The sequence below is a fragment of the Pseudoalteromonas sp. 31A1 genome (genome assembly GCF_011378815.1).
Classification (GTDB): domain Bacteria; phylum Pseudomonadota; class Gammaproteobacteria; order Enterobacterales; family Alteromonadaceae; genus Pseudoalteromonas; species Pseudoalteromonas arctica.
The window spans coordinates 1-40,466 of the sequence record NZ_WTKY01000025.1 but is presented as its reverse complement, the minus strand read 5'-3'; the positions used below and the strand labels follow the sequence as shown (position 1 = coordinate 40,466).

At 39.3% G+C, this 40,466-nt stretch carries 35 protein-coding genes and 2 pseudogenes; 15 read left to right on the top strand and 22 right to left on the bottom strand.

Annotated elements, in window-relative coordinates; translation table 11 throughout:
* Positions 1-87 precede the first annotated feature (87 nt).
* The 3 genes and pseudogenes from GQR52_RS18080 to GQR52_RS18070 all read right to left on the bottom strand — a co-directional run.
* Positions 88-1,179 (bottom strand): annotated as a pseudogene (locus GQR52_RS18080) (M56 family metallopeptidase); the annotation flags it as partial.
* 9 nt (positions 1,180-1,188) lie between these two features.
* A complete protein-coding gene (locus tag GQR52_RS18075) occupies positions 1,189-1,563 on the bottom strand; it encodes a BlaI/MecI/CopY family transcriptional regulator (protein WP_007580531.1) in 375 nt (124 codons plus the stop codon).
* A 101-nt stretch (positions 1,564-1,664) separates the two neighbouring features.
* Positions 1,665-2,357, bottom strand: coding sequence for a pseudouridine synthase (locus tag GQR52_RS18070; protein WP_165729334.1), 693 nt, complete (start codon positions 2,355-2,357; stop codon positions 1,665-1,667).
* A 109-nt stretch (positions 2,358-2,466) separates the two neighbouring features.
* Here GQR52_RS18070 and GQR52_RS18065 point away from each other — a divergent pair, with 109 nt between their 5' ends.
* Together GQR52_RS18065 and GQR52_RS18060 are read left to right on the top strand one after the other, a co-directional pair.
* Positions 2,467-2,772 carry a DUF6482 family protein gene (locus GQR52_RS18065; RefSeq protein WP_024609954.1) on the top strand — a complete coding sequence of 102 codons (306 nt, stop codon included), beginning with the start codon at positions 2,467-2,469 and terminating at the stop codon, positions 2,770-2,772.
* A 41-nt stretch (positions 2,773-2,813) separates the two neighbouring features.
* Positions 2,814-3,221, top strand: coding sequence for a GNAT family N-acetyltransferase (locus tag GQR52_RS18060; protein WP_165729333.1), 408 nt, complete (start codon positions 2,814-2,816; stop codon positions 3,219-3,221).
* 10 nt (positions 3,222-3,231) lie between these two features.
* Here GQR52_RS18060 and GQR52_RS18055 read toward each other — a convergent pair whose 3' ends face one another.
* The 8 genes from GQR52_RS18055 to GQR52_RS18020 form a co-directional block, all read right to left on the bottom strand.
* Positions 3,232-3,588: a HopJ type III effector protein gene (locus tag GQR52_RS18055; protein ID WP_165729332.1), complete on the bottom strand. Its 357-nt coding sequence runs from the start codon at positions 3,586-3,588 to the stop codon at positions 3,232-3,234.
* A 21-nt stretch (positions 3,589-3,609) separates the two neighbouring features.
* The gene (locus GQR52_RS18050) at positions 3,610-4,713 is read right to left on the bottom strand and encodes a retroviral-like aspartic protease family protein (protein WP_165729331.1); all 1,104 of its coding nucleotides are present in this window, start codon (positions 4,711-4,713) and stop codon (positions 3,610-3,612) included.
* A gap of 23 nt (positions 4,714-4,736) precedes the next feature.
* On the bottom strand, positions 4,737-5,444 hold the full coding sequence (locus tag GQR52_RS18045) for an HAD-IA family hydrolase (RefSeq protein ID WP_165729330.1): 708 nt from the start codon (positions 5,442-5,444) through the stop codon (positions 4,737-4,739).
* A gap of 10 nt (positions 5,445-5,454) precedes the next feature.
* The gene (locus GQR52_RS18040) at positions 5,455-6,399 is read right to left on the bottom strand and encodes a tyrosine recombinase XerC (protein ID WP_165729329.1); all 945 of its coding nucleotides are present in this window, start codon (positions 6,397-6,399) and stop codon (positions 5,455-5,457) included.
* Complete coding sequence (locus GQR52_RS18035) at positions 6,396-7,007, bottom strand: DUF484 family protein (RefSeq protein ID WP_165729328.1); 612 nt, start codon at positions 7,005-7,007, stop codon at positions 6,396-6,398. Before GQR52_RS18035 ends, GQR52_RS18040 begins: the two co-directional genes overlap by 4 nt.
* Positions 7,004-7,834: a diaminopimelate epimerase gene (gene dapF / locus GQR52_RS18030; protein ID WP_007580548.1), complete on the bottom strand. Its 831-nt coding sequence runs from the start codon at positions 7,832-7,834 to the stop codon at positions 7,004-7,006. Before dapF ends, GQR52_RS18035 begins: the two co-directional genes overlap by 4 nt.
* Positions 7,835-7,898: 64 nt before the next feature.
* Complete coding sequence (gene lysA / locus GQR52_RS18025; RefSeq protein ID WP_007580550.1) at positions 7,899-9,152, bottom strand: diaminopimelate decarboxylase; 1,254 nt, start codon at positions 9,150-9,152, stop codon at positions 7,899-7,901.
* Positions 9,153-9,347, bottom strand: a complete 195-nt coding sequence (locus GQR52_RS18020; RefSeq protein WP_024589651.1) for a lipoprotein — start codon at positions 9,345-9,347, stop codon at positions 9,153-9,155.
* Positions 9,348-9,504: 157 nt separating this feature from the next.
* On the opposite strand from GQR52_RS18020, the gene cyaY reads away from it, so the two are divergent.
* The 8 genes from cyaY to add all read left to right on the top strand — a co-directional run bounded on the left by cyaY (position 9,505) and on the right by add (position 19,270).
* Complete coding sequence (cyaY, locus tag GQR52_RS18015; RefSeq protein WP_002960979.1) at positions 9,505-9,828, top strand: iron donor protein CyaY; 324 nt, start codon at positions 9,505-9,507, stop codon at positions 9,826-9,828.
* Positions 9,825-10,481, top strand: a complete 657-nt coding sequence (locus GQR52_RS18010) for a dienelactone hydrolase family protein (protein WP_007580555.1) — start codon at positions 9,825-9,827, stop codon at positions 10,479-10,481. Before cyaY ends, GQR52_RS18010 begins: the two co-directional genes overlap by 4 nt.
* Before the next feature lie 22 nt (positions 10,482-10,503).
* Entirely contained in the window at positions 10,504-11,481 is a 978-nt protein-coding gene (locus tag GQR52_RS18005; RefSeq protein ID WP_165729327.1) for a DUF2914 domain-containing protein, read from the top strand.
* Positions 11,482-11,516: 35 nt separating this feature from the next.
* Positions 11,517-12,455, top strand: coding sequence for a hydroxymethylbilane synthase (hemC, locus tag GQR52_RS18000; RefSeq protein WP_165729326.1), 939 nt, complete (start codon positions 11,517-11,519; stop codon positions 12,453-12,455).
* On the top strand, positions 12,456-14,297 hold the full coding sequence (locus GQR52_RS17995) for a uroporphyrinogen-III C-methyltransferase (RefSeq protein WP_165729325.1): 1,842 nt from the start codon (positions 12,456-12,458) through the stop codon (positions 14,295-14,297). It abuts the gene before it with no gap.
* Positions 14,294-15,403 (top strand): heme biosynthesis HemY N-terminal domain-containing protein, encoded by a 1,110-nt coding sequence (locus GQR52_RS17990; RefSeq protein ID WP_165729324.1) that lies wholly within the window; start codon positions 14,294-14,296, stop codon positions 15,401-15,403. Before GQR52_RS17995 ends, GQR52_RS17990 begins: the two co-directional genes overlap by 4 nt.
* 51 nt (positions 15,404-15,454) lie before the next feature.
* Entirely contained in the window at positions 15,455-18,142 is a 2,688-nt protein-coding gene (locus GQR52_RS17985) for a CHASE domain-containing protein (RefSeq protein ID WP_165729323.1), read from the top strand.
* Positions 18,143-18,268: 126 nt separating this feature from the next.
* The gene (add, locus tag GQR52_RS17980; protein WP_024592609.1) at positions 18,269-19,270 is read left to right on the top strand and encodes an adenosine deaminase; all 1,002 of its coding nucleotides are present in this window, start codon (positions 18,269-18,271) and stop codon (positions 19,268-19,270) included.
* A gap of 58 nt (positions 19,271-19,328) precedes the next feature.
* On the opposite strand, the gene GQR52_RS17975 is transcribed toward add, so the two are convergent.
* The 5 genes from GQR52_RS17975 to GQR52_RS17955 all read right to left on the bottom strand — a co-directional run bounded on the left by GQR52_RS17975 (position 19,329) and on the right by GQR52_RS17955 (position 24,647).
* Positions 19,329-19,739, bottom strand: a complete 411-nt coding sequence (locus tag GQR52_RS17975) for a CBS domain-containing protein (RefSeq protein WP_007580571.1) — start codon at positions 19,737-19,739, stop codon at positions 19,329-19,331.
* Positions 19,740-19,907: 168 nt separating this feature from the next.
* A complete protein-coding gene (gene fre / locus GQR52_RS17970; RefSeq protein WP_024589658.1) occupies positions 19,908-20,621 on the bottom strand; it encodes an NAD(P)H-flavin reductase in 714 nt (237 codons plus the stop codon).
* Between the two features lie 109 nt (positions 20,622-20,730).
* Positions 20,731-22,197, bottom strand: coding sequence for a 4-hydroxy-3-polyprenylbenzoate decarboxylase (ubiD, locus tag GQR52_RS17965; RefSeq protein ID WP_007580574.1), 1,467 nt, complete (start codon positions 22,195-22,197; stop codon positions 20,731-20,733).
* A 71-nt stretch (positions 22,198-22,268) separates the two neighbouring features.
* Complete coding sequence (locus GQR52_RS17960; protein ID WP_165729322.1) at positions 22,269-24,299, bottom strand: methyl-accepting chemotaxis protein; 2,031 nt, start codon at positions 24,297-24,299, stop codon at positions 22,269-22,271.
* 66 nt (positions 24,300-24,365) lie between these two features.
* Complete coding sequence (locus tag GQR52_RS17955; protein ID WP_165729321.1) at positions 24,366-24,647, bottom strand: MliC family protein; 282 nt, start codon at positions 24,645-24,647, stop codon at positions 24,366-24,368.
* 144 nt (positions 24,648-24,791) lie between these two features.
* Here GQR52_RS17955 and GQR52_RS17950 point away from each other — a divergent pair, with 144 nt between their 5' ends.
* A complete protein-coding gene (locus tag GQR52_RS17950; protein ID WP_165729320.1) occupies positions 24,792-25,697 on the top strand; it encodes a DUF808 domain-containing protein in 906 nt (301 codons plus the stop codon).
* 84 nt (positions 25,698-25,781) lie between these two features.
* Here the strand turns inward: GQR52_RS17950 and GQR52_RS17945 are convergent.
* From GQR52_RS17945 to GQR52_RS17935, 3 genes and pseudogenes are all read right to left on the bottom strand, one after another.
* A pseudogene (locus GQR52_RS17945) lies at positions 25,782-26,722 on the bottom strand (tetratricopeptide repeat protein).
* Between the two features lie 86 nt (positions 26,723-26,808).
* On the bottom strand, positions 26,809-28,209 hold the full coding sequence (locus GQR52_RS17940) for a M20/M25/M40 family metallo-hydrolase (protein ID WP_165729319.1): 1,401 nt from the start codon (positions 28,207-28,209) through the stop codon (positions 26,809-26,811).
* A 180-nt stretch (positions 28,210-28,389) separates the two neighbouring features.
* Positions 28,390-30,468 (bottom strand): TonB-dependent receptor, encoded by a 2,079-nt coding sequence (locus GQR52_RS17935; protein ID WP_165729318.1) that lies wholly within the window; start codon positions 30,466-30,468, stop codon positions 28,390-28,392.
* A gap of 191 nt (positions 30,469-30,659) precedes the next feature.
* Here GQR52_RS17935 and dbpA point away from each other — a divergent pair, with 191 nt between their 5' ends.
* The gene (dbpA, locus tag GQR52_RS17930) at positions 30,660-32,048 is read left to right on the top strand and encodes an ATP-dependent RNA helicase DbpA (RefSeq protein ID WP_007580581.1); all 1,389 of its coding nucleotides are present in this window, start codon (positions 30,660-30,662) and stop codon (positions 32,046-32,048) included.
* A gap of 22 nt (positions 32,049-32,070) precedes the next feature.
* On the opposite strand, the gene GQR52_RS17925 is transcribed toward dbpA, so the two are convergent.
* Positions 32,071-32,643, bottom strand: a complete 573-nt coding sequence (locus GQR52_RS17925; RefSeq protein ID WP_121954361.1) for a DNA-J related domain-containing protein — start codon at positions 32,641-32,643, stop codon at positions 32,071-32,073.
* A 76-nt stretch (positions 32,644-32,719) separates the two neighbouring features.
* On the opposite strand from GQR52_RS17925, the gene GQR52_RS17920 reads away from it, so the two are divergent.
* Positions 32,720-35,539 (top strand): ATP-binding protein, encoded by a 2,820-nt coding sequence (locus GQR52_RS17920; RefSeq protein ID WP_007580583.1) that lies wholly within the window; start codon positions 32,720-32,722, stop codon positions 35,537-35,539.
* Positions 35,540-35,602: 63 nt separating this feature from the next.
* Here the strand turns inward: GQR52_RS17920 and rho are convergent, their stop codons facing one another.
* Complete coding sequence (rho, locus tag GQR52_RS17915; RefSeq protein ID WP_002960945.1) at positions 35,603-36,862, bottom strand: transcription termination factor Rho; 1,260 nt, start codon at positions 36,860-36,862, stop codon at positions 35,603-35,605.
* Positions 36,863-37,047: 185 nt separating this feature from the next.
* Entirely contained in the window at positions 37,048-37,374 is a 327-nt protein-coding gene (trxA, locus tag GQR52_RS17910; RefSeq protein ID WP_002960942.1) for a thioredoxin TrxA, read from the bottom strand.
* 91 nt (positions 37,375-37,465) lie between these two features.
* Between trxA and rhlB the strand changes: the two genes are divergently transcribed.
* Together rhlB and gppA are read left to right on the top strand one after the other, a co-directional pair.
* Entirely contained in the window at positions 37,466-38,743 is a 1,278-nt protein-coding gene (gene rhlB / locus GQR52_RS17905) for an ATP-dependent RNA helicase RhlB (RefSeq protein ID WP_002960940.1), read from the top strand.
* Positions 38,744-38,786: 43 nt separating this feature from the next.
* Positions 38,787-40,280: a guanosine-5'-triphosphate,3'-diphosphate diphosphatase gene (gene gppA, locus GQR52_RS17900; RefSeq protein WP_007580584.1), complete on the top strand. Its 1,494-nt coding sequence runs from the start codon at positions 38,787-38,789 to the stop codon at positions 40,278-40,280.
* Positions 40,281-40,466 lie beyond the last annotated feature (186 nt).

Genomic DNA, 40,466 nt, shown 5'->3' with positions numbered 1-40,466 from the left:
AGATTTGAAGATCTGATCATGACATTGAGATTTAGTTCAAAAAAATCCCCGCTAATTTCTTAGCAGGGATTTGTGTATAATAGACAGCTGTCTTAGCGCCTTTTTAGCTTCACGGTCAAATATGGCTTCAGGCTTTGCACTAACAACAGAAACATTAGTGGTTTCACCATTGGGAGTTATATCGTACTTTAATACCACTGAGCCGCTGATGCCTTGTTGAGCTGCTTGTATTGGATAAAGGGGTTCAATACGCATTGTCGGTGAAATGTGATCCTCTTTAGTCATTGCCTCTGGTTGCTTTGCAATCGCTAATCCACTTAGCATACTTGCGGCTACAAGTAATAAGCCACCTTTAGCAAGCTTTGAACGCTCCCCACTGTGTTTTATATTAGTTAGTCGTTGTAACATGGTTTTTTTATCTCCGTAGTGTGAATAAGCCATAAGTCCTGTGGGCGCATTTGCCGCGCAGTTTATTAAGGCTTTGCTATATAAAATATGTTGTTGTGTGGTTTTATTGCTAAGTACCCGTTCATCACAAGTCAGCTCTTGTAGTCGGCGCATGCTTGCGTAACAAAACCAAGCTAGTGGGTTAAACCAAAGTAAAATAGTAGGTAGTAACATAAGTGCGTTTGTTAGGTTGTCTTTGCGTTTTATGTGTACGTTTTCGTGCTCTAAAATAAGCGCTAATGTGGCTTTATCAAACTGGGTATTGTAGTTACTCGGTAACACCAGCTTGCTGTTTAAAATACCGACCACCATTGGCGTGGCTACATGTTGGCTGGTATAAGTTTTAACATCAGCGGTAAGAGTGCCTTCAAATTGTGTTAACTCAGTTAACTGCAGGCTTTTAACAAAACGGGTATGTGTAATAAAACTAGCTATTAATAACCCTGCGGTAATAAGTACATACATGAGCGCCCAGCTAATACCCATTTCATGTGTAAAAGGCTGGTTAGGGGTGATTAAGTAATGGCTAATATTGCTATTTTGCAGTGGTTTAATCGCATTTGGTAAATTAGCAATCACCAATGCCGCAGGTAATAGCCATGCTAATTTATATACAAACCGCGAGCCAAGGGCTTTTAAACCAAATCGCTCGAGTAAAATAAATCCACAAAACAAAATGCTTAATAGTAATTGCTGCTCAATCAACCAATTAAAACCAGTTTGAATAACCATGTTAATCCCTTACTTTTGGTTTTTTTCCCAGTCATCTATAACTTTTTTAAGCTCGTTTATATCTTGCTGAGAAAGCTGCTCCGATTTAGCAAAACCGCTTACAAGTGGCGCAATACGTCCACTAAAAAAGCGCTCAATAAAGTTTTGGCTTTCTTTTAAGGTGTAGTCGGCGCGCTCCATACACGGCATATAAATATACTGACGACCTTCTTTTTCAAATGTAAGTGCGCCTTTTTTTACTAGTCGACCTAGTAGGGTTTTAATGGTTTTTTCGTGCCATTGCTTATCGTCGCTTAAGCGCTCAATTATTTGGCTCGCGGTGGCGGGGTAGTTAATCCAAAGTGCGTCGAGCACGTCAAACTCTGCTTTTGATAACTCAATCATGCTATTGCCTACAAATGTAATCTTTAATTAAAGACTACACCTGTAATCTGTAATTGCAAGTTTATTTTTAACTTTTTGAGATGTAATTAAGTGACTTGGTATTAGATTTTTGAAATATCGTTTTTATTAATTTGTATATATTGGTTTTCAGGTAGGTTTAGTTTTGAAAGGGTGAGGTCACTAAATTGCACTCTAAATAAATCAATTACTTTATATCCGCAATAATGCGCCATTTTACGTATTTGTCTGTTTAGCCCTTGTTTTAAAACAATACTAAACTGATTGCTGGCTATTTTATTTACTTCACAAGGCAGGGTTATGTGTTTATCAACGGGTACGCCTGCTGCCATTTTTTTACAAAAAGCATCGTCTAAAGGCTTATTTACGGTGACTAAATAATGTTTAGACTGGTGGAAGTCAGGATGTATTAGTTGATTACAAAAATCCCCATCGTTGGTCAAAATAAGCAAACCGCGAGAGTCTTTATCTAATCGACCAATAGGGTAAACGCGGGTGAGTGTGGGCAAATGGTGAATAAGGCTGGCAGGGTCATCAATATTTAATTTGCAGTCAATACCTACTGGTTTGTGGTACGCAAAATAAACTAAATCGGCAGCACCTTTAATTTCTTTTTCGTTCACTATTACAATGTCTTGCTCATCAACGTGATCTATATGATTCGCTGGGCGATTATTTACAGTCACAACACCTTCATCAATTAAACGCGATGCCTGTTTACGAGAACAAATACCTGCATGGGCAATATATTTAGCGAGTCGGATTTTTGTGCTCATAACGTGTGACGCCAGCGGCTAATAAAAATTTGATCGTGATTATAGCAAAGCTGCGTATCGATAATGTTAAATAACCTGAACTCAGGTTAAATATAAAAAGGTAGCCAAGATGGGTATTAAATTTTCACAGTTAAAAAAGCACGAGCCGCTACAAAAAGTCATTGTTCACTCGTTAGATATGGCGCTTTATCAAGTATCAGTAATGATTAATAACGTTGAATACTATGTAACAGAAGACAGCGGTGAGTTTTTAAGAGCGCTAAGCCCACTGCATGTTCAAAAGCGTTTTGATAAAATAGCCTATGCGGGAATGGTACTGCGCCAAACAAGCGCTTACGACGAAATGTGCGGACAGCCCGAAAAAACCGGCAGTAATATGCTCGAAGTACCTTACGGTAAAAACAACCTGTATTGATAGAACTAGTTTGCTAGTATCTGCTCCTTTAAGGGCGGAACATGTATCAATTAAAAGCAGATAATACCGACGCGTTAAACTCAGCGCTTCGCACAAAAATGGTTGAATTTAATGCCCAGCATTTTGATGCGCAAAGAGTGCCATTAGGCTATAAATTTACAGATGAGCAAGGCGAGCTTGTTGCCGGTATTAGTGGGTGTGTATTTGGAAATTGGCTGATGATTAGTTGGCTTTGGTGTAGCGATGTAGCGCGAGGTCAAGGGCTTGCAGATAAGTTGCTAACGGCACTTGAACAATCAGCTATTGAACTAGGTGCAACGACCGCTCAGCTTGATACGCTAGATTTTCAAGCAAAACCCTTTTATGAAAAGCGCGGTTATAGTGTTAAGTATCAACTTAATAATTATCCGCGCTCTGGTACGCGCTATTTTATGGAAAAGCCGCTTTAATTTTTGCTGACTATTTTGCTTTTAGTGGCTCGCCTTCAAAGGTAATACCTAAGAATGGCGTTGTCTCTGGCGCTAACATAAAGGTGCGAATGTTCATGTGATCATCACCTTTAGGGTTTTTCAGCACGTCTTCTCGGTAAAACTTACCAAAGCAATCCAACGTATTTTGTTTACTTAAATCGTTTAATTTAGCAAACGCAAAAATTTTACATGAGCCGTTGTTCTCACTCGCAGCGCTAAGTAATCCATGGTTATTAAAGCCACATGCAGTAAAGTCGTAATTTGCTTCAATCACCGCCATTGTATCGGTAAATTGAATGCTTTTTGGATTTTCAGCAAGTGCTTTTAAATAGTTATTTAGTGTCATGTGTTACCTTTGGATTTTTAATTATTTAGCGCTTAACTCTAGCTCATCTGTTTGCTGATTTATATTGAATTTAAATCGCGATAAAAAGTTCATCCCTAGCAAACCTTGTCCGCGTGTGTTTTCAATGCTCAACACTTCAAAACCATAAATAATTTGCGAGCCCACTTTAAACGATTCAATTTGATAACGCTTTACAACAATTTGACCATTCGCTGTATTTACCGTTACATCGCCTAAATACAAAGGCTGTGGCGAAATTTGCTCAATTATACTTGTAGGTAGTGAGGTTACGCTTGCGCCTGTATCAATCATTAATTCGGTCGATAGATTGTTATTTATTTCGGTGTTTATTAAGTAATGCGCGCCGTAAGGCGTTAAAGCAACAAAGTCGTCTTGCGATTGTGCTTTATTGATCATAGCTTGCAGTGTTTGCACTTGGCTTTTTAGATTGTGCTGGTTTGGCATTCGATCAAGGGTTGCTTGTGCACTAATTAAATCGCCTTGCTGAAAGTAGGCGTACGCAAGCGGATATAAAAACTGCGCGTTATCGCTTTTATAATCAAGCCAAATTTGTGTTTGCTCAATAATAGCTTGCCAATTTTGTTGCTCAGTTAATGTGTGTAATTCGTTTTGAGTGAGCGTATTTAAACGTGTATTTTCGTTACTTTGCTGATCAGCAGGTTGTAATGAATTAAGCTCAAATAAAGCAATAATGGCGTTTTGTGTTTGCTCGCTATTTATTAAATACTCAACCTGTAAGTTAAGTAATTCTACGTTATAAGGGCTGTTATTTAATAGCGCATTGAGAAATGACTCGCTGAGTAATAAATTGCTATTTAGCCATGTTTTAAGCTGTATCAGCCACGATGAATAAAGTTTTTTTGCACTTTCTGGGTAGCTATTTTTGAGTTGTTGATAGCTACTAAGTGCGGCTTCAAATTGGTGTTGTTTAAATTGCTGCTTTGCCGTATTTAGTAACGTATTTTGTTGTTTAGGCGATATGCTTTGCTGGGCACTTTGCGTTTTTTGTGGTGTAGTTAACGCAGGCTGCGGCCATAATAAATAAGCGTTAAGGCTAAGCGAGCCAATTAATAGCAAGGTGATTAGCTTGGTATAGTGGCTCATTGTGACCTCTTATTTTTAATAGGTTATTTAATAAAGTGCGTTAAAGCATGGATGTTGACTATTTCAATATCAGCCAGCCCTTTATAGGCATAGTTAGCGCCTTGATCGTTTAACCATACCGATTGGCAGCCGGCATTATTTGCGCCTTGTACGTCGGTGTCTAGGCTATCGCCAATATGTAAAATTTCGCTTTTAGCAACGTTTAAATGTGTGGCTGCTTTATCAAATAAAGTGGTGTGGGGTTTTGCTTTACCGTGCATACCTGCTTGTAATACTAGCTCAAATTTGTTGTGTAAATTAAAGCGTTCAATTTCAACGTTACCGTTAGTAATTGCAACAAGCGTAAAATGTTTGGCTAGATTATCTAGTAAGTTTAGTACGTCATCGCTTACGACTATGTTGCTGCGCGCATCGGCAAAGGCGTTATAGGCGGCATTTGCATGGCGCTCTACATCATCTGCGGTAAACCCAAGTTTAGAAAGCGCTAAACGTAGGGTGTGTTTGCGCCATTTAGTTACATCATCTGCGAGATCTGGGTTTTGTATTACGGCAAGTTCGCGACATAGTTGCCAGTACTTTGGACCTTGCTCTTGATAGCCCGGTAGCGCGTTTAAATAATTTTGTTGGGCTTTAACGGCTGCTTTTATAATAGGGTGATTGCTGTATAGCGTGTCGTCTAAATCAAAGCTCATGACAGAAAATGGCTTAATAGCACGATTAAATCGGATCATATTTATTTTCCTAATCAGTTCGTTTTTTTGCGCGAGGGTGAGTGTTGTCGTACACCTTGGCTAAATGTTGAAAATCTAAATGCGTATACACTTGTGTAGCCGACAAACTGCTGTGCCCTAGTAATTCTTGCACGGCGCGTAAATCACCAGATGATTCTAAAATATGTGACGCAAACGAGTGGCGCAGCTTATGCGGGTGAACCTGCGAGCTAATGCCTTGTTTTATTCCCCACTCTTGCATGCGTAGGCGCACTTGGCGAATCGAAATACGATTTTTTTGGCTACTTAAAAATACTGCTATTTCATCGGGCTTTGTAAATTGAGGGCGTATTGTGAGCCATTTTTTTAATGCGTCTAACGCTTTTTTACCCACCGGAATTAATCGCTCTTTATTGCCTTTACCACGCACTAAAATTTCGCCATTAGCAGCGCTAATATCTTGCATGTTAGCGCCAACTAATTCGCTTATACGCAGCCCTGATGAATACATAAGCTCCATCATTGCCTTATCTCTAATTGCGAGAGGCTCGTCGTCGGGTATTTCGAGTAAGCGCGCCATTTGATCTACGTCGAGATTTTTAGGTAGGGGCTTTGCAAACTTAGGACCTTTTATACCCACCGCCGGATTATGGTAATGCGATTGCTCGGCAATATTTTTTGCTTTTAAAAACTTATATAAGCTGCGAATACAACTGAGCTTTAAGCTAATTGTACGGCCACTTAATTGTTTTGATCGCAGTGCCATGCTGTAGCGGCGAATATGCTCGCCTTGTACGCCAAACCAGTCATCACATAGTTTGCTAAAATAAAGGGCTGCAAAGCCAAGTTGGCTTACGTATTGGTTTACGGTGTGCGCTGAATATTGTTTTTCAAACTTTAAATAATCGCTAAATAGCGTTATAGGTGTACGCCAATTGTCGCTTAACTGGGTAGTATTAGGCGCATCGTCACTCATGCTAGTTTTTGCAACCGCAGGTGTAATGCGTTTATAAAGTCGAGTACAAACAGGTTATCTTGAGCGGGCTCAAAATGGTTTACGTTACTGCTACCAAACGCCAAAATAGCGATAGGGTGTGTAGTGTCGCCAATTAAATAAATGGCGACAGATTGTGTATCTTCACTAAATAATTGTTCGCGTTCTTGCTGATTAATACGCCCTAAATAATGCCCAGAATGGGTAAGGCGATGTGCAATAAGTTCGTCGTATTCGGGATTATATTTTACTAATTTGCAGTCGTTAACATCTTCACTTGAGCAAATTATATTGCGCAGGTTATTTGCTAGCGTATCAAAGTCGTCATGATTCCAAAGCTGGCGATGGCACTGGCTAAACAAACGATATACAAGCTCGTTTTGCGTTGCATGCTTGCTCATAGCGTCTATTTGGCTTTTTAAAAGCGTGTTGTGCTCGCGTAATTGGCGTTGCTGAATATGTACCAGCGACGTTGCATCTTGAGCTTGCTGTTGCAGCTCAAGTTGTGCGAGTAGCTCCGGGTGCTGAACCAAAAAATCAGGATGTTGATGTAAGTAATCAATAACCTGTTCTTTACTTAGCTCGCTCATAGCGCTACTTGCCCGTCGAACACATGCTCTGCGGGGCCAGTCATGCGTACTGGGTGACCTTCGCCACTCCAACGTACTTGTAAGCTACCGCCTGGTAAATCTACTTGAACGGTTGTTGATAACTTATTTTGCATATGACCAATAACCATTGCTGCACACGCACCTGTGCCACAGGCTAGGGTTTCGTTAACGCCGCGCTCCCACACTCTTAATTTAATGTGTTCATGCGACACAACTTGCATAAAGCCAATGTTCGCTTTTTGCGGAAAACGTTCGTGGTTTTCAAGTAATGGACCCAATATATCAACTTGCGCGGTGGTTACGTCGTCAACTTCTAGCACGCAATGCGGGTTACCCATAGATACCGCGCCACTAAATACAGTGTGTTCTTCGGTTCTAATAATATAAGTAAGCTCACGCTTGCTCGCTTTTAAAGGGATTTTACTTGGCTCAAAATTTGGATGACCCATGTTAACCGTTACTTGACCGTCTTTTTCTATATAGAGCGTTAAGTTGCCCGACTTGGTCGACACAGTAATTTTATGCTTGTTAGTAAGGCCCTTCATACGTACAAAGCGGGCAAAACAGCGTGCGCCGTTACCGCATTGTTCTACTTCGGTACCATCGGCATTAAATATTCGATAATGAAAGTCGAGATCAGGAGAGTATGGCGCTTCAACCATTAGCAATTGGTCAAAGCCAATGCCAAAATGGCGATCTGCCAGTTTTTTGATTTGATCTCGCGACAAAAAAACATTTTGTGTAATGTTATCAATCACAACAAAGTCGTTGCCTAAGCCGTGCATTTTGGAAAAATTAACTAACATAGCGCTCTAATTCGGTTTTGCTCTGTGCTAATCATGCCACAGAGCAGCTAGTAGACAAAAACGTTTATGGTAAAACTTTCTCACCTTGATAAAGGCTTTCAATAGTTTCGCGCTCACGAATAAGATGGTGCTGCTGACCATCTACCATTATTTCTGCAACACGCGGGCGCGAGTTGTAGTTTGAACTCATGGTAAAGCCATATGCACCAGCACTTCGCTGTGCGAGTAAGTCGCCTTGTTTAAGCGCTAGTTCACGATCTTTTCCTAAAAAGTCGCCGGTTTCGCACACCGGACCCACAATATCAAAGTTGTGAGTAGGTGTTTCGTCGTCGCGAACTGATACCGGAATGATTTTTTGCCACGCTTGATAAAGCGCAGGGCGAAGCATGTCGTTCATACCTGCATCTACAATGGCAAAAAATTTGTCTTGGTTTTGTTTAATAAATTCAACTTGAGTAACTAAAATACCTGCGTTAGCTGCAATAGCGCGCCCTGGTTCAAAAATTAGTTCAAGGTGTTTATAGTTAGCTAAGCGCTCGGTAACTTGCGCTGCATATTCACTTGGGTGCGGTGGTTGCTCGTTGTTATATGGCACGCCTAAACCGCCACCAATATCTAAGTGAGTTAGCTCAATACCGTTGGTTTTTAGCTCATCAATAAGCGCCATGAGTTTATCAAGGGCTTCTAAAAATGGTCTTACTTCAGTTAATTGAGAGCCAATATGGCAATCAACACCAATAATTTTTAAACCAGGTAAAGCCGCTGCTTGTTGATAAACACTTACTGCAGTTTGTATATCAATACCAAATTTATTTTCTTTTAAACCAGTAGAAATATACGGATGTGTTTTTGCATCTATGTCGGGGTTTACGCGAATAGAAATAGGCGCTTCTAGGTTAAGCTCGCAAGCCACTTCAGAAATACGCTCAAGCTCAGAGGCTGATTCAACGTTAAAACATTTAATGCCCAGTTTTAATGCGTAAGCTATTTCGTCAGACGTTTTCGCCACGCCCGAAAAAACCACTTTAGAAGCATCGCCTCCCGCTTTAATTACACGCGCAAGTTCGCCTTTAGATACAATATCGAAACCCGATCCTAGGCGCGCTAATATATTAAGCACGGCTATATTTGAGTTTGCTTTTACGGCGTAACATACCAAGCTTTTATGATTCTTAGTGGCGTTAGCAAACGCTAAATAATGGCGCTCAAATGTAGCACGCGAGTACACATAACACGGCGTGCCGTATTGCTGCGCTATGCTTGCCACACTGACGTCTTCGGCAAATAATTGGTTGTTTTTGTAGTTAAAATAATCCATTTATTGCTCCTGACTTTGCGATGTTTTGGCTTGCTCAGCGGTAGTGGCTGGTTTAGCTGTATTTTGAGGTTGGTTTTGCTCTGTTTGTTGCTCTGGTAAATATAGCGGACCGCTCTGCCCACAGCCAGCTAAGGCGCTTAACAGTACAGTGCTTATTAATAGTTTTTTTAATTGTAAGGTATGCGTCGCTTTCATTAGATTAATATGGTTGCTGGCTTTATAATCGCAGAGTAACAGAATATCTAAAAAATGCAGCTATTCGCGGATGATTTTATTCCTGTTACACTAACAGTACACTTTTAAAGCTAAAACGTACCCAATATTAGGCGGCTCGCCTGCAAAGGAAATAACAATGACTGAACACGAATATCACCAATTAGCCGAAGCTCTTATGTTCACTATTGAAGAGCAGGTTGATGATTGCGAAGCTGATTTAGATTACGAATCGGCACAAGGTATTTTAGAAATTATTTTTCCTGATAAAAGTAAAATAGTGATTAACAAGCAAGCACCTCTTCATCAAGTATGGGTTGCGACTAAGTTTAACGGACATCATTTTGAAATGCGTGATGGATTATGGATTGATAACCGTTCTGGCGCTGAATTTTGGGCGTTTATAAATGAAGCCTCAACTCGCCAAGCAGGCCAAGAAGTTAAGTGGCAATCATCACTATGAGTTTAGAATTTGTAGAATATGCAGCCCAAAGTGAGCACAAAGCAACGGTTATTTGGTTACATGGTTTAGGTGACTCTGGGGATGGTTTTGCGCCAGTAGCTCCGCAGCTTAATTTACCAAGTGAGCTTGGTATACGGTTTGTTTTTCCGCATGCGCCAGTACAACCGGTCACCATAAATGGTGGTATGGAAATGCGCTCTTGGTACGATATTAAATCTATAGAATTAGATAAGCGTGCCGATGAACAAGGCGTAAGAGATTCGGCTGCTAAAGTAGAAGAACTAATCAACAAAGAAATTGCTAATGGCATACCCGCTAATAAAATTATTTTAGCTGGTTTTTCTCAAGGTGGTGTTGTGTCGCTGCATTTAGCGCCGCGCTTTGAGCAAAAGCTTGGGGGTGTTATGGCGCTTTCTACTTATATGTGTGTGCCGCAAAAATTTGCTGATGAAGCAAAACATACCGATTTAAATGTATTTATGGCGCATGGTAGTCAAGACAACGTAGTACCGCATAGTGCGGGAAGAAGTGCGTTTGAAGTATTAACAGCACATAACATGGATGTAAGCTGGCAAGAATACCCAATGGCTCATCAAGTTTGCGCAGAAGAATTGCAAGCTATTCGCCAATGGTTAATTGCTCGTTTAAGCTAATTTTGGAACCGCTGAGGTCAATATGAGTCAAAAAATAGTTATTAAAGCAAATGTTAAACGCGAACTACAAGAGAGTGTACCAACGGTAAGCTACGAGTGGAATTGGCGTCGTATTGTGAGTATTGCTATGTTGGTATTAATGACCTCTGCAGCAGTTGTATATGGCTTAACAACCTCAGCCAGTGCAGAGCAAGGTGAGCATCCAAATGAGCAGGAACAATTTTTAAGCTTTAGCAGTAACGCTCAAAACCAGACAAACGTTGAAGTAACGGATGTTGAGCCTGAATCATCAATAAACAACATTCCTAACGAGTCCGCAGAGATAACGCAAACGAGCATTGAACCGTTATTAGCTGCGCAGAATGAAGTTGAGCAAAGCATATCAAATAATGCACCTGATAAAGTGAATCCAGTAAATAATGATACAGTTTTATTAGCTAGCAACGATATTGTGATTGATCAAAGTGAGAGTATTAATACAGAGTTAAACTCAAACCTTGATAATGATGCGCAGGAAGAAACCGAAGAAGCTGAAAATATAGCTGAGTATGCTGATCAGAGTGACTTACTTTTAGATCAAAAAAGCGATGATGGTGCATTGAGTGGTACTGAAGGTTTTTCGCCTACAGCACAAGTGGCAAGTGTGGCATTAGGCGCGCAAATAGACACAGATAAAATTAGCCGTGCGGTACTTACTCGTAAAGTAAGTAAGCGTGAGCCTACTAATGTGTTTGCGGCAGATATTAGGTTAAGTCAGTTTGATGAAGGGTTATCGTTTTTTAGCGAGATTAAAAACCTTCAAGGGCAGCAAGTTAAACATGTTTGGACGTTTGAAGATGAAACTATGGCTGAAATTACACTCAATGTTACTTCGCCTCGCTACAGAACCTACTCAACAAAAAATATTATGGACACACAAACAGGCCACTGGCGTGTTGATGTTGTAGATGAGCAAGGTAATTTAATTGCCCAAAAAGAATTTAGAATTTTAGCTGACTAAAACTAGCTAAACGCAGTAATTAATTGGATACCCTTATGACAGAAAAAACAAAATTAGTACGCATCGCAACTCGTAAAAGTGCTTTAGCACTTTGGCAGGCCGAATTTGTAAAAGCTGAACTTGAGCGTTTTCATGCAGATGTACGCGTAGAATTAGTCCCAATGTCGACGCAAGGGGATATAATTTTAGATACGCCTTTGGCCAAAATTGGCGGTAAGGGTTTATTTGTTAAAGAGCTTGAGCAAGCCATGTTAGATGGCCGAGCTGATATTGCCGTACATTCTATGAAAGACGTACCAGTAGAGTTCCCAGAAGGATTAGAGCTGTATACTATTTGTGAGCGTGAGGATCCGCGAGATGCGTTTGTATCAAACAATTTTGCTAATTTAAACGCTCTACCACAGGGCGCTATTGTGGGCACTTCGAGTTTGCGCCGTCAGTGCCAAATTAAAGCACTTCGTCCTGATTTAGATATTCGTGATTTACGCGGTAATGTAAATACGCGTTTAGGTAAGTTAGATGATGGCCAATACGATGCTATTATTTTGGCTGCAGCAGGGCTTATTCGTTTAGAAATGGAGTCGCGTATTGCCGACTATATTGAGCCAGAAGTATCATTACCGGCAAATGGTCAAGGCGCTGTAGGTATTGAGTGCCGTATTGATGATGAAGTAACAAAAGCATTACTTGCACCACTTGAGCATACTCAAACACGTATTCGCGTAAATGCAGAGCGTGCGATGAATCGCCATTTAGAAGGTGGTTGCCAAGTGCCTATTGGTGCTTATGCATTAGTTGATGGCGAGCAGGTACATTTGCGTGGTTTAGTGGGTGCTGTTGATGGCAGCGAAATTTTACGCGACGAAGTAACTGGTCATGTAAATGATGCAGAAAAACTAGGCATTGAGCTTGCTAAAAAATTACTAGCTCAAGGCGCAGACAAAATATTAGCTGAAGTTTATAGAGACGCATAAATGACACATATTCTGATAACTCGGCCCGAAGGAAAAGGCGCAGCCCTTGCACAGCAACTTGAGCAAGCGGGTTATCAGGCGTCTTTATTTCCGGTATTAAAAATAACGCATTTAACACCCTCCAGCACTGAACTTAGTCCGCTGTTAAATGCAGATAAAATAATATTTATATCGCAAGATGCAGTCAGTGCACTTTCGCAATTAAAACCCGATATAAATACCAAAGCGCAGTTTTATGCGGTTGGACAACAAACAGCCGACATTATATATGAGCAATTTGGTGTGCGCGCAGCAGTACCAAAGCAGTATGATTCAGAAGGGTTACTTGCGCTCAAATCACTCGCCGAGGTTGATGGCAGTAATATAGTGTTAGTTAAGGGGCAAGGTGGCCGCCCTGAGTTAGCTAAAACGCTAAAAGAGCGTGGAGCTTTTTTAAATAATTGTGTTGTGTACAAACGTGAACCCACAGAGAGTATCACCCCTAACTGGACAGACCACTGGAAAAGCCAGAATGTACACGGTATAGTCATAACAAGTAATGCAGCAGTTGATGCTATATTTAAAAGCCTTACTGCACACCAACTACAATGGTTACAACAGTGCCGATTTTATGTTGCAAGCGAGCGGATAGCCGCTTATTTAAAGTTGCAACAGGTAAGTTCGGCTAATATACACATTGCAGCAGGGGCTAGCGATAATGCTATGTTTACCTGCATAAATCAGCAAGGTAGCAACATGAGCGAACAGTCAAAGCCAGTTACGGCAGAAAAAGCCACATCAACAATAGCTAACCCGGCCTCAGCTAAATCAGCTAAGCAAGAGCCAGCAGCTACAAAAAATACGACAGAAAAAAACAAACAAAAGGTAAGTAAGGTTGCAGCACTTGCGCTTCTTATTTCGTTAATTGTGGCCTCTGGTGTTGGATACGAGTTTTATCAAAAATTAAATGCTGGTAAGGCGCAAAACCTAGCCGTTAATGAGTTAAGCGAGCAAAATAAGTTACTCGTTCAAGAGCTGCAAGCACTTAAATCGGCGCAATCTAATTTGCAGCAAGCGCTGTTTAATAGTGAGAAAAAAGTAGCCGCAACCCTAAGTGAAAGTGCAGCTCAAAATCAGCAAGAACTAAAAGCAGCCCTGCAAAAAGCGCAGCAACAAGGCTCGTCTTTAAACCCACAAGAAGTAACCAGCTTACAGCGTATGGCTGAATTTAAACTATGGGCTGAAAAAGATTACCAAGGCACTAGTGCTGTTTTAAAGCGCTTAGATGCATTACTTAGCGAACACCCTGGAACAGTTGAAGTTCGCCAAGCTATTATGCAAGACATACAAACACTTGATAGCCTTAAACCTGTTGCAACAGAGGCTATTTATTTACAGCTAAACAGTGTACTAAGCAGTATTGACGACTTAGTTTTTAATGCAGTTAATTTGCCAGAAGAAGTTACCGAAGTAGATGAAAATGAATTAAGTGAAGATATAAATGATTGGCAGCAGAATTTAAATAACAGCTGGGGTCGCTTTTTAGACAGCTTTTTAACACTTCACCACCGAGAAGGGGGAGTAGTTGCTCCATTTCTTGATGAGCAAGAGCGTCACCTCGTTAATCAACGTATTAAGCTTTATATTACTCAGGCACAAGATGCGTTACTTAGTAAACAAGCTAGCATCTACTTTAGTACTTTAAGTGAAGCAAAGCGCTTAGTTGATGAGTATTTTAAGAAAGACGATAACGCTACACAAATGGTTTTAAAATCAATAGCTAACCTTGAGAAAGAATCACTTAACTTTAGCCCTAAAGTAACACTTCAAAGTACACAGCAGGTTAAGGAGTGGGTGCAATGATAGGGCTAATAATACTGGTTATTGCGTTAGTACTTGTTATTGGTGTAGCTCCTTACGTTATAAATGAGAAAGGTTATGTCCTTTTCTCATTTAATAACTATACAGTTGAGGGCACTATGATTGCTTTTTGCGGTACAGTGATTGTTATTACTGCGATCGTATTTATTACATATAAGCTAATCCGCTACTTATTATCGATTTATCATAATACTAAACATGGCTTTTTTGCACGTAGCCAAGAGCGTAAACAAGCAGCGATTGAACAGGCGTTGTGGAGTGCTATTAACGATGATTATGAGCATGTAGAGCAGGCTCTATCGGGTAATAGCGTACCAGATAAGTTTGAAGATATTCGCTTAGCATTACTTGCAAAAGCAGCGCTTGCTAATAATCAAACAGATAAAGCACTTGAGCGTTTATTTGAAATAAGCCCAGAGCATCAATTAAAAGTAGCAAAGCTATGGTTGGCAAGTGGCGACAGTAGCGCGATTGAATCACAAATGCGTATTAGCGCAGAAGCTAAAAAAGCCACCGCACTTGAGTTAAAACTTTATGCAGAAGTATTAGTACAGCAACAACACTTTAGTGCGCTGGAAGATTTTTTGCCGCGTTTATTACGCAAAAAAGCACTTACTGATGCACAGTGGACGCAGTTATTTAGTGCCTACTTTAATGCGTTAGATGCAGACAAACTGAGTGAAAAATATAAACAGCTACCGAAAAAGCTGCAAGCTCATGCCCACACCGCATATTTAATGCAAATGGCGCAAGCAGGTCAATTGGCTGTTATCGAAAGTGACTTAATTAAAATGGTTAAGCATAATGAGCAACACTTAGAGCTTGCCAATATATTAAGTAAAGCAACAGCAGCCGACGCGCCTAAGTTGCAAATAAACATACAAGAACGCCTTAAAAAGGATGATTCAAATAATTCACTATTACTTGCGCTGGCTTGCCTTGCTAATGCTAAAGGTGATTATGACTTAGCAGCTAGAATTTTTGATAAAGCACTGAATAGTGACAATAAAAAACAGTTCTCTGAACAAGCTGTTTTAAGTTATAAAAATAGTGCACAAGCAGAAAAGGCGCTCGTTTTATATCAATAAATGACTACACTATAACTACTTAGCATTTTTTGTAGTTCAGGAGCACAAGCATTGAGAAAGTTTTTAATATTAACCCTTAGCTTGGCTTGTGCTTACTTCTTTACTGGGTATTTTAGCAACTCACTTCTTTCTGTTGATGGCTATGCGGTCGCCTCTTGGCCGCCCTCAGGAATTGCTTTAGCGAGCTTTTTAATTTGGGGACGTAAGTCATTTATTGGCCTTATTCTTGGTGCTTTCTGTACTAACTTAATTCATCTTGATAACACCGTAGATATTCTTCATTTTAATGTGCTTTTACAAGCTATTTGCGTCACTTTAGCCTCTGTTTTACAGGCTTGGATTGGTCGTCAAATCATAGTAAATGTTATAAAGGCTCCACTAGATTTATCTTCTTTAAAACACAGTGTGCAGAGCCTAATAGTAGCAGGGCCAATATGCTGTGTTATTGCTGCAGGTGTGGGAACTAGCTTATTAGCATTGAATAATGTGATCCCTACGCATGCTATTTTTGATAGCTTTATAGCATGGTGGATTGGTGACAGTATCGGTGTACTTATATTTACTCCACTCATGCTCGCAGCCTTTAATTACACGCAAGTACGCCACCGTATGTTGGTAATTTTACCTTCACTATTAATTTATATACTGATCAGCGTTAGTTTTTATGGCGCTGCCAGTGTTAAAAAAGAAAAAGACATTCAAAAGCAAGAAGCCAAAATACTTACTGTGCAAAATGCTATAAGCCAGAAGCTCGATGGTATTACTGCTCACTTAGGATTGTTAGCTACATTTTTTGCTAGTAGTAATGACGTGAACTTTAAAGAGTTTAAACAATTTACTTCAAAGCAGTTGGACTATAGCCAAGAAATTTTAGCATTTGAATGGATACCTTATGTACCAGCAAATAAACTCGCAGATTTTGAAACACATGAAAATACAGCCACAGGCAAAACTTTATACATAAAAGAAAAGTCACTTGATGGAGGTTGGCAACCTGCAGGTACTCGTAGTAATTACTTTCCTGTAAAATATGTATATCCCTTAAAAGATAATGAAGGTGTTTTAGGGTTTGATTTAGCTTCTAGTAAAGTAAGAGGTGCAGCGCTTAGCAAAGCGAAAGAGCTTAATGAACTTGCACTAAGTGAGCCAATTAATTTAGTCCAAAATACAGCTGAAGACGGTGTGCTTTTTTTATATCCTGTTTTTGGAGAGTCGTCTACCGAAGATGATTTTCAAGGTTTTGTGGCAGCGATTGTCAGTCTGAAACGCTTATCGCAAACACTATTATTTGATCACAACAACTCAATTTCAGTCAGTTTTTTTGATACAACGATACCAGGGAAAAAGCAGGCAATTTATATTGCCGATACCGATAACTCGCAAACGCTGTTTAAAGAATATCAATTGTTGATTGGCAAACGCATGTGGCAGGTCGAGTTATATGAACCAATAGTTAGAACGTCTTGGTTAATGTATTGGCTTGCACAAATAGTAGGTATGTTGTTTGTGTGGTTACTGATTACATTTTTGATTTCAGTTACAGGTACAAACATACAAATTCGCGAACAAGTGGCTAAGCAAACGCATACATTACGCAAAGAAAAACAAAAAGCAGATGAAGCGAGTCATATTAAAGGACAGTTTTTAGCAAACATGAGTCACGAAGTCCGTACCCCTATTAACGGTATAAAAGGGCTGCATTATTTAGCGCTGCAACAGAATGATTGGCAACAAGCAAGAAGTTACATTGAACAAGCAGATGGAGCACTGGGTGTTTTACTGCGGGTATTAAACGATGTGCTCGACTTTTCAAAAATGGAAGCAGGCAAGCTAGACTTAATGCAAGAGCCTATTAATGTAGCGAGTTTAGCGGATGAAATGCTTAATTTACTTCAGTTTGAAGCTGACATTAAATCAATAAAGTTAAGTCTAGATTTTGATAAAACATCAAATTTGGTCATTAATACCGATCCAATCCGCTTAAAACAAGTGCTGCTGAATCTGCTCAATAATGCGGTTAAATTTACAGGGGAAGGTGAGATCACTCTGAAAATTTGGCAGTCGAAAAAAATGACTTACTTTAGTATTAACGATACGGGTATTGGTATTAGTAACGAAGCACAAAAACAATTGTTTAAACCGTTTGCGCAAGCCGATAGCTCAACCTCACGTCAATATGGTGGTACAGGCTTAGGGTTAAGTATTTGCAGAAAGCTGGTTGAGTTAATGGGTGGTGCAATTGATTTAGTCAGTTATGAAGGTAAAGGTTCTACATTTACATTTAGTTTGCCGCTTATATCGCCTTTACCAAAGGCAGAGCAAATTCAACAGCAATACGACGAAATAGATGTAAGTACCTTATCATTCGCAAACTATAAGTTACTTTTAGTCGAAGATAACCCACTTAACCAGCATGTTGCCAGTGCCATTTTAAAAACAAAAGGGTGTATTGCCGACATTGCTAATGATGGTTTTGAAGCCATAGAAAAGCTAACCGAAAATAGCTACGATATTGTGATTATGGATATTCAGATGCCAAAAATGGATGGTCTTCAAGCAACAAAAGTAATTAGAAATGACTTAGGGTTAATTGATTTACCAATAATTGGCTTGTCGGCGAATGCCCATGACGATGATGTTAAAAAGGCATTGGCCTGTGGAATGAATAGTTATATCACTAAACCTATTGATGCAAATACGCTTTTTAAAACGCTTTGGCATTATTTATCAAATAAATAAGTTACGTTATTTTTTGCACAAAAAGCAGACATATGACCGCTTAAACTTACCGCAAATCATATAGACTTGAAAAATAACTATATCTGCGTATCATGCGCGCAAATTTAACTAAACTGGGTTGCTATTATGATAAATAGAAAATTACCTTTGCTAGATATTCACCGTCATTTAGATGGTAATGTACGTGCGCAAACCATATTAGAACTTGGTCGTCAGTTTAATATAGAGTTACCTGCAGATAATGTTGAGGCACTCATTCCTCATGTTCAAGTTATTGACCCTGAGCCAAACCTTATGGCTTTTTTACAAAAGTTAGATTGGGGTGTCACTGTACTTGGCGACTACGATGCGTGTAGACGCATAGCGATTGAAAACATTGAAGATGCACAAGCACAAGGCCTTGATTATGTAGAGCTTCGATTTAGCCCTTACTACATGGCACAAAGCCAAGGTTTACACCCAGAAGGGGTTGTAGAGGCGGTTGTTGATGGTATTAAATCAGCAACAAAGGATGCAAATATAAAAGCTAACTTGATTGGTATTTTATCGCGTACTTATGGCGTAAAAACATGTCAAAAAGAGCTTGATGCTTTACTCGCATTTAAAAATGATTTAGTCGCTGTTGATTTAGCCGGTGACGAAATTGGCTTTCCTGGTGAGTTGTTTGTAGAGCACTTTAAACAAGTACGAAATGCTTATTTAGCTTCGACTATTCATGCTGGAGAGGCACTCGGTGCTCCAAGTATTTGGCAAGCAATTAATGAGTTAGGTGCAAGCCGAATAGGGCATGGCGTTAAAGCTATTGAAGATCCAAAACTAATGGATTACTTACGCGATAACCGTATTGGTATTGAGTCGTGCTTAACAAGTAATATTCAAACCAGTACAGTAAACGATTTAGCTAAGCACCCACTTAAACAGTTTTTAGATCACGGTATTTTAGCGTGTATTAATACTGATGACCCTGCGGTTGAAGGCATTGAAATTGAGTACGAATATACCGTTGCAGCACCTAAAGCGGGCTTATCTCAAGCTGATATGGAAAAAGCCCAAAAAAATGCATTAGAAATAGCATTTTTAAGCGATGGCGATAAAAAAGAACTTTCAGCAATCGTTAGCGCACGTTAACTCTATTTAATACACATTAAAAATGCCGCTTTATAAGCGGCATTTTGTTATCTGCAATTTAGTGTGTTTGGCAGCTCATGTAATTATCGTAAAGTGCTTTAAGTACATCTGCTCGGCTGATCATGCCGATTACTTTAACACCCTCTACAACAGGGTAGTTTTTTGGTTTACCGGGCTGCATTTGCTCTGCAAGCTCAATAATATTGGTATCGCCGCTAACGGTCACTACCTTTGTTTGCATAAGTTGCGATACTTTAACCATCCCATCACAAAAATAACTGCTTTGCGTAAGTGGTTTTAATAGTTCTTGCTCAGATATAAATCCGACTAGGCATTTATCTTTATCAAATACTGGTGCGCCAAGTAGTTTAAATTTTTGTAGTTCTGCTATGGCTGTTGTCATTTCTGTATCTGGTGTGATATTTGGCAACTTGCGTTGCATAAAATCTTTTACTTTTGTATTTAGCATTTGGGTCTCTCCCGCTGATGTTCAATACAAAGTATGGTTTATAGATAGGGATTTAGGAAATTGTTTATATTGATGAGATTGATAGGTTTTAACTATTAAGTATTTGTTGTTATATAAAATAAAAGCACCGATTAGGTGCCTTTATTCATAACTGAAAGTTAATTTCAATTATTTGATAAATGCGAATGCATCTGCGTACATGTTTTCACGAATTGCACCATGAGTAATAAAGTCATCACGGACAATACCTATCATGTCAAAACGACCGGCCATATAAATATCGTATGGTTCAAGTGATACAATATCTTGCATTACCGCTTTATGTACATAGCCAGTGTGACCTTGCCAATTAGCAGATGGATTTTCTACCACAGGGATAAACTCAAAGTTTTTGTGGCTATCGGCCCATGTTTGCATTTCTGTATGTGCGTATAAAGCTGACTCTTCTTTTACACCCCAGTAAAATAATACAGGACGGTCGCACTTAATTTCAGCTAAGTGATCAGCCATTGATTTTGCGTATGAAAAACCAGTGCCACCGGCAAGTAAAATAATAGGGCGCTCACATTGCAGGCGCAACTGTGAAATACCCAAGCCAGCTTCAATGTCTACTAACTGCCCAGTGGTATGCGCATTTCGTAAATGTTCCAGCGATTGCATTGCATACGAATCGGCACCTGACGCGCCAATATGCAGTTCTATTGCATCGCACTGTGAAGGGCGACTAGCTATAGAAAAAGCCCGTTTGTCTTTTTCGCCCAATACGAGTTGCATGTATTGGCCAGCTTCAAAGGTCACAGGTTGTTGTGGCTTTAAAATTACTTTGTGAACAAATTCTGTAAGTGGGCTGATAGCTACAACTTCAGCTTTTAATGTTTGCATTTTTTACCTTTTAGCAGCGCTTTAAACAGCAGATACGCAATCGAATGACTCGATTCTAGCATATCTGCAGGGTTATTTTATAGCCTGTTATGTACTTACATATAAACACTTAAAGAATATTAAGGCTTTCCCAAATATCATCTACGCGGTCTTTGGTGTCTTTATCCATAACAATAGGCTCGCCCCATTCGCGGGTGGTTTCGCCAGGCCATTTATTGGTGGCATCCATTCCCATTTTTGAACCCAGGCCAGAGACTGGCGATGCAAAATCGAGATAATCAATAGGTGTGTTTTCTATTAATGTTGTATCGCGAGCAGGATCCATTCGGGTTGTTATAGCCCAAATAACATCTTCCCAATCACGGGCATTAATATCGTCATCGCACACAATTACAAACTTGGTATACATAAACTGACGTAAGAACGACCAAACCCCCATCATCACGCGCTTGGCATGGCCAGGATATTGTTTTTTCATTGTTACAATCGCCATACGGTACGAGCACCCTTCAGGCGGCAGATAAAAGTCGACGATTTCAGGAAATTGCTTTTGTAATATCGGCACAAACACTTCATTAAGTGCTACACCTAAAATTGCAGGCTCATCAGGCGGACGGCCAGTAAATGTGCTGTGATAAATAGGATCTTTACGATGCGTTAAGTGAGTTACCGTCATTACTGGAAAGTCATCTACTTCATTATAGTAACCGGTATGGTCACCATAAGGGCCTTCTGGCGCCATTTCACCTGGCATAATGTAACCTTCAAGTACTATTTCTGCACTGGCAGGGACTTGTAGGTCATTTGAAATAGATTTTACAACTTCGGTTCTGCTACCACGTAATAAACCAGCAAATGCATATTCGCTTAATGTGTCGGGTACAGGCGTTACTGCACCTAATATAGTAGCTGGATCGGCACCTAGTGCTACCGAGACAGGGTAAGGTTGCCCTGGGTTTTCTTTACACCATTCCTGAAAATCAAGCGCGCCACCACGATGCGACAACCAACGCATAATTATTTTATTTTTGCCTAATAATTGCTGGCGATAAATACCTAAATTTTGGCGCTTTTTATAAGGCCCTTTAGTGACTGTAAGGCCCCAAGTAATTAATGGCGCTGCATCACCTGGCCAACAATGCTGAATAGGTAATTTAGTTAAGTCTACATCATCACCTTCTAAAACTACTTGTTGGCAAGGCGCTTTTTTAACTTCTTTTGCAGGCATATTAAGCACTTGCTTAAAAATAGGTATAGCACCTAGAGCTTCTTTAATACCCTTTGGTGGATCAGGTTCTTTTAAAAAAGCGAGTAGCTTACCCACTTCGCGAAGCTCGCTAACATCTGTTTGGCCCATGCCCATTGCTACGCGTTTTGGTGTACCAAATAGGTTGGTAAGCACCGGCATATCGTAGCCTTTTGGATTTTCGAATAATAACGCAGGGCCTTTTGCACGCAATGTGCGATCAGATATTTCGGTCATTTCAAGATACGGGTCGATTTCTTGGGTGATACGTTTAAGTTCGCCTTTTTTTTCAAGCAAATCGATAAAATCACGTAGATCTTTATATTTCATTGTGGGCCGCTATTAAGCAAAAGAGTTGAAGTATTATACCCATTTCATGCAAGCCAAGTCATTACTTGCACTTAAAACTTAAAGCGCTCTACGGCACTTGTTAAGGAGTGTGCAAGTTGATTTACGTCTTCACTTTCGCTTGCTAGGGTTGTCGCGTTTTTGGCATTCAAGGTTGCTTGCTCTGTCACCTTGGCCATTATTTGTTGAATGTCGTTACTGTTAGTCAATTGCTCATGTGATGCATGAGCAATCTGCTCACTCATCTGATTAACAGACAACAATGTGCTTTTAATACGCTCTACGGCTTTATTTAGTTCAGTGCTGTTTTTAACACATTGCTTGGCTTGGTGTTGGCCATCGGTAATGTGTTCTTGAGTTGTTTGAGTGTGCTGTTGCAATGTTTGGATCATGGTGTTTATTTCGCTAGTCGAGGTCTGTGTACGTGCAGCTAATGATCGAACCTCATCAGCAACTACAGCAAACCCGCGTCCGTTTTCACCCGCTCGCGCTGCTTCAATTGCAGCATTGAGTGCCAATAAGTTGGTCTGCTCGGCAATGCTGCTAATTGTTTCAACAATGGCTTCAATAAGCTGAGTGTGTTGGGCTAGTTCCTCAGTGCTGCCTACTGCTTTATCAAGGCGCTGTAATAAAGTTTCTATACTTAGACTATTTGTATTAGCAATCTTGTTTACGTCATTGGCAAATTGCGATGCATTGGTTATTTCACTTGATGTTTTATCTGCTTGTTCATAAACCGCTTGTGAGTTAGTTAGCATATTTTGTGCAAGCGATGTTGCCTGTGCGCTTCGCTCCAACTGCTGTTGTGCAACAACCGTCATTTGCTGACCTTTTTCACTGGTTTTAATAGCGCTGCGGTCTAGTTCATGGGCGTCGCTACTAATTGCGCCAATTAACTGGGTAAGGTCTTCACTGAGTTTATTTATGTTATTTAGCAAAGTACCAAATTCATCTTTACTGCGCGGATGGCTTCGCTTTGATAAATCACCTGAGGCGATTCGGGCTAAATCGCGGTTTACTTTTTTAAGCGGTTTTAGCATTGCGCGAGTTGTAAAAATAGAGATAGCGATAATCAATATAATTAAAACAAGCGTAATAATTACTACAGAACTAATCCCAGTATTTATGGCGGCCTTTGCATTAGTTTGTAAGGCATTAAAGCGCTCATCAGCCAATTTATTAAGTTCAATAAGCTGACCTTCTGTTGTTATAAATTGCTGTTGAAAGTGTTCAAAATTTTGAGCCGCAGCAATAGTACTTTTGAGTCCTTTATTTTGTTGGGCATAAATTCCTGTATCGTTGTTAAGTAACTCTCTTAATTGATTAAATTTAGCCGTTAAATTTTTAGCATTAAACGCATTATTAAAAGGTAGCGCTTGTTGCTCTAAATAGGTGAAATTAGGTTGGATGTTATCTAGTAGAAATAGGGTATCTTGCTGATGGCTATTTAAATCATTGATACTTGTAGTTTGAGTAATGCTTTTTATATTATTGCTTAAGTTAAACAATAAATCATCTATACGGGTCGCTGTTCCAAACATCGCATTAAGTAGCGCCTGCTGTTTTGCAGGCACTTCTAAAAGTTCTATATCAAGTAAGTTAGAACTTAAATTGTAAAGTTGCTCGTTAAACGTTGCTGATAATTCTATGGTGGAATTTTGCGCTACAAACTTACTCTCTTTAGCACTAAACATTGCGACACTTACTTTAGTCAGTTGCTCGAAGCCTGCGTTGGTACTGGTGAGTAAATTTTGCATTGTTATTTGTTGATTTAGTTGAGTGCTTAACGAATTGAGCATATCGCTAAATTGTTGTTGCTCAGCTTGCGCCTGTTTTTTATTTTGTTGAAGTAAATCAAGGTTTGCTTGGCTGTAAGCTAAGGCGTTAAATTTAGTAATAGACAGTAATGATAGCCTTAAATCTTTACTGAACTGTTGTACCGGAACTGCTAATTTTTCGGTTCGGGTATTGTTAACGCTAATTTTGTTTAATGACCAATAAAAAAACACACTACTTGTTAGCACCAATAAACCAATGGTTGTAAAAGCTAAAATTATTTTATGTTTGATCGCAATTGAACGCATAACTTCATCACAATAATGGGTCTTTAATTATTGTAGCATTACTGTAATTTATTGGTTGGTTTTGTGTTAAACCTTGATGCACTGTCTTTTTTTACCAGCAATGATTAGCATGGCCTCATTTCCCTTACCCCAAAACAGTACCTCTTCACTTATATATTTATTCCCTGATGCACTTTTTTCGTGATTAAGTACATGCACTTTATTGTTAAAGATAATTTCGGCTTCAGAATTATTAATAATATTGAGTTTTACGCTCTCATCATCGCATTGGTAAGCAGTACTGGTTTGTAAATCACTACATGCGGTTAAGCTTAGTAAAATAGCGATTAATGCTAAATATACTTTCATTTTTCTCCCATCTTCTTTAAAAGTAAGTTAAAACGCAGGGCAAAATTTTAATCTAATGTAAGAATAACAAAGCAAAATTAACCGTTGGTGAAAGTAGCGCTTTACGTTATGTTTATAGCAATATTTTTTGAGCTCGGAAGCTTTATGGCAGGCACTAACCTTTTAACGTTATTAGACGATATAACCACTTTACTTGATGACATTGCGACAATGAGTAAGGTAGCAACAAAAAAAACAGCGGGTGTATTAGGCGATGACTTAGCACTCAATGCACAGCAGGTTACAGGTGTTGCAGCAGAGCGTGAATTACCGGTTGTTTGGGCTGTGGCAAAGGGCTCATTTTTAAATAAAGCGATACTCGTACCCGCTGCTTTATTAATAAGCGTATGGCTGCCTTGGTTAATAACACCGCTTTTAATGATGGGTGGTTTGTTTTTGTGTTTTGAGGGAGCTGAAAAAGTATTTGCTAAGTTTTTGCCTCATCACAATGAAGTGGTAGATGAAGATGAAAAATTAGATTTAGTTGAGTATGAAAAACAAAAAATAAAAGGGGCAATAAGAACCGACTTTATTCTTTCTGCCGAAATTATTGTTATTACTTTAGGCACTGTGGCAGGCGCTACGTTACTTAACCAAGCTTTAGTGCTTTGTGTTATCGCAATTATAATGACGATTGGCGTTTATGGCTTAGTGGCCGGTATTGTAAAGCTGGATGATGCCGGGCTTTATTTACTCAACGAATCTAAAGTGTCAGCTAATAAATTTAAAGAGTTACTTGGTAAAGGCTTACTCGCAGCAGCGCCTAGGTTGATGCAGTTTTTAGCATTTGCGGGCACCATTGCAATGTTTTTAGTAGGCGGCGGGATTTTAGTGCATGGTGTTGAGTTATTGCATCATACTCAAGTGGATGTAACGAGCTATGCTCAGTCTGTTGCTGGCGGCACAGGAGAAGTATTAGCGCCTCTCTTGTTTGATGGTTTGCTAGGTGTTATTGCCGGCTTAGTTGTTGTGCTTATACATGTAGGTTATACAAAGTTATTTAAAAAATAGTTTATAGCTGGCGTACTTGTTGCGCCAGCTATATTTAAATTCACTCATTCACTCATTCACTCATTCACTCATTCACTCATTCACTCATTCACAGTTAGCTATTTTACAAAGCGATTCTAATTCAAATTGTGCTTTAGTATTTTTTTGCTCAATGGCCTTTTTATACCAATAAATAGCCTGTTGATAATTTTGAGCTATTCCCTGACCATCACGATACATTTGCGCTAAATTTAATTGCCCCCATTGAGAACCCGCTTCAGCAGCTAGCTTAAAGCTATTAAATGCTTCAAAAAACAACTTATCTTTAAAATAAATAATGCCTTGTTGATTGTTTTTATCGAGTTTTAAACCTTTATATAGTGGCTTAGGTTTGGGAGGAAACATCACAAACCCGCCATAAAGGCTGTTGGCATAAGGTCGCAGCACGTCATAAATAGCTTCGTCTTTATACAAACGCTTTACTTCATCACGAGGGAGGGTGATTGTTTTAGTGGAGAAGTAATTGTCTTGAATTAGTTGGCTGGTACGCATTGCCAAGGTAATACTATTATTACGTTTATAGCTGTAGTTGCTTATCTGAAAGGTAATAAACTGCTTATCAAAACTTAAAACTTGAGCAATTCTTAAATTGGTTAGGGTCCAGGGTTCGTGTGTAAATTTGTCGGCGTGTACTAAGTGGTGTCATATATTTTAGGTGTATTCAAATAGCTTTGCTTTTGAGTCTCGGTATCAAGGTGTTGTTGATAAAAAAACGAAACAATCCAAAGCAATAAAAATACGCCAATAAAGTATTTAGGTAGGCTTAGTTTTTCTATTAACGGTAGTTGCGGTATTTTAACAGGTTCGCTTTTTCCGCATTGATAGCACTCGCGTTTATAGCTTAATTTTAAGGCAAGCATAGGTAAAATGCTAAATCGTAAATAGCGGCTTTTATTTACTAAATGGTAGGCGTCGCTTTGGCAGTGAGGGCAGCGTGTTATTTGTGCAAAATGTGGAAATGATTCACTCGTGTTGAAAAGTAACATAAAGCACGCTCCTTGTTTAATTACCTAAAGGTAAAACAAGAAGCGTGTTAGTTAAAGCTACAAACTGTAAGTAAGTATGTCTGTTATTACTTATTTTGAGCTTTAGGCTTGATAGTGGTTTTTGCATCGGCAGCCATTAGAGCAAATACAGCATATGCAGCGGTATTTTGACGAAGCTTAGCAGGTGTCACTTTATCAAGCGTATCGTCAGCTGTATGGTGGTAATCAAAGTAATCTGTTCCATCTTGAGCAAGTTCAAAAATAGGCGCTGACGTTGCTGCTTTAAGTGGAATTAGATCGGGGCCACCATTCGCTTGGTTTTTACCAATGTGCTCAATATTTAACGGCGCAAGTTCTTTTGCTATAGCGCGAACTACAGGAAGTGACTCTGCGCTTACGTTCGATTCAAAAGCATATACAACATCGGCGCCAAAATCAGACTCAGCGGCTGCAACAATATTGCTTAGCTCGTTTTTATGCTCTGCAAAATAAGCTTTTGCACCCCAAAGACCTAGCTCTTCAGCTGCAAAAAGTACCACACGAATACTGCGCTTAGGACGTTTTACATCGCTAATATGTTTAGCGGCTGCCATTGTTAGTGCAACGCCTGCGCCGTCATCTAATGCGCCAGTCCCTAAGTCCCAAGAATCTAAATGCCCCCCAATTAATACATATTGCTCAGGGTTTTCGGTACCATTAAATTGGCCAATAACGTTATAACCAGTGCCTTCACCAAGGCTTTCGGTTTGCACATTAATATTTACCGACACTTCTTTATTTAAAGCAACTAAGCGTGCTATTTGATCTGCATCTGGGTTAGCAATTGTTACGTTAGGTATTTTTGTAACACCTTCTTTGTAGTAACTACCGCCAGTGTGTGCAAAGCGATGATGACCGGTACTAACCGAGCGCATCATGTAGGCAACAGCGCCTTTTTTAGATGCTTCTATAGCGCCTGTACCGCGTGCTTTTACAGCAGGTCCGTAACCATTCCCGTCTATGTCGCGGTTCATACGGTAATTAATATACGCAATTTTACCTTTTAAACTGTTTGCCGGTGCGGCTTTTAATTCATCAAGTGTTTCGAATAATACAACCGGCGCTGTAATCCCATCTTTTGGCGTGCTTATACTGTTACCTAATGCAGTTAAGTGCAGTGGTTGCTCGCTTGGTGTTAGTATTTTTCCGCTTTCGCTATAACGGCGCCATTCAGGAAATGCGGCTTTTTCTAACCATACTTTATCAAAGCCCAGTTCATTAAATTTGGCTTGAGCCCATGCCACGGCTTTTTTATCGTTTTCGGTACCAGGAAGGCGTGGGCCTACTTCAGTTGTTAATGACTCTAGTAATTTATAACTTAAATCACTATTTAGTGCAGAGGTGCGCACTTTGTCTACTTGTTGTAATTGCTTTTGGGTAAATTCGGCGCTGTTAGCGTTTGCAGCCATACTGCTAGTAAGCAGCAGTGCGGTAATTAATTTTTTCATTTTGGTAGGCCTTTTTAATAATTAGCGCTATTAGAGCATGTAACAAACATGATAAAAAATAGATGAGATGAATAGGCTTTGTAATAGGTTTAATGCTGTTAGGTGTGAATATTTAGATATAAAAAAGCCCGCGTAAATGTACGCGGGCTATATTTTAAAGCTGTTATTTAAGGCATTTATTTAAAAGCTAAATTGCGCAGCTAAACGAAGATTTGTGCCCTCGCCAACAGTTACATTATTTGTGCCGCCACCACCTAAATAGCTTTTATCAAATAAGTTTTCGATGTTAAGGCGTAAGTTAATATCGGTATTACTTAAGTTAAACTTATAAGTTGCACCTACATCAACACGCGTATATGCATTTTTAGTAATTGTATTGGCGCTATCAGCAAAACGTTCACCTTCGTAAAAAGCACCTGCATTAAGTGCAATTGCATCGTTTAATTCATAACGAGTCCAAAGTGATGCCGACCATTTTGGTGCATCGGTAGGGCGTTTGCCTTCAAGTTTTTCATCGCGTTCAAAATTAGCATCTAGGTACATAGTTGATGCCATTACAAATAAACGGTCAGTAGCGGCACCTTGTGCGCTTAGCTCAAAACCTTTATGGCGTTGTTCACCTACTTGGTTTGTTTCACTTGTGAATGACCCAATAGGAACTTCAAGTTGTTCGCTAACAAGAGTACCTTCTTTGCTAATATCAAAAATAGCACTGGTAAGCATTAGGCGGTCATCAAATAATTGCCATTTAATACCAATTTCTCTTTGCTCAGATGTAATAGCATCTAATTTCATACCGTTATTTACATCTGTTTCATCAATTAATGTTTCGCTGCCTTGAGGCTCGAAACCTTCTGAGTAACTAGCGTATATAGTTGCAGAAGCATTTGGGTGATAAAGCACGCCTACTTTTGGTACAAATGATTCGTTATCTGCATCTTCTCGTGTTTGTTTATCGTAACGGCCACCTAGCGATAATTGCCACTCTGGTGAGAACGAAATTAAGTCTTGAACGTAAATACCGTAGTAGTCGTATTCAGTTTCGCTTATTGTATCATCTGTTTTATAGCTTACTGATGGACGAGATGGTTCTGCTTGTCCTGCAGAAAAATCAAAAGAGTCGGCAGAGGTACGACGTTGCCCGTAGTAATAATTAAGCGAGTTTGCGCCAATTAAAAACTGATGTTGTAAACTTCCCGTTTTAAATTCACCAATAAAATCAATAAATGCAGTTTTAAATTGCCAATCATCAAAGCGATCATAAGGATTTGATTGATAGCTATCACCCTCAACAAAGTCACTTGGCATATTCGGTGCTGATTCAAAGCGTTGGCGCTCAAATGTTTGTTCGTTATAGCCAAGCTTTACTTGCCAGTTATCGGTTAAAAATACTTCTAGGTCTACACCTAGGTTTTCTACGGTTATGTCGGTAAATGCCCAAGACATATCACGGATTGTTTTATCATCACCAATTACATTGGCGTTTTCGTCTATCCATGCGCCAGTATCTAAACCGGCTTCGTCGTCTGTGCGGTCGTAATGCACACGTACTAATGCGTTGTCGCTAATATCGTAATCTACAACTAAAGCACCTAAAAAGCGGTCACGCTCGCGGTTTTCACCGTTTTGGTATTCACGCCAGTAATCAACATCTTGTTTAACTAAAATACCACGAGCACGTAAATCTTCAGATTCAGTCAAGGCGCCTGCAGCATCTACCATAAAGCGAGTTGAACCATGCTGATCTACATCGGCACTGGTATTAAATAATGTTTGTGCTGTAGGCTTTTTAGTAACCATGTTCACCAAGCCACCCGGACCTGATTGACCATATAAAATGCTCGATGGGCCTTTAATTACTTCAACTTGTTGTAAAATTTCGATTGGTTGTTGGTAGTGCGACCAATGCTGATGCCCATCACGTAAATAACCTGTTGATGAGCTTAGCTCAAACCCACGTAAGTTAAATACCTCACGATTTCGTTGTTGTGAGCCTGCAGTTAAGCTTGCGTCATTTGTGAGTACTTCGCCAAGGGTAGTGGCAAGTTGCTCACTAATAATAGTGTCGGTTATTACGGTTACAGATTGTGCGGTTTCAAGTAAAGAAGCTGATGTTCTCATTGCGCCATTAGCGTTATCTACTTTGTAATCGTTAAAGTAGCTACCTTTTACTTCTATACGCTCAAGGTCAGTAGTGTTTGCGTATGTGTTTGTTGTAATGCTTGCTAATAGTGCTATGTAAAGAGAATTCAGTTTCATTGTTTGCTTCCAGCAGTGATATGTAAAAAACAATCGCGATCTTAATGCAAACTACTATCATTTTCAACACCTTTTGTTAACGTACTTTATTATGTGTTTGTTAATGGTTGCTAATTACGAATTCTGCTATTATTAGCAGCATATTTAGTGGGGCTTTCCCCCATGTTATTTTTATTGCTATGGAACTTACTGTGACTTCAACTGCTTTTTCATCTTTGGCTTTACCAGCTGGACTCGTTGATAATTTATCAACACTTGGCTATGCCCACATGACACCTGTACAAGCGCAAAGTTTACCGCCTGTACTTGCTGGTAAAGACATCATTGCTCAGGCAAAAACCGGTTCAGGTAAAACTGCTGCGTTTAGCTTGGGTGTACTCGCTAAATTAAACGTAAAACGCTTTCGTATTCAGTCGTTAGTTTTATGCCCAACCCGAGAGCTTGCTGAGCAGGTTGCGGTTGAAATGCGCAAATTAGCGCGCGGTATCCATAACATTAAAATATTAACGTTATGTGGCGGTGTATCAATTGGTCCACAAATAGGCTCGCTTGAACATGGCGCGCATATTATTGTTGGTACACCTGGGCGTGTTGATGACCATATTCGTAAAGGTACTTTACGTTTAGATGATGTTGAAACATTGGTACTTGATGAAGCCGATCAAATGCTTGATATGGGTTTTCAAGATACACTTGATGCAATTATTGAGCGCATTCCACAAAATCGTCAAACATTGTTATTTAGTGCAACATTCCCAAGAGCTATTGAAGCAATTGCTAAGCGTGTACTTAAAAATCCAGAAATGGTTAAAGTAGAAGAAGAGCAAGCCAAAAGCACAATTAAGCAGTACTTCTACAAAATGGATAATAATAAGCAGCGCTATCCAACGCTAAAATTATTATTACTTAAATTTACACCACAAAGCTGTGTTGTGTTTTGTAATACTAAAGTAGAAACACAACAAGTGTGTGACGATTTAGCTGATGAAGGCTTTAGTGCTGTTTCGCTACACGGTGATTTAGAACAGCGCGATCGTGAACGTACGTTAATTCACTTTTCAAATAAAAGTGCTTCAATACTTGTTGCAACCGATGTTGCTGCACGTGGTTTAGATATTGACGACATGGATATGGTGATTAACTACCATTTAGCACATGACACGCAAACACATGTGCATCGTGTTGGTCGTACTGGTCGCGCTGGTAAAAAGGGCATTGCATGTTCTATTTACGGTGAAGCAGAAGCGTTTAAAATTGCTCAAATAGGCGAACATTACGAACGTGATATTACTCCAGAGCAAATGCCACCATTTAATTTATTAGACAAGCCACCGTACCGCCCTGAAATGGTTACTTTGATGATTGATTCAGGTAAAAAACAAAAAGTACGTGCAGGTGATATTTTAGGTGCTTTAACGGGTAAAGATGGGGTTGCAGGTCGTCAGGTGGGTAAAATTAACGTACTTGATAACGTAGCGTTTGTTGCTGTTGAGCGTAACTCATTAAAACCTGCGCTTCGTAAATTAACCGAAGGCAATATTAAAGGGCGTAAAATACGCGCACGTCGCCTTACTCGTTAATTTAAACTTCTAAATTAATAGATTAACGAGCAGCTACCTTTAGCTGCTCGTATTGTGTTTGTATTTTTTTAAACTCAACTTCACAGCCATTTGGTTTATCTGGGTGCACTTGTAATGCAAGTTGTCTCCAGCGCTTTTGAACATTTTTAAGAGTGAAATTTTCAGGTAACTTCCATTCTAAAGCCAATGCTTTAAATTCATTTTCATTTAAAGTCTGTTGTGGTGATATCGTTTTAAACTGACGCCAAAAGCTATTTAAAAGCTCATCAATCTGCTCTTCACTGGTATCGTAATTATGCCAATCTAAATAATAATCTCGCAAATTTTCGCTTGTTGTTACTAAACTATTATCTCCTTTTTCTAAAAGCTCGATATGCAGAGCTGAAATGAGTAAACTCTGAGGGCGTAATTGTGCCTGCAGTTGGTACAGTGCATTCATAATTAAAAAGTTACGTTTAAATAAATCACGTTCAGGACTTTTATCGAGAGTGGTCATAGCGCTGCGGTTTGTCAGTTCTGCTGCTAAAGTATGAACTTGCCAAACCTGCTTTGTTAGTATTAGCTCAAAAATCTCATCAATCAGTGGGTTAAGCATTGTTTAGGTCCTAGTAGTTGGTGTATCTTCAATAAAGATTACACTGATATAAGTAACGGTTTGAAGGATTAAAATTATGCTGGGCAAGTTAAAATGCCTCTTATTTACTATATGCTGTGTACTAATAGCTCCTAGCTATGCCCAAAATAATGATTCGTTATTTGAGCAATTCAAAAACGAAGTGCAGTGGGAGCCTAAATTACAATTAGCAAACATGCTACTTGCTAATAAAAATGCCTCCAAAAAAGAGCGTGTCGCTGTTTATTCGGCATTGGGTAATACTGCGTTATCGGTTGATAATTTTAAAGACTCATTACATTACTTTAAATTACTTGAACAACATACTTCGGATACTTTCTTCCCTGATGAGCACTTTCGTGCAATAAAAATGCAAGGTGTTGTACTTTTTTATCAAGGCTTATTTCAAAAAGCGATTATTGAATATACCCGTACCCTAGCATTAGCAGAAAAGAATAAGCAATTACTAGAGCAGGCAAACTTATTAAATAATATTGGTTTGGCCTATTTTAATATGAATAAGCTAGGCGATACCCTAGAGTTTTATTTAAAAGCAAAAGCTATCTACGAGGCGTACGGCAGCGAGCAAGATAAAACCGATATACTACTTAATATAGCAGGCGTTTATATACGCTTATCACGCTACGATAGTGCGTTTGGTCTTTATCAAGATGTACTTAAGGTTTATCAACGATTAGATGATAAAAGCGGTATTGCGCAGGTATATAACAATATGGGTGTTGCCCATATGGAGAGTAATCAATTTGACTTAGCACTGCATTATTACCAGCTAGCGCTACGCTATTATATTTCAGCTAATGATTACAATAAGTTATCTACACAATATACAAACCTAGCAAATACTAATTTAGTATTAAAAAAAGTGGATGAAGCGTACGAGCAAGCTAAATTAGGTGAGTACTACGCCCTTAAAATAGATAACCATAATTTAGAGCTTAATGCGCTACATGCGCTGGCTAAAATTCAGTTTGTTAAGGGCAACTTAGAAGAGGCGCAAATAAATTTAGATAGAGCAATTTTACTTGCTCATGAATATGGTAGTGAGCGAATAATTAGAGAGAGCTTGGGGGCCAAAGCACTTCTTGAAGCCAGTAAAGGCGATTATTCAAGCGCAATGGCTTTGCAACAAAAATATATTAGTGAGTTGCGAAAGCTCAGAAGTACGGCAATTATAAATGCACTAGCGGTACTTCAGCATCAATTTAAAGCAACGCAATTAAACCAAGAGATAGAAAAACTTAAACAAGATCGCCGTGTGCAAGAGCTAAAAATGTCGCAGCGTTCTCAGCTTACTTTATTCTCTTTTTTACTATTACTTTTAGTTGTCGTAACTGGTATTGCGCTTTATCGCCGTGGTGCAGAAAAACGCGCTAAGCAGCAGTTAACAGAACAAGTTACGCAACGTACTGCAGAATTGCAGGCAATTGCACAAGAGCTGAGAGAAGCCAACGATGTTAAAAGCCAGTTTTTGGCTAATATTAGTCACGAAATTCGCACTCCACTAACGGCTATTTTAGGGCAAACAGATGCTTTAATTAATGAATTATATGAGCCTGAGTCACTTAAAGATGAATTAAGAGTAATTCAGCGTCACAGTGACCATTTAAAAAGCTTAATAAATGATGTACTCGATTTAAGTAAAATTGAAGCCAATAGATTAGAGTTAAATATTTCGTGCTTTGATATTGTAGAGCTCGTAAATGATGTGCACGCAATGTTTATCACCCAAGCAAAAGCAAAAAATCTACATCTTATTTTAGACAATCAAGTGGGTAATGAGTTTTACACTAAGCTGGATTTAATACGCGTAAAGCAGATTCTTATAAACTTATGTGCAAATGCTATTAAGTTTACTCATTCAGGGCAGATCATTATTGCATTAAATAAGAGTGAGCAAGGACTAGTTATTATTGTAAAAGATACCGGTATTGGTATGAGCTCTAAACAGTTAAAGCTTATTTTTGAATGCTTTAGCCAAGCTGATAACAGCATTAGCCGTCGCTTTGGTGGTACAGGGTTAGGCCTTAGCTTATCGCAACAATTAGCTGCGATGATGGGTGGTTATATCAGCGTACAAAGCGAATACAAAAAGGGCAGTCAGTTTTCGTTCTTTTTACCGTGCGCAGAAGTAAATAAATCTCAAAGCATGATTGAAACTCAAAGTGCTCCTAAGGCAAATAAGCAATTAGCAGGGCGTGTTGTACTTGCGGAGGATCATCCTGATAATCGTAGGTTAATAAGTCGTTATTTACGCTCAATGGGACTCGAGGTTATTGCTGTTGAAAATGGTGAGCAAGCGGTAGAGCAGTGCTTAAAAGAATATCCAGATTTGGTATTGCTCGATATTCAAATGCCAGTGATGGATGGGCGTTCTGCTTTTCAGCTATTAAAACAATGTGGTTTTGAGCGACCTATTTTTGCTTTAACAGCAAATGCTATGAGTCATGAAGTGGATGGTTATTTAGAGTTAGGGTTTACTGGTTACTTAGGTAAACCGATAGACAAAGAGTCATTTTATAAAGCGCTTTCTAGTCACCTACATAATGCAGAAGATCAGCCAATTACAAAGCAAAATGAAGTTGATATGAGCGATCTTGTGATTAGTTTCAAGCAGAGCTTTGCTTTGGAGAGTGAAACGATTACGCAGCATTTTATAAGCGAAGATTTAGATGCGCTACAAAAAGATAGCCATCGCATTTTAGGGGCTGCACAAATGTTTGGTTTGGATGAAATTGCGCAATCGGCTAAAAATTTAGACAGAGCACTTCTACGCAGAAGCCAAAAAAGCAGTGCAAATGATTTTAAAGCGCTCGTTGATACGCTGCAGGGTGTACTTAAAAAGTATAATGAAAGTTAAACTGTATTTAATCCAGACACAAAAAAAGCGCCTAAGGCGCTTTTTTATTCAATTAAAACGCTTTTATTGGCGTCTCATCGAATCAAAAAATTCATCATTGGTTTTGCTCATCGATAGTTTATCGATTAAGAATTCCATTGCATCAATTTCTGACATGTCATGAACAATTTTACGTAAAATCCAAAGCTTTTGAAGTTCATCTGGTTTTGTTAGTAATTCTTCACGACGAGTACCTGAGCGGTTAAAGTCGATAGCTGGGAACACACGTCTTTCCGCAATTTTACGGTTAAGGTGAAGTTCCATGTTACCAGTACCTTTAAACTCTTCGTAGATAACTTCATCCATTTTAGAGCCAGTATCGATAAGAGCTGTAGCTATGATTGTTAAGCTACCACCTTCCTCAACGTTACGTGCAGCACCAAAGAAGCGCTTAGGTTTATGTAATGCGTTAGCGTCAACACCACCAGTAAGTACTTTACCTGATGAAGGAATAACGGTGTTATAAGCACGTGCTAAACGAGTGATTGAATCCAATAAGATAACAACATCTTTTTTATGTTCAACTAGGCGTTTTGCTTTTTCGATAACCATTTCGGCAACTTGTACGTGACGAGAAGCTGGTTCATCAAACGTTGATGCAATAACTTCACCTTTAACTAGGCGTTGCATCTCTGTTACTTCTTCCGGACGTTCATCAATAAGTAAAACCATTAATGTTACATCAGGATGATTGTGCGTAATTGATTGTGCAATATTTTGAAGTAGCATTGTTTTACCCGCTTTTGGCGGAGCTACTAACAAACCACGTTGGCCGCGGCCAATAGGAGATGCTAAATCAAGTACACGGGCTGTAATATCTTCTTTACTGCCGTTACCACGTTCCATGCGAAAACGTTCGTTTGCATGTAATGGAGTAAGGTTTTCAAAAAGAATTTTAGTTCGAGAGTTTTCAGGTTTATCAAAGTTAACTTCATTTACTTTAAGTAAAGCAAAGTAACGTTCACCGTCTTTAGGTGGACGAATAAGACCTGAAATTGAATCGCCAGTACGCATGCTGAAACGGCGAATTTGGCTAGGTGAAACATAAATGTCATCTGGGCCAGCTAAGTAAGAGGCTTCTGATGATCTTAAGAAGCCGAAACCATCTTGTAAAATCTCTAATACACCGCCGCCGAAGATATTCTCTCCGCCTTTGGCATGGGATTTAAGAATGGCAAAAATGATATCTTGCTTTCTTAAGCGGGCTACGTTTTCGAGCCCCATGGACTCAGCTAAGTCTACAAGCTCTTTAATGGACTTGTCTTTTAATTCGCGTAAATGCATATTGGTGGGTTCTTTATTACAGTTGTCATACTCAAAATCGCTTTGATCGTTGAGTGAGGTTTGTTGAATATAACTAAGGATTAGTTGGCTTTATAAACTAGCAGTTCACTGGCAAAGCGTCCAGTCTTTATACAAAATAAATTTAAAAAAGGGCAAAAAGCCCTTTTTATTGTTCTAGCTTACAGTTAGATGTTGTTTTCTAAAAACTCAATAAGTTGAGTTTTTGAAAGAGCACCTACTTTCGTTGCAGCTACTTGACCATCTTTAAAAAGAAGTAAAGTAGGAATACCACGAATACCAAATTTTGGCGGTGTGCCAGCATTTTGGTCAATGTTTAATTTAGCAACAGTCACACGGCTGTCGTATTCATCAGCAACTTCGTGAAGAATAGGGGCGATCATTTTACAAGGTCCACACCATTCAGCCCAGAAATCTACTAGTACTGGTTTGTCAGATTGTAATACGTCAGCTTCAAAGCTATCGTCAGTAATTTGGATTATTTTCTCGCTCATTGCGCTCTCCGATTTAGTTAGGCGAAATATTTAGTGCGTATTTAAACACTCTTGTTTCTTATTGCAAGTTTAAACGTTATGCTTAAACGCTATGACTAAGACACATTTAACCGATAAAAAGTTTTCAGACTTTGCTATCGCACCGGAAGTGGTTGCCGGTTTAACCGAGAATGGGTTTGAATATTGCACACCTATTCAAGCAAAATGCCTACCTTTTATTTGTGATGGACGCGATATCGCGGGCCAAGCTCAAACAGGTACAGGCAAAACGTTGGCGTTTTTAACTGCCACGTGCCATCGGTTATTACAATCTAGCAAAGCACCTAGTAAACATCCAAGAGCCCTGATCATGGCCCCTACTCGGGAGCTTGCGATTCAGATACATAAAGATGCTAAAATTTTAGCGCCGCACTGTAATCTTAACTTAGGTTTAGTATATGGTGGCGAAGATTACGAAAAACAACGTGCACAACTAGAAAAAGGCGTTGATATTTTAATTGGTACTACAGGTCGTCTAATTGATCTGTATAAGCAAGGCTGTTACACCCTTAATGAAATTGAGGTAGTCGTGCTTGACGAAGCTGATCGTATGTTCGATTTAGGTTTTATCAAAGATATTCGCTATATGTTCGATCGTATGCCAGATACATCAAAGCGTTTAAACTTATTATTTTCTGCCACATTATCGTATCGCGTACAAGAATTAGCTTTTGAGCACATGACAAACCCAGAACATGTTCAAATTGAACCTGACGTTAAAACGGGTAAACGTATTCAAGAAGAGCTATTTCATCCTTCGCAAGAAGATAAAATTAAGCTGTTGTTAACCTTAATTGAAGAAGAATGGCCAGAGAAAGCAATCGTGTTTGCAAATACCAAGCACAGTTGTGAAACAGTATATGCTTGGCTTAAGTCAGACGGTCATCGTGTAGGTATGCTTACTGGTGATGTTAACCAGAAAAAACGCCAAACTATATTAGCGCAGTTTAGCAAAGGCGACTTAGACTTTTTAGTTGCGACTGATGTTGCAGCGCGTGGTCTTCATATTCCAGAAGTAAGTCATGTATTTAACTTTGATTTACCTGACGATTGTGAAGATTATGTTCACCGTATTGGCCGTACTGGCCGCGCTGGTGCATCAGGCCACGCAATTAGTTTTGCATGTGAGCAATATGCATATAACCTGCATGAAATTGAAGAATATATAGAGCACAGCATTCCTTTATCACATTATGATAAAACAGCATTGCTAGATGATTTAACTCAGCCTATTATTCAAAGAAAGCGCAACTATTCAACAGGTCCACGTAACCGTAGTAATAACAGCGGACGTCGCCCAAATAATAGTTACCAAAAAGGACGGTCGTAAACGACCGTTTGTATAAGTAGTAGTAACTAGAGGTTTTTGAACGGTGGGGCAACTTAAACCGCAAAAAAATGTGTACGCAGTTATTGATTTGGGCTCAAATAGCTTTCATATGCTTATAGCCAAATCAATTGCTGGCGGTCTACAAACAATTGGACGTGTTAAACGCAAAGTCCGATTAGCCGCAGGGCTTGATAAAGATAACGTATTGAGCACTGAAGCAATGCAGCGAGGCTGGGAATGCCTTGCCCTTTTTGCTGAGCGTCTACAAGATATCCCAGATAAAAACATCACCATAGTAGCAACAGCCACCTTACGGCTAGCCACTAACGCCGAAGTATTCAAAAATCATGCAGAAAAGATTCTTGGCCATAACATTAATGTTATTAGCGGAGAATTAGAAGCGCGTACAATTTATAAAGGTGTTGCTCATACTTCATCTTGTACTGGCAAACAGCTTGTTATTGATATTGGTGGTGCAAGTACCGAAGTTGTAATTGGTAAAGCATTTGATGCCTTACATTACAAAAGCCTCAATATGGGGTGTGTTACCTATCTTGAACGCTATTTCAAAGACTGCCAATTAAGTAAGAGTAACTTTAACGCAGCCATAAAAGCAGCTCGTACAGTCATTGATGAAATTTCTCCAGAATATAAAACAGCGGGATGGCAAATTGCATCTGGTGCTTCTGGCACAGTGCAAGCAATTCAAGAAATTATGGTCGCTCAAAATCTTGACGATTTACTTACGCTTGAAAAGCTCAACACTATAAAAGAGCAAGCAATTGCATTTAGCACTATTGCAGCGCTAGACCTTCCTGGATTAAGTGAAGACCGTCGACTGGTATTTGTATCAGGGCTCGCAATCTTAATCGCACTATTTGAATCTCTTGAAATAGAAAAAATGGGATTGGCGGGTGGAGCACTGCGTGAAGGCGTTTTATATAGCATGGTTCCGGAGTTTCATAATAACGACATTCGTAAACGCACAGTTGATGGGTTTATGAGTCGTTATCACGTTGATCAAAAACAAGCGTGTCGGGTTTCAAGCTTAGCTATGCAGTTAGCGGTAAGTATTGATAAAGATTGGCCAATTGAACGTTTAAATGGGTTACCACTATTAAAAGCGGTAGCGCAGCTTCATGAGATTGGATTACTAATAGAATATAAGCAGTACCATAAACACACCGCTTATATTTTGGAAAATACCGATATGCCTGGTTTTTCACAGTCAGAGCATAAATTAATAGTAGCGGTAGCAGATGCGCATCGTTCTGATTTTCCAAAAGGCTGTTTTAATTCACTCGGCGTAAATAGTCTATTGGCGCAATATATAGTGAGATTACTACGGATAGCAGTCATCTTATCAATGCGCAGACAAGATGATGTACTGCCTATGTTTGAGTTAACTGCTAAAAATGAAGTGTTAGACCTTAAGTTTGAAAGTAACTGGTTAAAAGATCATCCATTAATGGCCAGCGAGCTACAACAAGAGTCTAAACAGCAAGGTAAACTTGGGTGGAAGCTCATAGTAAACTAATTAAAAAGGCCCATCAGGGCCTTTTTAGTGTTTAAAGTAACCATTTCGATGCAAATATGTGCGAACAGCACATTATTTCAAGTTTTCTTCAAAAAAAGGTTGATCTGTTTTCGGATCTCCCTATAATGCGACCCCACTGAGACGGGAAACGCCAACGCATAGCGAGGCACGAACAACTCAGGGTGT

Excerpts from the sequence above, each read along its gene's own strand:
- GQR52_RS18075 (WP_007580531.1), bottom strand. The coding sequence starts at position 1,563 with ATGATTGAGTTATCAAAAGCAGAGTTTGACGTGCTCGACGCACTTTGG.
- GQR52_RS18070 (WP_165729334.1), bottom strand. The coding sequence starts at position 2,357 with ATGAGCACAAAAATCCGACTCGCTAAATATATTGCCCATGCAGGTATT.
- GQR52_RS18065 (WP_024609954.1), top strand. The coding sequence starts at position 2,467 with ATGGGTATTAAATTTTCACAGTTAAAAAAGCACGAGCCGCTACAAAAA.
- GQR52_RS18060 (WP_165729333.1), top strand. The coding sequence starts at position 2,814 with ATGTATCAATTAAAAGCAGATAATACCGACGCGTTAAACTCAGCGCTT.
- GQR52_RS18055 (WP_165729332.1), bottom strand. The coding sequence starts at position 3,588 with ATGACACTAAATAACTATTTAAAAGCACTTGCTGAAAATCCAAAAAGC.
- GQR52_RS18050 (WP_165729331.1), bottom strand. The coding sequence starts at position 4,713 with ATGAGCCACTATACCAAGCTAATCACCTTGCTATTAATTGGCTCGCTT.
- GQR52_RS18045 (WP_165729330.1), bottom strand. The coding sequence starts at position 5,444 with ATGATCCGATTTAATCGTGCTATTAAGCCATTTTCTGTCATGAGCTTT.
- GQR52_RS18040 (WP_165729329.1), bottom strand. The coding sequence starts at position 6,399 with ATGAGTGACGATGCGCCTAATACTACCCAGTTAAGCGACAATTGGCGT.
- GQR52_RS18035 (WP_165729328.1), bottom strand. The coding sequence starts at position 7,007 with ATGAGCGAGCTAAGTAAAGAACAGGTTATTGATTACTTACATCAACAT.
- dapF (WP_007580548.1), bottom strand. The coding sequence starts at position 7,834 with ATGTTAGTTAATTTTTCCAAAATGCACGGCTTAGGCAACGACTTTGTT.
- lysA (WP_007580550.1), bottom strand. The coding sequence starts at position 9,152 with ATGGATTATTTTAACTACAAAAACAACCAATTATTTGCCGAAGACGTC.
- GQR52_RS18020 (WP_024589651.1), bottom strand. The coding sequence starts at position 9,347 with ATGAAAGCGACGCATACCTTACAATTAAAAAAACTATTAATAAGCACT.
- cyaY (WP_002960979.1), top strand. The coding sequence starts at position 9,505 with ATGACTGAACACGAATATCACCAATTAGCCGAAGCTCTTATGTTCACT.
- GQR52_RS18010 (WP_007580555.1), top strand. The coding sequence starts at position 9,825 with ATGAGTTTAGAATTTGTAGAATATGCAGCCCAAAGTGAGCACAAAGCA.
- GQR52_RS18005 (WP_165729327.1), top strand. The coding sequence starts at position 10,504 with ATGAGTCAAAAAATAGTTATTAAAGCAAATGTTAAACGCGAACTACAA.
- hemC (WP_165729326.1), top strand. The coding sequence starts at position 11,517 with ATGACAGAAAAAACAAAATTAGTACGCATCGCAACTCGTAAAAGTGCT.
- GQR52_RS17995 (WP_165729325.1), top strand. The coding sequence starts at position 12,456 with ATGACACATATTCTGATAACTCGGCCCGAAGGAAAAGGCGCAGCCCTT.
- GQR52_RS17990 (WP_165729324.1), top strand. The coding sequence starts at position 14,294 with ATGATAGGGCTAATAATACTGGTTATTGCGTTAGTACTTGTTATTGGT.
- add (WP_024592609.1), top strand. The coding sequence starts at position 18,269 with ATGATAAATAGAAAATTACCTTTGCTAGATATTCACCGTCATTTAGAT.
- GQR52_RS17975 (WP_007580571.1), bottom strand. The coding sequence starts at position 19,739 with ATGCTAAATACAAAAGTAAAAGATTTTATGCAACGCAAGTTGCCAAAT.
- fre (WP_024589658.1), bottom strand. The coding sequence starts at position 20,621 with ATGCAAACATTAAAAGCTGAAGTTGTAGCTATCAGCCCACTTACAGAA.
- ubiD (WP_007580574.1), bottom strand. The coding sequence starts at position 22,197 with ATGAAATATAAAGATCTACGTGATTTTATCGATTTGCTTGAAAAAAAA.
- GQR52_RS17960 (WP_165729322.1), bottom strand. The coding sequence starts at position 24,299 with ATGCGTTCAATTGCGATCAAACATAAAATAATTTTAGCTTTTACAACC.
- GQR52_RS17955 (WP_165729321.1), bottom strand. The coding sequence starts at position 24,647 with ATGAAAGTATATTTAGCATTAATCGCTATTTTACTAAGCTTAACCGCA.
- GQR52_RS17950 (WP_165729320.1), top strand. The coding sequence starts at position 24,792 with ATGGCAGGCACTAACCTTTTAACGTTATTAGACGATATAACCACTTTA.
- GQR52_RS17940 (WP_165729319.1), bottom strand. The coding sequence starts at position 28,209 with ATGAAAAAATTAATTACCGCACTGCTGCTTACTAGCAGTATGGCTGCA.
- GQR52_RS17935 (WP_165729318.1), bottom strand. The coding sequence starts at position 30,468 with ATGAAACTGAATTCTCTTTACATAGCACTATTAGCAAGCATTACAACA.
- GQR52_RS17925 (WP_121954361.1), bottom strand. The coding sequence starts at position 32,643 with ATGCTTAACCCACTGATTGATGAGATTTTTGAGCTAATACTAACAAAG.
- GQR52_RS17920 (WP_007580583.1), top strand. The coding sequence starts at position 32,720 with ATGCTGGGCAAGTTAAAATGCCTCTTATTTACTATATGCTGTGTACTA.
- rho (WP_002960945.1), bottom strand. The coding sequence starts at position 36,862 with ATGCATTTACGCGAATTAAAAGACAAGTCCATTAAAGAGCTTGTAGAC.
- trxA (WP_002960942.1), bottom strand. The coding sequence starts at position 37,374 with ATGAGCGAGAAAATAATCCAAATTACTGACGATAGCTTTGAAGCTGAC.
- rhlB (WP_002960940.1), top strand. The coding sequence starts at position 37,466 with ATGACTAAGACACATTTAACCGATAAAAAGTTTTCAGACTTTGCTATC.